Raw genomic sequence first — 56,318 nt, forward strand, 5'->3', positions numbered from 1 at the left:
CCCCCCCCGGGCGCGCGGGGGCCGGGGCGCCCCGCCCCGGGGCGCCGCCGCGGCCGCGGCGTCGCCCCGGCGGGCTCGCTACGCTCGCCTGTTCGCGAATCGTTTAGGTGATGGTCACGCCCGCCCGAGCTTCCGGTAGAGCGTCGTCCTGCCGATGCCGAGCCGGCGGGCGGCCTCGGTCTGGTTGCCGCCGCACTCGGCGAGCACGCGCTCGACGTGCGCCCGCTCCAGCGCGTCGCGCGCCGCGCGCAGATCCGCGCTGGAGGCCGCGGGGGCGGGGACGGGGTGCTCGAAGACCTCGGGCATCGCGGCGCGCAGCTCCTCCTCGGGGATCCGGGTCCGGGGGCCGCGATCGACGAACAGCGCGGCGACGCGCTCTAGCACGTTCTCGAGCTCGCGCACGTTGCCGGGCCAGCCGTAGCCCGCGAGGCGCGGCAGGACGAGCGCCAGCGCGCGGCGGTGCGCGTCGGGTTCCCCGTGCCGGAGCAGCGCGCGCTTGAGGAGGTCGGAGGCGATCTCCTGCACGTCGTCGCCGCGCTCGCGCAGCGGCGGGATGTGCAGGGGGAGGATGGCGAGGCGGTAGAAGAGGTCCTCGCGGAACTCCCCGCGCCCGACCGCGCCGCGCAGGTCCCGGTGCGTCGCCGCGATCACGCGGACGTCCACGGGCGTCGGGTCGTTCGAGCCGAGGCGCAGCACCTGCCGCTCCTGCAGGACGCGCAGGAGCCGGGTCTGGAGCGTGGTCGGCACGTCGCCGATCTCGTCGAGGAAGATCGTCCCGGTGTGCGCCGCCTCGAAGAGCCCCGGCCTCCCGCCGCGGCGGGCGCCCGTGAAGGCGCCCTCCTCGTGCCCGAACAGCTCGGCCTCGAGCAGCGTCTCCGGGAACGCCGCGCAGTTCACCGCCACGAACGGCCGGTCGCGCCGCCGGCTCGCGCGGTGGATGCCCTGCGCGACCATCTCCTTGCCGGTGCCGCTCTCGCCGGTGATGAGCACGGTCGCGTCGCTCCGCGCGTAGCGCTCGGCGAGCGCGCGCACGCGCGCGATGGCGGGCGAGGTCCCGAGGATGCCGGCGAGGTCGAAGCGGGCGACGAAGCGGGGCGGGCGGTGCTCGGAGCGCAGGCCGCGCTCGAGCCGCTGGATGGCGGCGGAGTCCTGACAGGTGAGGAGCGCGCCGCGCTGCACGCCCGCCTCGCGCAGGGGCAGCCGGCTCACCACCAGCGTGCGGCCGCCGAGCCGCTGGACGACGTCGAGCTCCGGGGTGCCGGTCTCGAGCACGCGCGCGAGCGACAGCTCCGGCGCGATCGCCGACAGGCGGCGGCCGGTGACCTCCGCGCTCGTCACCCCGAGGACCCGCTGCAGCGCCGGGTTGAGCGACTGGATCCGCTCGTCCCCGTCCACCGCGAGGACCCCCAGGTCGAGGTGGCGGAGGACGCGCTCGACCTCGAGCCGCTTGGCCTCCGCGGCCCGGGCGATGCGGGCGACCTCCGCGGCGTGGCGGATCGCCTCCGAGAGCGAGTCCTGCCCGTAGAGCAGCACCGCCGGCAGGCCCTGGCGCTCGGCGAAGTCGCACACCGGCCCGGGGCCGACGATCACCCCGAACCCCTGCGCGGCGAGGTCCGCCACGTGCGCCTTCACGTCCTCCGGCGTGACGTAGGGCCGCTGCTCGATGACGAGGTCGCTCATGAGGCCGGCGCTCTGCTCGATCCCCGCGACGACGCGCCGGAAGTTCACGACGCCGATGCGGTTCGAGAGCTTGCGGGCCTGCACGAGCGCCTGGAGCGCGTCCACCGTGGAGGCCATCACCACCACCACCGGCACGTCCGCGTGGTCCCGCAGGTACGCGCCGTTGGCGCCGGCCGCGACGAACGCGTCCACCTCCTCGCCCGCCTCGACGTGCGACCGCGCCACCTGCAGCGCCTCCTCGAAGCCCTTGTCGAAGACGCGGACCTCCGCCACGTTCGCGAGGAGCGGAGCGACGCTCTCGAAGACGTGGCGCAGGCGGCTCGTGCTGAACGCCCAGACGATGGGGCGGCGGTCCGCGTCGGCGGCCATCGGGCTCCTCCTCGGGTTCGCGACGCTCCCGGCCCAGCGCCGGCGGTGTACCGGGTTCGGAGCATACCTGTTCCGCGTGCGGTGCACCGAGGCGCCGCCCCGTCGGGGGCCTGATGGCCGCGCCCGCAAGGCGATCGTCCGCGAACCCGCAGGGTTGTACCCAGGTGCGCCCGATGGCCGCGTGCGGGTGCGCTGGATGCAATGGAGCCGATCGCGTCCGAGCCGCTCCCGCCCCGGGGGCGGCTCGGGATGAACCGAAGGTGTAGCGCGATGCGCGGACGCGCACGCGAAGACCCGCCACCAGGGAGAGCGACCATGGAACGGATCGAGAAGGTGGCGGTGCTCGGGTCGGGGGTGATGGGGGCGACGATCGCCGCCCAGCTCGCGAACGCCGGGCTCCGCGTGCTCCTGCTGGACATCGTCCCGAGGGAGCCGACCGCGGAGGAGCGCGCGGCGGGGCTCGGGCTCTCGGACCGGCCGGTGCGCGACCGGCTCGCCGCGGCCGCGCGGGCCGGGCTCGAGAAGCTCTCGCCCGCGCCGCTCTACCTGCCCGCGTACGCGGCGCGCATCGAGGTGGGCAACCTCGAGGACGACCTGCCGCGCCTCCGCGACTGCGACTGGGTGATCGAGGTCGTCCTCGAGAACCTGGAGGTGAAGCGGGCCCTCCTCGCGCGCCTCGCCCCGCACCTCAGGCCCGACGTGGTGCTCTCGACGAACACGAGCGGGCTCTCGGTGAACGCGCTCGCGGAGGCGCTCCCCGAGCCGCTCCGGCCGCGCCTGCTCGTCACCCACTTCTTCAACCCCCCGCGCTACATGCGGCTCGTCGAGCTCGTCTCCTCGCGCTACACCGACCCGGCGGTCGTCGCGCGGATGGCGGAGCTCATCCGCGTGCGGCTCGGGAAGGGCATCGTCACCGCCAAGGACACGCCGAACTTCGTCGCCAACCGGATCGGCGTGTTCTCGCTGTGCAACGCCATCCACCACATGGTGGAGCTCGGCCTCACCGTGGAGGAGGTCGACGCGGTCGCCGGGCCGGCCACCGCGCGCCCGAAGAGCGCGGCCTTCCGCACCGCCGACCTCGTCGGCCTCGACACCCTCGCCCACGTCGCGCGGAACTCGTACGAGCTGTTGCCGGGGGACGAGCGCCGCGCCTCCTTCCTCCTGCCCGAGTTCGTCGAGGGGATGATCCAGCGCGGGCTGCTCGGCAATAAGACGAAGGGCGGCTTCTTCAAGAAGACGAAGGGGCAGGAGGGGAGCCAGGTCCTCTTCTTCGACCACCGCTCGGGCGAGTACGTCCCGGCGAGGAAGCCGCGGTTCCCGTCGGTGGAGGCGGCGAAGGGGATCGACGACCCGGGGAAGCGCCTCCGCGCCGTGCTCGCCGGCAACGATCCGGCCGCGACGTTCGCGTGGCGGAGCCTGCGCGACACCCTCCTCTACGCCTTCGCCCGGATCCCGGAGATCGCGGACGACGTGGTGAACGTCGACGCCGCGATGCGCTGGGGCTTCGGCTGGGAGCTCGGGCCCTTCGAGATGATGGACGCGATCGGCGTCGCCGAGCTCGTGCGGCGCGCCGAGGCGGACGGCGTGAAGGTCCCGGCCGCCCTGTACGGCGTGCCGTCCTTCTACTCGGAGGAGGGCGGGAAGCGGCGGTTCGTCGACCTCGCCCACGGCGGCGGCTGGCTGGAGGTGCCGCGGCCGGCGGACCACCTCGACCTCACCGTGCTCGCGAAGGCGGGCGCGGTCGTGGAGCGGAACGCGGGCGCGTCGGTCCTGGATCTCGGTGACGGCGTCTTCTGCCTCGAGTTCCACACCAAGATGAACGCCATCGGCAACGACGTGCTCGCCATGGTCCACGAGGCGCTGCGGCGCGCCGAGACGGAGGGCCAGGGGCTCGTCATCGCGAACCAGGGCCAGGCGTTCTCGGCCGGCGCGAACCTGATGCTCGTGGCGATGGCCATCGCGGAGGGCGCCTACGACGAGATCGCGCTCACCGTGCGGGCGTTCCAGCGGGCCATGATGGCGGTGAAGTACGCGCGGGTGCCGGTGGTGGCCGCGCCGCACGGGCTCGCGCTCGGCGGCGGCTGCGAGGTCTGCCTGCACGCCACCGCGATGAACCCCCTCGCCGAGACGTACATGGGGCTCGTGGAGATCGGCGTCGGGCTCCTGCCCGCCGGCGGCGGCACGAAGGAGCTCGCGCTCCGCGCCATCCGGCTCGCGGAGCAGTACGAGACGGACGTCTCTCCCTTCCTGTTCAAGCACTTCACCACCATCGCCACCGCGAAGGTGAGCGCCTCCGCCGACGAGCTCCGCGGCATGGGGCTCCTCCGGCCGGGCGACGGCGTCACGCTCTCGCCGGACCGGCTGGTGCACGACGCGAAGGCGCGCGTCCTCGCGCTCGCCGCGAACCACCGCCCGGGCGAGCCGGCGACGGACCTGAGGGCGCCGGGCCGGAGCGTCGCCGCGAGCCTCGCCACCCAGCTCTGGAACATGCGGATGGGCGGCTTCATCACCGAGTACGAGGAGAAGCTCGGGAAGACGATCGCCGGCGTCATCACCGGGGGCGACGTCCCCGCCGGCACCGCCGTCACCGAGCAGTGGCTGCTCGACCTCGAGCGGGAGGCCTTCCTGCGCCTCTGCGGCGAGCGGAAGACCCTCGAGCGGATCCAGCACATGCTGAAGAAGGGCAAGCCGCTCCGCAACTGAACGACGGCAAGAGGTGATCGCCATGAGTGGAGCCTACGTCCTCGCCGCAGTCCGCACCCCCGGCTGCAAGGCCAAGAAGGGAAAGCTCCGGGACGTCCGCCCGGACGACCTCGCCGCGACGGCGATCCGCGCGCTCCTCGAGCGCGCGCGGGTCGAGCCGCACGCCGTCGAGGACGTCATCATGGGCTGCGCCTTCCCGGAGGGCGAGCAAGGCATGAACCTGGGCCGCGTCGCGGCGCTGCGCGCGGGCCTGCCGGTGGAGGTCCCCGGCCAGACGGTGAACCGCTTCTGCGCCTCGGGCCTCCAGGCGATCGCGACCGCCGCCGAGCGGATCCTGGCCGGCCACGCCGACGCCATCGTCGCGGGCGGCGCGGAGAGCATGAGCCTCGTCCCGATGGGCGGCGCGAAGTTCAGCGCGAACCCCGGGCTCGCCGCGGACTGGCCGGAGTCCTACGCCGCGATGGGTGTCACCGCCGAGCTCGTCGCCTCGCGCTACCGCGTCTCGCGCGAGGACCAGGACGCGCTCGCGGCGGAGAGCCACGCGCGCGCCGCGGCCGCCCAGGCGAAGGGGCTGTTCGCGGGCGAGCTCGCCCCGGTGGACGTCGAGCGGGTGGCGCTCGTGGGCGGCAAGCTGGAGCGCCGGCAGGAGCGGGTGGACGCGGACGACGGCGTCCGCGCCGACACGACGCGAGAGGGGCTCGCGCGGCTCAAGCCCGCGTTCAAGGTGGACGGGAGCGTCACGGCCGGGAACGCCTCGCAGATGACCGACGGCGCGGCCGCGGTCCTGGTGGTGTCGGAGGCGTTCCTCGCCCGCACGAAGCTCACGCCGCTCGGCCGGTTCGTCTCGTACGCGGTGAAGGGCGTGCCGCCGGAGATCATGGGCGTCGGCCCGATCGAGGCCATCCCGGCCGCGCTCGCGCGGGCGGGCGTCCGCCAGGCGGACGTCGGGCAGGTGGAGCTCAACGAGGCCTTCGCGGTGCAGGCCCTCACCTGCGTGCGCGCGCTCGGCCTCGACCCGGCGCGCGTGAACCCGACGGGCGGCGCCATCGCCCTCGGCCACCCGCTCGGCTGCACCGGCGCCAAGCTCACCGCGACGCTGCTGCACGGGCTCGCGCGGACGGGAGAGCGCTACGGGATCGTGTCGATGTGCATCGGCGGCGGGATGGGCGCGGCGGCGGTCTTCGAGCGCGCCTAGCGACGCGCGGCTTCGTACAGGGCATCCGGAGGTGACCATGGCGGCGAGACTCTTCAAGGGCGCGGAGTACCTCATCACCGAGGCGACGAAGGACGACGTCTTCACGCCGGAGGACTTCACGGAGGAGCAGCGGCAGATCGCGCACACCGCGGACCAGTTCGTCCGCGACGACGTGACGCCCGTGCTCGACCGGCTCGAGCACCAGGAGCCGGGGCTCTCCGCCGCGCTCATGCGCAAGGCGGGCGAGGCGGGCCTGCTCATGATCGACGCGCCGGAGGCGTACGGCGGGCTCGCGCTCGACAAGGCGACGAGCATGCTCGCCGCGGAGCGCATGGGCGCGGCCGGCGCGTTCTCCGTGTCCTACGCGGCGCACAGCGGCATCGGCACGCTGCCCCTCGTGTACTACGGGACCGAGGCGCAGAAGGACCGGTACCTCTCCAAGCTCGTGACGGGCGAGTGGAGCGCGGCGTACTGCCTGACGGAGCCGGAGGCGGGGAGCGACGCGCTCGGCGGGAAGACCACCGCGACGCTCACGCCCGACGGCAAGCACTACGTCCTCGACGGCACGAAGCAGTTCATCACGAACGGCAGCTTCGCCGATCTCTTCACGGTCTTCGCGCGCATCGACAAGAAGCACTTCACCGCCTTCCTCGTCGAGCGATCGACGCCGGGCCTCACGGTCGGCCCGGAGGAGAAGAAGCTCGGCATCAAGGGCTCCTCGACGACCTCGGTCATCTTCGAGGGCGCCCAGGTGCCGGTCGAGAACGTGCTCGGCGAGATCGGCAAGGGGCACAAGATCGCCTTCAACGTGCTCAACGTCGGCCGCTTCAAGCTCGGCGCGGCGGTGACCGGCGCGGCGAAGCTGGCGTTCAGGACCGGCGCCGCGTACGCGAACGCGCGCAAGCAGTTCGGCGTGCCCATCGCCCGCTTCGGCGCCATCCAGGAGAAGCTCGCGGACCTCACCGCGGGCATCTTCGCCGCGGAGTCGCTCGTGTACCGGCTCGCCGGGCTCATCGACGATCGGCTCGCCACCATCCCGAAGGACACCGCGGGCTACTACGAGGCCTACCAGCAGGGCATCGAGGAGTACGCGATCGAGTGCGCGATCGCGAAGGTGTTCTGCAGCGAGGTGCTCGCCGACGTGGTCGACGAGGTGGTCCAGATCCACGGCGGCTACGGGTTCATCCAGGAGTACCCGGCGGAGAAGTACTACCGGGACGAGCGCATCAACCGGATCTTCGAGGGCACCAACGAGATCAACCGGCTCCTCGTGCCGGGCACCATCCTGCGCCGCGCGATGAAGGGCGAGCTGCCCCTGCAGCGGGAGGCGATGAAGGCGCTGGAGGGGCTCATGACGCCCTCCCTCGACGAGCTCGATCCCTCGCTGCCCTTCGCGGCCGAGCGGGCCGTGCTCGGCGGCCTCAAGAAGACCTTCCTCGTGGTGTCAGGCGCCGCCGTCCAGCGGTACGCGGAGGGGCTCAAGGACGAGCAGGAGGTGCTGCTCGCGCTCGCGGACGTGGCCATCCAGATCTTCGCGATCGAGAGCGCGCTCCTCAGGGCGGAGAAGATCTCGCCGCGCCTGACGGAGTCGCTGCGCGCGGACGCGGCGGCCGCCGTGAAGGTGCACACCTTCGCGGCCGTCGAGAAGATCGCCGCCGCCGCCCGCCGGGCCGCGTTCTACGTCGCCGAGGGAGACACGCTCACGGTCCTCCTCGGCGGCATCCGCCGGTACACGAAGTACGACGCCACCGGCCTGCTCCCCGCGAAGCGGCGGCTCGCCGCCGCCGCGCTCGAGTCCGAGCGCTACCCGCTCTGAACGACGGTTCGCGATTCGGATCACGCCGTCCACCGCAGAGGAGAACTGCCGAGATGCCCCTCAAGCTGCTCGTCACCGTGAAGCGCGTCGAGGACCCGGAGTCGAGGATCAGGGCGAGGCCGGACGGGACCGGCATCGTCACCGACGGCGTGAACTACAAGATGAACCCCTTCGACGAGATCGCCGTCGAGGAGGCCCTGCGGCTCAAGGAGAAGCACGGCGGCGAGGTGGTCGTGGCGAGCATCGGCGGGGCGGCGGCGATGGTCGAGCTCCGCGCCGCGCTCGCGATGGGCGCCGATCGCGGCCTCCTCGTCCGTCACGACGGCGCGCTCGACCCGGGGGTGGGCTCGGCGCTGCTCCAGGCGCTCGTCGCGCAGGAGCGGCCCGACCTCGTCCTGCTCGGCAAGCAGGCCATCGACGACGATCAGAACCAGACCGGCCAGATGCTCGCCGCGCGCCTCGGCTGGCCGCAGGCGACGTTCGCCTCCAAGAAGGAGAGCCTCGAGAGCGAGGCCGAGCAGAAGAAGCAGCCCGGCGTGGTCCTCGCGGCGGACGGCGGGCGCGCCCTCGTCGTGCGGGAGGTGGACGGCGGCGTCGAGACGCTCGACGTCGCGCTGCCGGCGGTCGTGACGGTGGACCTCCGGCTCAACAAGCCGCGCTTCGCGTCGCTGCCCGGGATCATGAAGGCGAAGAAGAAGGAGGTGCGCGAGATCCCCGCGGCCTCGCTCGGCGTGGAGCTCGCGCCGGCGGTGGTGGTGCGGCGGCTCTTCGACCCGCCGCGGCGGCAGGCCGGCGTGAAGGTCGCCGACGTCGCCGAGCTGTGGACCCGCCTTCACGCCGAGGCGAAGGTCCTCTAGGGCCTTCGAGCGCGCCATGTCGAACGTCCTCGTCGTCGCCGAGCAGTCCCGCGGCACCCTCAGGAAGGCCACCCTGTCCGCGCTCACCGCCGCGCGAGAGGTGGCGCGCCGCACCGGCGGAACGGTGAGCGCGCTCGTCCTCGGCAGCGGCGCCGCCGCGGCCGCGGAGGAGCTCGCCGCGCACGGCGTCGCGGTCCGCCTCGCCGACGCGCCCGTGCTGGCGCACCCGCTCGCGGAGGCGCACGCGCCGGTGGTCGCGGACGCGGCGCGGGTGGCCGGCGCGAGCTGGATCGTCACGGCCGCGACCGCGTACGGAAAGGATCTCCTGCCCCGGGCTGCGGTCGCGCTCGGCGCGGCGGTCGCGACCGAGGTCCTCGCCGTCGCGGGCGAGGGGGCGGAGATCCTGCTCCGCCGGCCGATGTGGGCCGGGAACGTCATCGCGGAGGTGGAGCTCCGCGGGACGGTGAAGGCGTTCAGCGTGCGCCCGACGGAGTTCGCGCCGGCGGCGCGGGCGCCGGGCGGTTCGGTCACGCCGCTGCCGGTCTCGGTGGACGCGGCCTCGCTCCGGACGCGCTTCGTGGAGCTGCAGGAGGTGAAGAGCGAGCGGCCCGAGCTCACCGACGCGCGCGTGGTCGTCGCGGGCGGCCGGGGCACCCGGGGCGACTTCGGCCCGCTCTCCGGGCTCGCCGACGACCTCGGCGCGGCGGTGGGCGCCTCCCGCGCGGCGGTCGACGCCGGCTGGGTGCCGAACGACTGGCAGGTGGGGCAGACCGGCAAGGTGGTCGCGCCGGAGCTCTACGTCGCCGCGGGGATCTCGGGCGCGATCCAGCACGTCGCGGGCATGAAGGGGGCGAAGGTGATCGTGGCGATCAACAAGGACGCGGACGCGCCCATCTTCCAGATCGCCGACTACGGCCTCGTCGCGGACCTGTTCCAGGCGGTGCCAGCCCTGCGCGAGCGCCTCAAGGCCGGGTAGGGCGACCGCCGCGCCCCCGGACGGGACGGCTCACTCGCTCGGGAGCAGGTCGAGCTGCGAGGGGGGAACGCCGCGGGCGACGCCGTGCCCGGCGAGGATCGCCATCCGCCGCCGCTCGAAGCGCCGCTGCCGCTCGGCGCGCACGCGCTCCAGCATCGAGCGGGCGCTCTCGACGTCGGCGTACACGTCCGGGACCTCGCGGCCCAGGAGCCGGTCCCGCCGCCGGAGGTACGCCTCCTCCGCCGCGAGGTGATCGACCTCGAGATCCTCGATCTCGACGGCGAGCCGCTCCTCCGCGTCCATCGCGCGGAGCGCGTCGCGCTGCTCCGCGGTCATCATCCGGATCCTCTCCAGCACACCCATGACGCTCTCCGGTCACGCCCCACCACCGCGCTCCTGCCACTCGGGATCAAGCTAGGGGGGCCTCCCGGGCGCGCAAGGGCGCTCGTGTGGGGAAGTCAAAGAAATGACGCCGGGAGCCCCGAAGGAGTTCGCGGGCCGGCCGCTGTCAGGGAGGGCGGATAGCCTCGGGACATCAGCGGTCGCCCTCGGGCGCCGCGAGCGACATTCACTGACGGTCGATGCCATCGCATGCGGCCGGGTGGGCGTGCGCGCGCCGCGGTCGCGCGCCTGGCGCGTCGCCTGAGGCGACGTGCCCCGGGCGGATTGGACCCGGGGCCGGCCGCACTCCCGGTCGCTGCGCGTCGACGCAGACGCTGCGCGCGTCGGCCGACGCGCCGAACCCATTGGAAAGACGGGCTCGATTCCACGGTCAACGCGCGCCCGGCCTCGGAGCCGCTCATCGGTACGGGTCTTCCAAGCGCGCAGGTCCTGCACCCCACGACCGGAGCGCCCATGAAACGCCTGCTGGGAAGCCTCACCATCGTCACGAAGCTCCGCATCGTCGTGGGCGCGAGCGCCGTGGCGCTCGCCGCGCTCGTCTGGCAGGCCGTGCGCGTCGTCGAGTCGCGCATGCTGGAGGAGCGCGAGGCGAAGGTCCGGGCCGCCGTCGAGACGGTGCACGGGGTGCTCCGCGAGCAGGCCCGCCTCGCGGAGGAGGGACGCATCCCCGTGGCCGAAGCGCAGGCGGCCGCGATCCGGACGATCCGCGCGCTGCGCTACGAGGGGAACGAGTACTTCTGGGTGAACGACCTCGCCCCGCGCATGATCGTCCATCCGATGAGGCCGGAGCTCGACGGAAAGGACCTCGCGAGCGAGGTCGATCCCAGCGGCAAGCGGCTCTTCGTCGAGTTCGTGGACACCGCGAGGCGCCACGGCGCCGGAATGGTCGCCTACCTGTGGCCCAAGCCGGGCTCGCGCGACCCCGTCCGCAAGGTCTCGTACGTGAAGCTTTTCGAGCCGTGGGGCTGGATCGTCGGCTCGGGCGTCTACGTCGACGATCTCGAGGCGGCGGCGGCGCTCGAGGCACGGCGGATCGCCGGCGCGGCGCTCGCGATCGTCCTCGTCCTCTTCCTCGGTGCGGCGATCGTGGTGCGCAGCATCACCGGGCCGCTCGCCGGGGCCATCCGGGTGGTGGAGCGGGTCGCCCGCGGCGACCTGCGCGAGGCGGTGGCGGTCACCCGTCGCGACGAGCTCGGCAGGCTCCAGGCGGCGATGGCCGGGATGGCGGACAAGCTCGCGGTGGTCATCGCCGAGGTGCGCGCGGGCTCGGAGGCGCTCGGGGGCGCCTCGCAGCAGGTCTCCGAGACGTCGCAGCTCCTGTCGCAGGGCACGGGCGAGCAGGCCGCGAGCGTGGAGGAGACGACCGCCTCCCTCGAGGAGATGAACGCGTCGATCGCCCGGAACGCGGAGGGCGCGCGGGAGACCGCCGCCGCGGCCACCGCGGGCGCGGCGCGGGCGGAGGAGGGCGGGCGCGCGGTCGCCGAGACGGTGCAGGCGATGAAGGCGATCACCGAGCGGATCTCCGTCGTCGAGGAGATCGCCTACCAGACGAACCTGCTCGCGCTGAACGCGGCCATCGAGGCAGCCCGCGCGGGCGAGCACGGCCGGGGGTTCGCGGTGGTCGCCGCGGAGGTGCGCAAGCTCGCCGAGCGCGCGCAGAAGGCGGCGAAGGAGATCGGCTCGCTCGCGGGCTCGAGCGTGGCGGTGGCGGAGCGCTCGGCCTCGCTCATCCGCGAGCTCGTGCCGGGCATCCGGAGCACCGCGGAGCTGGTGCAGGAGGTGGCCGCGGCCTCCCAGCAGCAGGCGGCGGGGGTCGAGCAGGTCTCGAGAGCGATGGCGATCGTGGATCAGACGACCCAGCGAAACTCGGCCGCCGCGGAGGAGCTCTCCTCCACCGCCGAGGAGATGGCCGCGCAGGCGGCGTCCCTCCAGCAGCTCGTCGGCTTCTTCCGGGTGCGGGAGGGGCTCGAGCGCGCCGCGACGCCGAAGGCGAAGCCCGCGCCGAAGGTCCTGGCGCAGCCGGCGCCGCCGCCTCCGCCCGCCGCGAGCCGTCCGGCGCTCGAGGACGGCGCCGGCTGGGTCGCGTGGCGCTCCGGCGCCGCGACCGACGCAGAGCCGCGGTCCCTCCCCAGGGCGAGGACGGGCTCGTAGCGCTCGCCGGGGCGGAGCGCGCCCGTGTCGAGACGGCGGCGCGCCGGCGAGGGTGCCCGAGCGCGCGCTCACGGGCGGGCGCGCGGGCGCGCCCTCGCCGGGGTGAACCCGCCCAGGCGAGTGCACGCGGCCGGCGGGGGTGAGAGGAGTGCCTCGAGGACGCGGGCGGGGGCTTCGAGGTGGCCGGCAGGCCGTACGACGTGACGCTGTTCGGCGCGACCGGCTTCACCGGCCGGCTGGCGGCGCGCTACCTGTCGGAGCACGCGCCGCCCGGGCTACGCTGGGCGGTCGCCGGCCGCAGCGGCGCACGGCTCGAGCTCGTGAAGGCGGAGGCGCACGCGAGCGGGCTCGTCGTCGCGGACAGCGCGGATCCCGGGTCGATCGACGCGATGGCCGCCGGCACCCGCGTGCTCGCCACGACCGTCGGTCCCTTCGCGCACCACGGCGGGCCGGTGGTGGACGCGTGCGTCCGGCACCGCGTCGACTACGTGGACATCACGGGCGAGACCGCGTGGGTGCGCGGCCTGGTCGATCGCCACCACGAGGCCGCCGCGCTCGCGGGCACGCGCATCGTGCCGTTCTGCGGGTTCGACTCGGTCCCCTCCGATCTCGGCGCGCTCCTCGTCGCGTCGTTCATCCGGGATCGCTGGGGGCAGGACACGAGGCGCGTGAGCGCGAGCTTCGCGCTCCGGGGCGGCTACGGCGGCGGGACGCTCGCCACGGTGCTCCACTCGGCCGAGACGGGCGAGCTCGTCGTCGGCCGCGACGTGCTGCTCCTCAACCCGGCGGAGCACCGGACCGGCGCCGAGCGGGCGCGCAGCGCCGACCTCTTCGCCGTCCGGCGCGACCCGGTCCGGCAGGTCTGGCTCGCGCCGTTTCCGATGGCGCGGGTGAACACCCGCGTCGTGCGGCGCTCCAACGCGCTCCTCGAGGCGGTCGGGCGCGGCTACGGCCCGGAGTTCGCCTACGAGGAGGCCGCCGAGTACCGCTCTCGCCTCGGCGCAGAGGCGGCGCGGCTCGGGCTCCGCCTCTTCGAGCGCGCGCTCGCGGCGGAGCGGGTGCGGGCGCTCCTGCGCCGCTTCGGACCGGCGCCCGGAGAGGGCCCCTCGCCGGCGGCACGCGAGCTCGGGGCCATGCGGCTGCGGCTCGTCGGTGAGGCGGCCTCCGGGCGGAAGGTGCTCGCGACGCTGCGCGCCCGCGGGGATCCCGGCAGCCGGGTGACCGTCATGACGCTCTGCGAGGCGGCGCTCGCCCTCGCCACCCAGCGCGAAGCGCTCCCGCGCGCGCCGGCGGGCGGCGTGCTCACGCCCGCGACCGCGGTCGGGCTCCTGCTGCTCGATCGGCTGGAGGCGGCGGGGCTCCAGGTCGAGGTGGGGCCCGTGGTGCGCACGTGAGCCGTGAGGTCGAGCGAGCGGGGCGGCGGCCCGCAGGCACGGACGGGCCGTTGAAGGCGTACCGGTGGGTCCCTAGGGGTGAAGGGATGCCCCTCGCGTGGATGCCCCTCGTCGCCGTGCTCGCCAGCAGCGCCTCGAGCGCTGGCGGCGTCGTGCTCCGCCCGCTCGAGCGACAGCTCGTCGCCCCCTCCGCAGCGCTCCGGCTCGCCGCCTCCGGCGCCGCGACCCGCCCGGCCGCGGGGGACGCCGCCGCGCCGCCCGCGTGCGTCGGCGACGTGTGCCAGCCGCGCGTGTCCGTGCCGGGCTACGAGCCGCGGGTGTCGTCCCGCGGGAAGCGGACGGAGCTCGCGGCGCACCTCCTCTCCCGCGCGCACATCGAGCCGCTCGCGAGCGTGGCGAGCTTCCTCGTGGTCACCGGCCTCCGCCTCGACTTCACCCCGGGGGCGCTCGAGAGCGGGCTCTCGCGCGGTCCGGAGGGCTGGGGGCATGCGCAGCTCATGCTCCGCTGGCGCATCGACGCGCTCGGCAAGCCCGTCTGGGTGATCGTGAGGTAGCTGGCGCGAGACCGCGCCCTCGGGTGCGTTCGCCAGCCGTCGCGGGTCCAGGCGCCGGCGGGGTCCGTCGGGACGTCGCCTCAGCCCCAGGAGCTCACGAAGATCGCGCGGTCGGTGCCGGGCTCCCATACGAGATCCACCCGCGCCGCGCGCCCCGCCCAGGCGTAGAGCCCCTCGATCCCTCCGCACGACCGCAGGAGGTGCGCGCGGTCGCGCGAGACGGGCGGGAGGTCTTCGAGCACGACGTGGACGAGCCCCGGCCCGCGCCGCAGGTAGGTCGCGTGCCCCGCGTTGCGCGTCGCGACGTTCCAGCCCTTCGCCGCGATCCAGGCGAGCACCTCGGGCCGGCGGCCCAGCATCGCGAGCGTCGCCGTCACGAGCGGCCGGAGCACCGGCGTCTCGGTGGCGACGCGCCCGAGCGCGCGGCCGAGCTCGCGCACGCCGTCGTCGCCCCGGCGCCGCTGCACGGCCTGCACGATCTCGACCTCGAACGCGATGGGCAGCCAGCCCGCCGCGGGCGCCTCCTCCACGCGGCGGACGGTCTCGGTCCGCACGTCGCCGCGGATCGACGCCGCGTCCCCGTCGCCGAAGGTGCGGAGCTGCTCGAGGTAGAGCTTCAGCAACGCCGCCCGGATCTCGGGTTCCATTCGTCTCCAGTCGACCGACCCGCCGCGCGAGGAGAGCAGCATTCGGCGGGTGAGGGGAATCCCGGGACGGCGGGACTTGCGGGCGGGGTCGAATCGGGCGTTCGCCTGTCCGTTGGTGGACAAACGAAGGAGACCGGCGCACACGCGCGCGGCCCGAGCGGACGCGGGCGTCCGCGGAGTGCCTCGTCCGAGCCGACCCCCGGAAGGCAGCGCGGCGGAGGGCTACGTGTCGGTCCCGGCGGAGGCGAGCGCTGTGAGCGCTCGCGCCGCGCGCGGCGAAGGATCCTGCTCGAGCGCCTCGCGACGGGCTCGACCCGAGCGAGCAACGCTGTCAGGCCCGCTGGTCCGCCTCGGCGGTCCGGGCCCCCTCGGCCGCCGTGGCCGCGAGCTCCTCGAGCACCTCCCGCGCCACGGGGTCGGCGCGCAGCGCGCCCTCGGGGAGCCTGCGGAGCGCGATCTCGGCGAACTCCCCGGCGCCGCGCAGCGTCTCGGAGAGCCACAGGTGCGAGCCGTCGGAGAGCGTCAGGTAGAACCACCGCTGGAGCGGGTTGTAGGCGACGCTCGAGACGGAGGTCCAGCTCACGTTGCGGCGCGTGAGCACCCCGACGCGCTCGATGAACGTGTCGTGCACGACGATGCGCTGGCGGAACGCCGAGGCGAACTGGTGCGCGGTGACGGCGAGCATCGCGAGCGTGGCGGCGGCGCCGAGGAGGAGCCCGGGGACGCCCGTCTGCCCCCCGACCCAGACCCGCGTCACCAGCCCCGCGAGCACGATCGTGGGGAGGAGCGCGCCGATCCCGAGCATCACCCCGTTCCGGCGCAGCGGACGCAGCACGAGGGCGCCGCCCGCCGTCGAAGCGCGCTCGCGCGGCGCCGCCGAGCTCCGCCGGAACAGCGCGCGGCCGCCCAGCATCACGAGGAACAAGGCGACCAGTGCGATGGCGGTCTCGAGCATGTGCGCGAGTCTGCCTCATCGACGGCGGCCGGAGAAGCGGGTGCCCTCGCTTTCGACCGACCGCCGCGCCAGGTGCGGCGCGACCGCCGGGTGGAGCTCGGCGCGGCTTCAGCCTCCGCGGCGAACCGTCTTCCACGGCGCCGCGTTGCCGTTCTCGTCGACCCGGACTCGGATGTGGTCCGGCCCGCGCCACACGCTGCCCGCGATGACGCGCCCCGGGATCCAGGGGTAGCGCGCGCGCGTGTCGTCCGAGACGAACACGACCGGCGAGACGGGCGGAGAGTCGGGCGTCGCGGCGGGCACTCCCTCCTCGGTCAGCTGGATACGCTCCGGGCGGCGGCCCCCCGGCCCGCGGACGGGGCGCTGGCGACGGCGCTTGTTACCTCGCCCGCCGGCGCGGTTCTCGTGATGCTGCGGTCTCTCCAACATGGGCTCCTGGCCTTGGGGGCAGCGCCGGCGACGCTCCTCGCGTCTGCTCGGCGGCGATACGGCTCGCGATGTGGTGGATGCGCCGCGTCCCGGGATCTGACGTCCGGTCGGCGCTCTGGGTCGTATGTATCCCGGACGACGGAGGATTTCAACGATGTCGCGCCCTGCGTCCCCCGCGCGAGCCCCGCGCGCACCGCACCGGAGTCGCTGACAGAGGTCCGCTCCTGCCGTAGCCTCCGCGCATGTCCGAGCCCCGCACGCGCAGGCGCTGGCCGAAGATCCTCGGTGCCGTCCTCCTCGTCCTCGTCGTCGCCGTGGTCGGGCTGCTGTTCGCCCTCGACCGGATCCTGCTCTCGCAGGCGCGCAAGCAGGCAGCGGCCCTCTCCCAGCAGCTCGGCCGGCCCGTCGAGATCGGCGGCGTCGCGACGCGGCTCTGGGGCGGGCTCGGCGTGCGCGTCACCGACGTCGCGGTGGGGGCAGGAGAGGGGGAGCCCCTGCCCCTCGCCGAGGTCCGGCGGGTGGAGGTGAAGGCGGACCTCCTCCGCGCGATCCTGACGGGCGGCAAGGAGGTCCACGTCCGCGAGGCCGTCGTGGAGGGCCTGCACGTCAACGTCGTGAAGCTGCCGGACGGCACGACCAACGCGCAGCGCGTCGCGGACCGGCTGGCGAAGGGCGCCAAGCCGGCCGAGCCGGAGGCCCCCGCCCCCTCGAAGGAGCCGACCCTCCGCCTGCTGCGCGTCGACCGCGCGGCCGTCGAGAACGCGCGCATCGCCTTCCTCGACCGGACCGTGCCGAACGCGAAGGAGCTCGCCGTCGACGACCTCGACGTCGAGGTGAAGGACCTCGAGACCGGCAAGCCGCTCGAGCTCGTCGTGCGCGCCGCGGTGCTCGCCGCGAAGCAGAACCTGGAGCTGCGCGTGAAGGCGGCCCCGCTGCCCGCGTCGCTCGAGCCCGTGCCGGAGGAGATCGTGCTGAAGGTGGAGCCGATCGTCCTCGACCCCCTCGCGCCTTTCCTGCCCCCCTCGGCGGGCTTCCGGGGCGGACGCTTCCAGGCCGATCTCTCCGCGAAGCTCGGCGCGGCCGTCCCCGGTGGCGCGGGGCCGCTCCGGGTGAAGGGCGGGTTCCGCGCGACGCAGCTCGCCTTCGCGGGGCAGGAGGGTGGGAAGGCCCTCGACGTCGGCCTCGACGCGGACCTCGAGGCGGACGCGCAGGCGGGCGACCTCCGCATCGGGAAGCTCGTCTTCACGGCGGGCCCCGCCTCCCTCGTGGGCAAGGGCCGCGCGACCGGACTCAAGGGAGACGCGCCGAAGTTCGAGGGCCTCGAGATCGTCGGGCACGGCCTCGATCCCGAGGCGCTCGCGGCCTACTACCCCCCGCTGCGCAAGCAGATGGGCGGCGTGGTGATCGCGGGCCCGGTGGGGCTCGTCGTGCGGGGCTCGGGCGGGGAGACCGCGCAGACGGCGGAGATGCGCGTCGACCTCACGCCGGTGCGGCTCGTCGTGCCCGCGCAGCTCGCGAAGGCGGCGGGCGCGCCGATGACGCTCGTGGTGCGGGCGGACGCCGCGCAGTCGGGCGGGCGCGTCCGCTTCGACGCGGCGCTCGATCTCGCCGGGGCGGATCTCCGCCCGGGCGGCACGCTCGCGAAGAAGCCGGGCGACCCGCTCTCGGCCCGCGCGGCCGGCGCGTATCGCCAGGCGGGCGAAGGCCAGGAGGTGCGGCTCGACACCCTCCAGCTCACGCTCCTGCGCTCGCGGCTCGACGGGAAGGCGAAGGTGGACCTCGCGGGCAAGGGCCCGAAGGCCACGACGCGCTTCGAGGCGGAGCTCCGCGGCGATCGCCTCGACCTCGACGAGCTGCTCCTCCCCACGCCGCCGTCCGAGAAGGGCAAGAAGCCGCCCGAGACGAAGCCCCTCGACCCCGCCGCGTTCGCGGGGCTCTCCGGCGTCGCGGACCTGCGCCTCGGCCAGCTGCGCATGAGCAAGGTCGAGGCCCGGAACGTCACGCTGCGGGTGCGGGTCCAGGGCGACGAGGTGACCCTCGAGCAGGCGCGGCTCGAGGCGTTCGGTGGCACCGTCTCGGCCGCCGGGACGCACCTCGCGGTGGCGCGCCCCGACGCGCCGTTCGAGGTCGCCCTCGATCTGAAGGGCGTCGCGGGGGAGGAGGTCCTGAAGCTCCTCGGCGACCACAAGGTGCTCGGCGGGACGCTCGACGCGGGCCTGAAGCTGGGCGGGAAGGGCTGGAAGCTCGGGCTCCTGTCGGAGTCGGTCACGGGGGGCGTGGACGGCGTCCTGAAGGGCGGCGCGTTCTACGGGAAGGACCTCGTCGCGTCCATCGCGGCGCCGCTCGCGTCGAAGCTCCCGTTCGCCGCCTCGAAGCTGCCGGAGCGGGGCGCGACCTCTCTCGGCAAGGAGCTGCCGTTCGGGCTCAAGATCGCGAACGGCCTCGCCTCGCTCTCGAAGCCGCTCCGCGCGGAGACCGGCGAGGGCGCGCTCTCGCTCGAGGGCGGCGTGAAGCTCGACGGGACGCTGGAGATGCCGGCGACGTTCTCGCTTTCGCCGGAGCTGATCTCGAAGCTGACGGGCGGGCGCGCGAAGCCGACGGCGCCGATCCCCGTGGCGTTCCGGCTGGCGGGTCCGGCCTGGAAGCCGCGGCTCGACGGGCTCTCGCTCGACGGGGCGGTGAAGGCCATCGTCCAGCAGGCCGCGGCGGGCGCCCTCGGGCGCGCGGTCGGCGCGGAGGGCGCGAACGTCGGGGACGTCGCCGCGAAGAAGAAGGCCGAGGCGGAGGGGAAGGCGCGCGACGAGGCGGAGCGCCAGAAGAAGCGGCTCGAGGACGAGGCGAAGAAGAAGCTGAAGGGCCTCTTCGGGCGCTGAGGGCGCCTGCGCGGGAGAAGCGGCGCCGGCCTGCGAGAGATCGTCAGGACGGGCGGCCGGCCGGCGCCTCGCCGGCGGGCCGCAGCCCGATGGCCGCCACGATCGCGGCGTGCTGCTCGGGCGAGAGGTAGACCTCGAGGGCGCCGTCGGTGAGCTCGAAGCGGGCGGGCTTGCGGAACCCGCTGCGCGGGGGCTCCGGGGCCGTGGTCCGGACCACCGCGCTCGCCGGTACCCGGATCGCGATCCGGCCGGCGCTCCGCGCCGCGGCGAGGCCGCGCGCGTCGAGCGGCTCGGGGTCGAGCGCACGGCGGCGCGCGGGCAGGGTGAGCCAGTACACCGCCTGCGCGGCGACCGCGCCCCACAGCACCGCCGCGCTCCGCCAGGTGAAGACGTTCACGAGGACCGCGGCGATGGACCCGAGGAGCAGCGCGGTGGTCACCCGCTGCAGGAGCTCGGCCCGGGGCGCGGGTCGCACGACGACGAGCTCGTCCCGGCCGGCGTAGAGCTGTCCCCGCGCCGCGCCGCCGCTGACGGGCTTGCCGGCCGGGTTCACGAGCGTCGCGAGCACCACCCCGATCGCCTTGGGATCTTCCATGGCGGCGACTCTACCGTACTCCGCCGCCTCGAACGCTGCCCTGGCGTACGATGCCGTCCGTGCTCCGCCGCGCCGCCTGGATCGCCGCCGTCCTCCTGCTCGCCGCCGCGGGGAGCTTCTTCTTCGCGCTCGCGCCGGCGGTCGCGGCGCGGATGAACCGGGTGGACGCCCGCCGGCCGCTGCCAGCCGTCTCCGCTCGAGCCCGCGGCCTGCACGCGACGCTCCGGATCGTCGACCTGCACGACGACCTCCTGCTCTGGGACCGCGACCCGCTGAAGCGCTCGACGCACGGTCACAGCGACGTGCCGCGGCTCGCCGAGGGCAACGTCGCGGTGCAGCTCTTCTCCACGGTCACGGAGGTGCCGCGGGGCTTCAACTACGCCACGACGCCCGGGGCGGGCGACCTCGTCACCGCCCTCGCCGTCGCCTCGCGCTGGCCGCCGTCGACCTGGGGGAGCCGCCTCGCGCGGGCGCTCCACCAGGGCGAGAAGCTCCGGCGCGCCGCGGCGGCCTCGGGCGGCGGGCTCGTCGTCGCGACCTCGCGGGCGGAGCTCGCCGCGGCGCTCGAGGCGCGCGCGGCCGAGCGGCAGGGCCGGCGCGCGGTGGTGGCGGTGCTCGCCACCGAGGGGCTCCAGGCGCTCGATGGGAGGCTCGAGGCGCTGGACGCGCTCTTCCAGGCCGGCTTTCGCTCGGCGGGGCTCGCCCACTTCGCGGACAACGCCGCGGCCGGCTCGGCGCACGGGGCCGCGAAAGGCGGGCTCAGCGCGCTGGGGCGCGCGGCGCTGCGGCGGATGGAGGAGCGCCGCATGATCGCGGACCTCGCGCACGCCTCCCCGCGGGCCTTCGACGACGCGCTCTCCCTGGCGCGCCGGCCGGTGATCGTGTCGCACACGGGCGTGAGCGCCACCTGCCCGGGGCCGCGCAACCTCACCGACGACCAGCTGAGGCGCCTCGGGCGGAACGGCGCGCTCGTGGGCATCGGCTACTGGGAAGGCGCGGTGTGCGACCGCACCCCGCAGGCCGTCGCCCGGGCGATCCACCACGCGATCGCCGTCGCGGGCGTGTCGCACGTGGCGCTCGGGTCGGACTTCGACGGGGCGACCACGGCGCCGTTCGACGCCGCGCGGCTCGAGGTGCTCACGCAGGCGCTGCTCGACGAGGGGCTACAGGACGCGGCCATCCGCGCCGTCATGGGCGAGAACGCGATCCGCTTCCTGCTCGAAAACCTGCCCTGACGCCCGCCGTCCGCTGCCGCGCGGGCGGCGATCGCGGCGGGCGCCAGGAGCCGGCTAGACCGGGTAGACGAGCTCCTCGACGGAGCGCGAGGTCCGCACCGCGTCCGCACCCAGGAAGAGCGGCGTGAGATCCACGCACGGTTCCGGGGCGCGAGGCGCGAGCGACTCGAAGGTGCGCGCGAGCGTGCTGCCGCCCTGCGCGAGCACGGTGCCGACCAGGCTGAGCCCCCAGGCGCGTTCGTCGGGGGGGAGCCTGGACAGCGCCTTCCGCCAGATCGCGTCCTCGAGTGCCGAGAACGCGGCCTGCACCTCGGTGACGTCGAAGCCGCCCGCGAACCGCTCGTGCGCCATACGCGTGACGTGCGCGCGCAGGGCGTTGAGGTCGCGCGTGAGCACCGCGTCGACCAGGTGGCGGTGGAGCAGCTCGAGCCGTCCGCGCGTCGCCTGCGCGCCGTCGCGGCGGTAGTGCTCGAGCTCTGCGACGGCGTGGGTGGCCTCGTCCAGGATGGCCGCCTCCTCGCCCAGCAGAAGGTCTTCGATCGTCATCTTTCGTCGTCTCCCGTGTGGCTCCGGAGGTCCGTCCCGTGAACCCGCGCGCAACCTAGCCGACTGGGCATGTATGAGGGAAATGCATTCTTGCTATGCTGGCCATAACCCAGGGACATGGAGGTGGACGTGGACGTACAGGCGCTGCGGTACTTCGTCGAGGTGGCGCGCCAGGGCGGCTTCACGCGGGCGAGCCAGTCGCTGCACGTGACCCAGCCCGCGATCAGCAAGATGGTGAAAGCGCTCGAGGAGGAGCTCGGCACGCCGCTGCTCGTCCGCGAGCGCCGGCGCGTGACGCTCACCGACGCGGGCCAGATCGTGCTGGAGCGGGCGGAGGGCGTGCTCGACTCGCTGCGGGTCATCGAGGAGGAGGTCTCCGAGCTCTCGGCGCTGCGGCGCGGACGGCTGCGCATCGGCATGCCCCCCATCACCGGGGTCACCTTCTTCGCGCCGCTGCTCGCGGAGTACCACCAGGCATACCCCGGCATCGTGCTCGAGCTGCGCGAGGAGGGCTCGCACCACCTCGAGGCGCTCGTGATGAACCGCGAGCTCGACGTCGGCGCGGTGGTGCTCCCCACGGACGAGGAGGCCTTCGGCATCATGCCGTTCGTGAAGGACGAGCTCCGGGCCGTCCTCCATCCGAGCCACCCGCTGGCGCGTCGCCGCTCGGTCGAGCTCCGCGAGCTGGCGGGCACGCCGTTCGTGCTCTACCGGCCGGAGTTCGCGCTCCACGGGCACATCCTCGAGGCGTGCCGCCGGGCCGGGTTCAAGCCGGCCGTCGTGAGCGAGAGCTCGCACTGGGACTTCATCGTCGCGACCGTGGCCGCGAACATCGGCGCCGCGCTGCTCCCGAACACCATCTGCCACCAGCTCGACCCCCGCCAGGTCCTCTCGGTGCGGCTCTCGGAGCCGAGGATCCCCTGGGACGTGGCGCTCATCTGGCGCAAGGACCGGCACCTGCCGCCGGCCACGCGCGCCTGGCTCGAGCTCGCGCGGCGCCGCTGGGGCAACGGGGTCGTGGCGAGCCGCGCGCGGCCCTCCGCGCCGCCGGACCCGAAGCCGCAGGGGCGCTGACGGCCCTCACTCGACCCAGTCCGCCACGAACACGTTCGTCTCGCCGGGCCGCCGCGCGTTCCGGTTGGAGGCGAAGACGAGCGTCTTCCCGTCCGGCGAGAACATGGGGAACCCGTCGAAGGTGTCGTTCGTGGTGATGCGCTCGAGGCCGCCGCCGTCGTCGTTCACGAGGTAGAGGTCGAAGTTGCGGCCCTTCGGGTCCCCGACGTTCGAGGCGAAGACGATGCGCCGACCGTCCGGGTGGAAGAAGGGCGCGAAGCTCGCCGCGCCGAGCCGGGTCACCTGCCGCACGCCGGAGCCGTCCGCGTTCATGACGTAGATCTCGAGCCTCCCCGGGCGGACGAGCTTCTGCGAGAGGAGGCGCCGGTAGTCGGCGAGCTCCGCCGCGTCGGCGGGCCGGCTGGCGCGGAACACGATGCGCGCGCCGTCGGCGGAGAAGAACGCCCCGCCGTCGTAGCCAGGAGTGTGCGTGAGCCGCACGAGCCCGGAGCCGTCGAGCCGCATCTTGTAGAGCTCGAGATCGCCGTCGCGCGTCGAGGTGAAGACGATCCAGCCGTCCCGCGAGATCGTCGCCTCCGCGCTGTACGCGCCGGGCGCCGGCGCGAGCGGGGTGAGATCGGAGCCGTCCGGCCGCGCGGTGTAGAGCTGGTAGTCGAAGAGGGGCCAGACGTAGCCCTGGGAGAGGTCTGGCTTCGGCGGGCACTCCGCGCCCGACGCGTGGGTCGAGGAGTAGAGCAGCCGCTCTCCTCCGGGGAAGAAGTAGCCGCAGGTGACGCGGCCCAGGCCGGACGAGACCTGGCGCCGCTGCGTGCCGTCGGCGCGCATCACGTAGAGCCGATCGCAGCCGGCACCCTCGGGCGTCGACTGGAACACGAGCTCCCGCCCGTCGAAGCTGAAGTACGCCTCGGCGTTCTCGCCCCCGAACGTGAGCTGACGGACGTTGCGGAGGTGCCGCTCGCCCGGGAGAGCCAGGTCTCGAGCGGCGTTCGCCGGCGGGGCGCCGACGGGCGCCGCGGCGGGAGGGACCGGGCCGGTCGGCGCCTTCGGCGCGGCGCAGGCGGCGGCGAGGACGGCGGCGGCGAGCGTCGGGGTGAGGGTCCGGGTCATCTGCGCTCCTCCAGCTTCACCTTCGCGGTCCGCCGCTCCGCCCCGTGCGCCCACTCGACCTCGACCTCGTCGCCGGGCCGGTGCGAGCGGAGCGCGAACGCGAGATCCTGCAGGTTCATCACCTTCGCCGCTCCGAGGCGGAGGAGGACGTCGCCTTCGGCGAGGCCGGCCCGCTCGGCGGGGCTGCCCGGGCGGACGCCGGTGAGGAGCACCCCCGGCTCGGCGCGCTCCGCGAAGTCCGGGATCGCGCCGAGGTAGGTGCCGTAGCTCCGCTCGCCGCGCTCGCGCGGCGGTGGCGCCGCCGTGCGGACCACCTCGAGGCGGCCATCGCGCTCGGCGGCGTCGCGGGCGGCGCGGTAGGCGAGCCGCGCCACGGCCGCGAGGCCCGGGCCGTCGATCTTGTCGGCGGTATCCGTCGGCCGGTGGTAGTCGGCGTGGGGTCCGGTGAAGAGGAAGAGGACCGGGACCCCGCGCGCGTAGAAGCTCGTGTGATCCGAGGGGCCGTACCCGTCGCCTCCGCCGAACGCGATCCGGAGCGGCAGGCGCGGCGAGCGCTCCGCGAGCGCCACCACGCGGTCCCGCAGCCCCTTCGCGGTGTCCGCGCCGTCCACGTACACCTTCCCCCCGCGGGGACGGCCCACCATGTCGAGGTTCACCATGAGCTGCATCTTCCCGATGGGGCAGCGCGGCGGCGGATCCTTCGCGAGCTCGGACGAGCCGAGGATGCCGAGCTCCTCCGCGGCGAACGCAGCGAAGAGGACCGTGCGCCTCGGCGCGCCCTCGGCGACGAAGGCGCGCGCGACCGCGAGGAGGGCCGCGACGCCGCTCGCGTTGTCGTCCGCGCCCGGGTGGACCGTCCCGAGCCGCTCGGGGGCGAGCGAGGCGTCGCCGCCGAGGCCGAGGTGATCGTGGTGCGCGCCCACCACCACGCACTCGTCCGCCACCGCCGGGTCGCGGCCGGGCAGGATGGCGACGACGTTGGCGGTCGCGGCCCGCTCGTGGAGCACCTCGACCGAGAGCCGCGCCCGGAGCCCGAGCGGCCGCGAGTGGGGCCTCCCGTCCGCCTCGCCCGGCGCCGCCAGCGCGGCCACGTCGATCCCCGCGCGGCCGAGCGCCGCGGCCGTGACCCGCGCCGCGACGAGGCCGGCCCGCGAGGCGACCTGCCCGCGCCAGCGCGGGACCTCGTCGGGAGCCTCGTGGGCCCATACGTCGCGGACGCCGAGGATCGCCGCCGCGCCGTGGTCGCGCGCGTTCATGGCCTTGTAGCGCCACTCGGAGAAGCGGTACCGGCGGGGGTCGCGGAACGGGGAGGCGGGGTCCGCCTCGCGCGGGAAGTCCTGTGCGACGAGGACGATCTTCCCCTTCACGTCGAGCCCGGCGTAGTCGTCGTGCCCGAGCTCGGGCGCCGTGATGCCATGACCCGCGAACACGAGCTCCGCCTCGATCGTGCCGTCGTCGCTGAAGCCGAAGGGGAGGAAGTCCCGCTGGAGCGCGAGCGGCGCGCGGCCGATCGCGAGCGCGTTCCGCGCCTCGAGGGTGGCGCGGAAGGGCGCCTCGAACTCCTCGAGGTAGCCGCCGTCGCGCGCGGGCGCGAGGCCCGCCTCGCGGAACCGGTCGGCGATCCAGCGCGCGGCCTGGGCGCCGCCGGCCGTCCCGACGCCGCGCCCCTCGCGCGCGGGATCTGCGAGCCAGGCCACCTCCGCGAGCGCGCGGGCAGGATCGATCACCGGCTCCCGCGCGGCGTGGCCTGCGCCGCGGGCGGTGCAGGCCGTCAGGGCGAGCGCGAGGGCGAGCCTGCCGAGCTTTCGCATGCGTCGCACATAGAGGGCCGGCGCGTCCCGGGCAGCGTGGACGCCGGGGCGCACCCGGCCGAGACGCGTCCGCCCCGCCGCGGCCGCGAGCGAATTGCCGGGCAGCGGAGGGAAGGGTATGGAGGGCGCCCGAATGCGCCCCGCGAACCGCGCCCCCCGAAGCGCCGCCCCTCCGAAGCCCGGCCCCCGCGACCGCCACCGCCTCTACGAGCGCGCGGTCCAGGACCCGCAGGCGGACATCGCCATCATCGAGCGGGTCCTCCGCGGGCGACGCCCGGCGCGGCGGCTCCGGGAGGACTTCAGCGGCACGGCGGCGCTCGCCGCGAGCTGGGTGGCGAAGGGGCCGCTGCGGACGGCCGTGGCGGTCGATCTCGATCCCGCGGTGCACGCCTGGGCCCGGACGTACCGCCTCCCCGCGCTCGGCGCGGCGGCCTCGCGGCTCGAGCTCGTGACCGCCGACGTCCGCGCGCCCCGCGGCGAGGGGTTCGACGCGATCGTCGCCCTCAACTTCAGCTACGGGGTGTTCCGCACGCGCGAGGCGCTCGGCGAGTATCTGCGCGCCGCGCTCGGCGCGCTGGCGCCGGGCGGCGCGCTCGTGCTCGACGCCTTCGGCGGGTGGGACGCGCAGCGGGCGCTCGTCGAGCGCCGGCGGATCGGCCGCGGCGTGACCTACGTCTGGGAGCAGGAGGGGTTCGATCCCATCACCCACCGGATCCGCTGCACCATCCACTTCGAGCTCGAGGGGGGCCGGCCGATGCGCCGGGCGTTCCACTACGACTGGCGGCTCTGGAGCCTCCCCGAGCTGACGGAGCTCCTCGGCGAGGCGGGCTTCGAGGCCGTCGAGGTGCTGTGGGACGCGGGGCCCGGCGCCGCGGCCCGCTACCTGCCGCGCGGCAGCGCGCAGAACCAGGCCGGCTGGATCGCCTACGTGGTGGGACGCCGGCCGCGCGGCTGAGCGCGGCGCTACTCCGCCGCCACCGGCCGCTTGCGAAGGATCGCGAGCGCCGCGACGAGCACGACGATGAGGACGGTCAGGAGCCCGAGCTCCGACATCACCTGCCGGAACAGCTTGTCGTCGGGCCGGGTCTGCGCGCCGAACTCGGCGGTGATGACGAGGATCCGGCGGACCGCGGCGATGAGGGCGACGAGCAGGAACGGCTCGGGCACGAGGGTGTGCTCGCGGAACGACACCTGCACCGTGTAGAGCAGCTCCACGACCATGAGCGCGAGCAGGATCCGGTCGAGCAGCGTCACGAACGCGCGGACGTCGAGGCCGCCGAACATCGCGTGGACGAGATCGATCCCGCCGTGGACGACGATCGCGGCGGCGCTCAGCGCGAGGAGCACACCGAGCGCGACGTACACGACGTCCTGGGCCCGCGTGAAAGCGGTCGAGATGATGCCGCGCGTCCGGCTCCGGGCGTCGCGCTCGCGCTCCAAGGGTCACCTCCCGCGGCGCCGCGCGGTCGCCGGGTTCATAGCAGCGCGGAGCTTCGCGCGGGCGGCCCCAGGCGTGGCCGGGCCCGCAGGGACCTCGAGGCGAGGTCCCTGCGGGGCGCTCCCGCGTGGGCCCGGCTGAATCGTGACGAACCGTGAACGACGGCCGACCGGGCGAGCGCGCGTGTGTGCGCCGGCCGTGCGGCGCGTGCGTCGCGTGCGAGGCGCGGCGGGGGAACCTTCGGGGCGCGTCGCGTGGGCGAGCACGCAGCGGTACGGTGGGTTCGTCGGGCGCGGCACGCTTTCGGCGCCTGGAGGCCGGATGCAGCGGATGACGGCGGGCGACGCGTCCTGGTACCGCATGGATCGGCCGAGGAACGAGGCCGACGTCGTGGCGCTCCTCACGTTCCGCGGGCCGGTCGCGCTCGCGCGCGTCCGGCGCCTCGTCGAGGAGCGGCTGCTCGCGGTCGAGCGCTTCCGGCAGCGGCCGGTGCCCCGTCTCCTGGGAGCGCCGGGCTGGGAGCCGGATCCCGGGTTCTCGCTCCGGCGACACCTGGTCCCGGTCGAGCTCGCGCGCGGCACGCTCCCCGAGTTCGTCGGCGAGGTGACCTCCTCCCGGCTCGACCCGGCGCACCCGCTCTGGCGCGTCCACGTCGTGCGGGAGCGCGGGCGCGGCGGGGCGATCGTGGCGAAGCTCCACCACGCGCTCGGCGACGGGTTCGCGCTCGTGGCGCTGCTCCTCGCCCTCTCGGACGAGCACGCCGCCGAGGAGGCCCCGCGCGCCCACGTCGAGGCGGTGCATCGCGGGCGCCCGTGGCTCGGGAGCGCGCGGCTCGCCGCCGCGCGGGACGCCGCCGCGTTCGCCGCGACGCTCGCGCGGCTCGCCGCGATGTCGAGCGATCCGAAGGTCCTCTCCGCGGCGGAGCTCTCCGGCGTGCGCAGGGTGGCGTGGTCAGGAGGCGTGCCGCTCGGCGCCGTCCGCGAGGCGGGGCATCGCCGCGGGGCCACGGTGAACGACGTGCTGGTGGCGGCGATCGCCGGCGCGCTCCGGTCGCTGCTCGCGAGCCGCCGGGCGCCGCTCGTCCCCGTGCGCGCGCTCGTCCCCGTGAACTTCCGTCCTGCCCGCCCGGACCTCGGGGCCGACGCCTCGCTCGGGAACCGCTTCGGGGTCGTGTTCCTCGACCTGCCGATCGATCTCGGGACGCCCGTCGCGCGGCTCGAGGCGGTCCACGCTCGCGTCGCCGCGCTCCGCGCCGGGGCGGGCGCCGTCGTGGCCCACGACGTGCTCGCGCTCGCGGGCTACGCGCCCGACGCGGTCCAGCACGCGCTCACGCGCTTCTTCGCGCGCAAGGCCTCGCTCGTGCTCACGAACCTCCCCGGGCCGAGGACCCGCGTCCACCTGGCGGGCCTGCCGCTCGCGAGCGCGATGTTCTGGGTCCCGCACCCCGCGAGCCTCGGCCTCGGCGTGAGCGTCCTGAGCTACGCGGGCGAGGTGCGCGTCGGCGTGCGCTCCGACGCGGCGGTCCTCGCCGAGCCCGCGGACCTCGTCGGCAGGATCGAGGCGGAGGCGGCGGCGCTCGGCGTGCGCGGGCCGCGCCCGCCGCGTCCTCCCCGCCCGACGGCGTCGGGGGCCCGTGCCCGGGCCCGGGCGCCGTAGGGCGCGGGCGGGGGACCTCGGCTCACAGCGCCGCGGGAGCGGGCGCGGGAGCGGGGACGGGTGCCTCGCCGGGCGCGAGGACGATCTCGATGCGCCGGTTCTGGCTGCGGCCCTCCGGCGTGTCGTTCGGGGCGATGGGCTGGTACTCGCCGTAGCCCGCGGCGGCGAGGCGCGTCGGCTCGACCCCCGCCTCCTGCAGGAACCTCACGACCGCGAGGGCGCGCGCGACCGACAGGTCCCAGTTCGACACGAACCCGCCGCGGCCGAGCGGCACGTTGTCGGTGTGCCCCTCGACGCGGATGACCTTGCCCTCCACGCCGCGCAGGACCTCCGCGACCGCCGCGAGCGCGCCCTTGCCGGGCTTGCCGAGGGTCGCCGAGCCCGAGGAGAAGAGGATCTTGTCCTTCATCTTGACGGTCATCTTGCCGCGGAGCTCGGTGAGCTCGACGCGGCCCGCGTCGATCTCTCCGCGCAGCGCGTTCGCCATCTTCTCGTACTCCGAGCTCTTCTTCTCGAGCTCCGCCTTGACGGTCTCGAGCTTGCTCTTGGACGTCGAGAGCTCGTTCACGCGCGCCTCGAGCGTGCCCCGCGACGAGGAGAGCTCGGCGACCTGCGCCTGGAGGGCGCGGGCCTCCTCGGTGCGCTTCTCGAGCTCGCCGTTGGTCCGCGCGAGGGTGGCCTCGAGCTCGGCCCCGTGCGCCCGCAGCTCGTCGGCCTCGGCGGACTTGTTGCGGAACTTTCCCGAGGAGACGCAGGCAGACGTGAGCCCGACGAGGGCGACGACGACGACGGTGCGCATCACGGACCTCCGGTGAAGGGAAGAGCGACATTGTACCGACGTCGCGGGACGCGCAAAGGAGGGCGTCCGGCGCCGATGTGCGCCGAGTGGCTCCTGGCCAGGCCGCGCGAGTCGTTCCGCGAGCGCGCGACGCGCCGGGACGGACGTGCTGGCGAGGGATGGTCTCGCCGTCGCCCCTCGCGCGGCGCGGGTGCGCTACTCTGTCGCAGGCGGAGCGCGGCCGCAGGTGCCCTGGGACGCGCGCGCCGCGGGGGCTTCCATGGCCATCCAGGAGCGGGCGGCGCTCTCGACCGAGGTGCTGGGGCTGCTGTTCGCCCGCGCGGGGATCGGCCTCTGCTTCGTCGCGCCGAACCTGACGGTGCTGCGCGCGAACGCGGAGTGGCTGCGCTGCACCGGCTACACCGCGGAGCGCGTCGAGGGCGAGGACATCCTCGCCGTGTTCCCCGACACGCGCGAGGTGGCCCTCTCGCTCTACGAGCGCGTCCAGCGCGGCGAGACGGTGAAGGTCCCTCGCCACGGAGAGCGGGTGCTCGGCCGCGAGGTGTGGTGGGAGGGGCAGCTCTCGCCGGTGCCGACGGAGACGGGCACCGGCATCCTGTTCACGGTGCGTGACGCATCGGAGCATTCCGAGGGCGCGGCCGGCGCGGCTCCGCCCGCCCTCGACGCCGAGGCGAGGCGCGCCGAGGAGGCGCTGGCGGAGCAGCGCGCGCTCAAGGATCAGCTCGCCAAGGTCGCGGCGAGCGTTCCGGGGGTCATCTGCTCCTACCGGCTCCGGCCCGACGGCACGGCGTGCATGCCGTTCACCACCCCGGCGGCCGAGGACCTCTACGGCATCCCGCGGGAGGTGCTCGCGGCGGACTTCGGCCCCCTCGTCGCCAACGTCCACCCGGACGACCTGCAGCGCGTGCTCGAGGTCCTCGAGGAGGCGGCCCGCACGAGGTCCCGCTGGCACGACGTGTTCCGCTACCGGCACCCGAGGAAGGGGGTGCGCTGGCTCGAGGGCTGGTCGGTCCCCACGGACGAGCCGGACGGGAGCCTCATCTGGCACGGCTACGTCATGGACGTCACCGAGCGCAAGCGCGCGGAGGAGCGGCTGCGCGAGGCCGATCGGCTCAAGACCGAGTTCCTCGGCGTCCTCTCGCACGAGCTGCGCAACCCCCTCGCGCCCATCCGCAGCAGCATCTACCTCCTCGATCGCGCGCCGGCGGGCAGCGACCAGGCGGCGCGGGCGAGGGACGTGATCCGCCGCCAGACCGAGCACCTCACGCGCCTCGTCGACGACCTCCTCGACGTGACGCGCATCTCGCGCGGAAAGATCGAGCTGCAGCGCTCGCGCGTCGACCTGCGCGAGGTGGTCGCGCGGACCTGCGACGACCACCGGACGATCTTCGCCGGACGGCACCTCGAGCTGCGCGTCGAGAACGCCGGCCCGGTGTGGGTCGAGGCGGACGCGACGCGGATCGCGCAGGTCGTCGGGAACCTGCTCCTGAACGCCGCGAAGTTCAGCCGCGAGGGCGGGGCGGTGACGGTCGCCGTCACGACGGACGCCGGGCGGGCCGAGATCCGCGTGCGCGACGACGGCCTCGGCATCGTCCCCGAGCTCCTGCCGCGCGTCTTCGAGCCGTTCGTCCAGGCGGACGAGGGGCTCGCGCGGACGCGCGGCGGCCTCGGCCTCGGGCTCGCCCTCGTGAAGGGGCTCGTCGAGCTCCACGGCGGCGGCGTGCGCGCGGACAGCGAGGGCGCCGGCCGCGGCTCGGAGTTCGTCGTGACGCTGCCGGCGGCGCCCGGCCCGCCGGCGGCTCAGCCCCCGCCCCGGGCCCCGGCGAGCGCGCGGCGCGTGGACATCCTCGTCATCGAGGACAACGTGGACGCGGCGCAGACCATCGCCGAGGTGCTGGAGATGGAGGGGCACCGGGTGCACGTCGCGACCGACGGCCTGTCGGGGATCGCGAAGGCGCGCGAGCTCAGGCCCGAGCTGGTCCTCTGCGACATCGGCCTGCCCGACGTGGACGGGTACCAGGTCGCCCGCGAGCTGCGCGCGGACGCGTCGCTCCGCGGGATGCGCCTCATCGCCCTCAGCGGCTACGCTCAGCCGGAGGACAAGGAACGGGCGAAGGCGGCCGGCTTCGAGGCGCACCTCGGGAAGCCGGCCCTCCTCGACGAGCTGACCGCGCTCGTCGCGCGGCGCGGCTGAGGCACGGCGCCCCGGCGCGCGTCCGCGCGACGCGCTTCGCTACCCCCGCCAGAACGGCGGGCCGAACGGCCAGTGGCCGAGGTACCTCGCGGCGCCGAGGGCGAGGGCCGCGGCGGCCGCGGCGAGCCAGAGCAGGCGGCGCCGGCGCTTCGCCGTGTCGTCCGCGTACGGATCGTCGAGCGTCCGGCGCGCGCCCGCGGGCAGGACGGCGCGGTCGGTGAGCGCGGTCCCGAGCGGCAGGTTGATCCGCACGCGCCCGTTCACGGCCCAGCCGTTCGCGTCGAGGATGGGCCCGAGCGTCCGGTGCCGGAGCTTGAGCCAGGAGATGAGCACCGACGGCCCCGACACGACGAGGACCATCGCCGCCACCGCGATGACCTTCGCCCACCAGGGCTTCAGGTCCATGAACCCCGTGACGAACCCGCCGAGCAGCGTGCCGAGGGCGCCGATGCCGACGCCCAGGGCGGCGATGATACCGACCATCTTGCCGACGTCGACGGGCGGGGGGGGCGGGGGGGCCTTCTCGCCGATGGCGGCGTCGGTCACGTGCGTCGCGGTGGACTGGACGTGGTCGTCCGCGGCCTTCTGCTTCGCGTGCGCGAAGCGCGCGACCTGCTCCTCGACGAACCGCAGGGCCTTCTTGTACGGAGCCCAGAACGCCTGGCGGATGCTGATGGGGTTCTCGACGATCTTCACGATCGTCGCGTCCCAGTCCCGTCCCTGCCGGTCGTAGAACACGCCGTTGCGGCCCACCATCAGGTAGTCCGAGTCGCCCTGCGTGAAGCAGGCCACGATCTTCATCGCCTCGCCGCCGGGCCGGCGGCACTCGCAGTAGGCGAGGTACATCCGGGACAGCGAGGCGATCGAGGCGTGCGCGCCGGGGTCGTCCACGCGGATGCACAGCTCGCAGCTGCGCGCGTCGAGGAAGAGCGTCCCGGCCTGGAACACCGCGGGGCGGAGCGGGTCGTAGAAGTCCGCGAACGACACGAAGTTCTTGAGCAGCGTCCCGAGGTCCCGGCAGTAGTGGACGAGCCGGACGACGTCGGCGATCGCCGAGGCCTCGGCGGCGTGGGCCTCGTCCTCGGCGAGGAGCGCCTGGACGGGAGCCCGGCCCGCCGCGAGGAGCTCGCGCACGCGCGCGATCCCGAGCGCCTCGACCCGGGCGCCGGTCTTCGTCGCGAGCCACGCCTCGTAGGGCGAGAAGCGCGCGACGAGGTCCGTCCACTCCTCGAGCGTGAGCGCGTCCTTGCCGGGCCCGTGCACCGGGACGACGGCGTCGCGCTGGAGCGCGGCGATCGCCGCCGCCCAGGCCGGGTTCACGCCACCCGAGAGCGGGAGCGCGCGCCCGGGCTCGACGCGCGCGAGGGGGAAGGCGGCCACCTCGGCGCCGGCCGCGGCGAGCTCCCTCGCCGCGAGCGCGGCGTACTCGGGCTCGGTCCGGTTCAGGGCGAGGGCGGAGCGCGGCTCCATGGCGGCGAGGCCGCAGCGGACGAAGAAGTCGTCCACCTTCGCGCGCACGGCCCGGACGGCCGCGTGCGCGGCCGCGGTGCGGTCGCCGAGCGCCATCACCTCCGCGCTCGCCTCGCCGCGCCGCCAGAACTCGGCGAAGGCCTCCGCCTCCGCGAAGAACGCGTCCGCGCGCGCCCGGTCCACCCCGAGCTTGCCGCTCCGGTCCGCGAGGCCGCCCATCGTGGTCACGATGTCGAGGAGGGTCTGGCGGGTCCCGGGATCCGGCGCGGACTCCGGCGGCACGACGCCGTCGCCGTTGAAGAGCGTGTGCTCGAACACCTTCGTGGTGTCCGCCACGTCCGCCGCGCGGATCGCGGTCGCCTCCGGGCGGCCGACGTGCGCGAGCAGGCGCCGGGCGGCCCCGAGCGCCGCCTTGCCCTCGGGCGTGTCGTCGCGGAGGGCGTCGAGCGCCAGCGCGTCGGCTCCGAAGAGGACGAGCCCCACGTCGCGCAGCCGCGCCGCGCAGAACCGGATGGCGGCGAGGATCTCGGGCGCCCGGACGCGCCCGTCGCGATCGAGGTCGAGGAGGTCGAGGGTCCGCGGGTCCAGCTCGAGGCCGCGGGTGGGGCAGGAGAGGGCGATCCAGAGCTTCTGGTCGAGCTCCTCGAGCGCGAGGAGGTCGGCGCCGCTCTCCAGCGCGAGCTGATCGAGGCCTCCGGCGCGGTGGAACTTGAGGCGATGCCGGCGCTCGACGCGGGAGGCGGCGTCGGGGCGATCGGCCGGGGCCTGGGGGAGCTCGGGGACGGAGGTCGCGAGGCGCATGGCCCGCGACCTTACCGCGCCCGCGGGCGGGGGGCCATGGGGCGGCCGAGGGAGCGGGGGCCGGCCGGTGGCCGCTCAGCGAACTTTTACGTGCGCCGCGTTGGCGCAGGCAGATTATGCGCCCCGGTGTCGAAGGGTCGGGAGGAACGACCCGCACACCTGACGGTCCGCAGCGCGCGCGAAGGCGGGCACCTCCTCCGACTCATCGGGCAGGAGGAGAAACATGTGGACACGTAAGCTGCACGCCGCGAGCCTCGCGGCGGTCATCGTGGTCGCGTATGGCCCCGGGTCCGCGCTGGCTGGACAGCACGAGGGCGCCGCCAAGGCGGGGACGGGCTCGGAGAAGCAAGCCATCCTGAAGACGGGGGACTCCATCCAGTGGTCCGCCGGACCGGCGGCGCTCCCGCCCGGTGCGCAGGCGGCGGTGCTGGAGGGCGATCCGGGCAAGGAGGGGATGTTCACGATGCGTCTCAAGGTGCCGGCCGGCTACAAGATCGCGCCGCACACGCACCCCAAGGTCGAGCGCGTGACGGTGATGAGCGGCGAGTTCTCGCTCGGCATGGGCGCCGACTTCGACGAGAGCAAGCTCGAGAAGCTGCCGGAGGGGAGCTTCTTCGTGCTCGAGCCCGGGATGCAGCACTTCGCGAAGGCCTCGAAGGACACGGTGCTCCAGCTCAACGCCCAGGGCCCCTGGGGCATCAAGTACGTCCGCGCGTCCGACGACCCGCGCAACGCGCCGCAGGCGAGGAAGGGTCCGCCGGCAGAGGCCGGCGCGCGCGGGAAGAAGTGACCCGGGCGCTCGGCCACCGTTCGGCCGTCCGGCTCGTGCGAGCGCGGGCCGCCACGACCTTGGCCGAGCTCCCCATCGAGGAGCCGGGCGCGGCCTCGCCGCGCGCGCGGGTCGTCGCCCGGCCCCGCTCCTCCGCGCCGAGGAGCGAGTGGATCGCTCGCGCGGTCGCGCGATGCCCACGTCGGGTCGCCCCGCAGGGCCGCCCCCGGGAGCGAAACCGATTCTCCGCCGGCGCGTCAGTCCTCTGCGAGCCGAGGCGGGTCCCGCGCCCGAGCACGCGCGTCGCGGCGCGAAGGCGCGGCACCTCGGCGCCGGAGGGCTCGCCGATGAAGCCGCAGCTCGTCTCGAAACACCCTGTCTTCCCGATCGCGCTCCTCGCGTGCGCGGCGTCGCTGACCGCCGGCGTGACCGGCCGCGCCGCGGACGAAGGGGTCACGCCGGCCGCGCGCGAGGCGCTCGGCGGCCTCTACGTTCAGCGGAACCTCGTCTCGGACGGCGCCGTCTCCTCCGAGCACCTCGACGCGAACCTGGTGAACGCCTGGGGCATCACGCACCGGGGCGCGAGCCCGTGGTGGGTGTCCGACAACGGCGCCGGGGTCTCGACGCTCTACGACGGCGAAGGGATCGCACAGTTCGGCGCTCCGCCGCTCGTGGTGAGCATCGCTGGCGCGGGCGGCCACGCCGGCAGTCCCACCGGCGTGGTCGGCAACACGGGCGGGAGCTTCGAGGTCTCGAGCGGCGGCGCCCACGAACCGGCGTTCTTCATCTTCGCGAGCGAGGACGGGACCCTCAGCGCCTGGAACCCGAAGGTGCCTCCGCCCGTCGCGCCGGCCATCCGCTCCACGACGACCGTGGTCGTGGTGGACGACTCGCTCGCGGGCGCCGTGTACAAGGGCCTGACCCTCGCCGCGACGTCGAGCGGAGACGAGCGGCTCTACGCCACCGACTTCCACGGCGGGGCGGTGCGGGTGTTCGACGGCGCGTTCAAGCCCGTCGCCACGACGGGCGGCTTCCGGGACCCGACCATCCCGGCGGGGTACGCGCCGTTCGGCATCCGGGCGATCGGCGGCACGATCTACGTCACGTACGCGCTGCAGGACGCGGACCGGCACGACGACGTGCCCGGCCAGCACCACGGGTACGTGAACGCCTTCACGCCCGACGGGGAGCTCATCGGTCGCGTCGCGTCGCGAGGCAAGCTCGACTCGCCGTGGGGCATCGCCCTCGCCCCCGCCTCCGGGTTCGGCCGGTTCGGCGGGAAGCTGCTCGTCGGGAACTTCGGCGACGGCCACATCATCGGCTACTCGCTCGCGGGCGACGCCTCCGAAGGCGGCGGCGCGTACCTCACCGGCAAGGGGGGCCGGATCACCATCGAAGGGCTGTGGGGCCTCGACTTCGGCAACGACGGCGCGGCCGGGCCGGCGAGAACGCTCTTCTTCGCCGCCGGGCCCGACGACGAGTCCGCGGGCCTGTTCGGCCGCATCGACTTCGTCCGGGGCGGCCGGTAGCGAGCCGGGCTCCTCGCGCACTCCTCCCGAGGCGACCGGGGTCAGCGCCCGAGGAGCCCCTTCACCGCGGCGTAGTCCTGCTCGTGCACCGCGCCGACGCGGACGCAGCGGATCCAGCCGGCGCCGTCGACGAGCGCGTGGATCGGGATCATCGCGTCCCGCTCCACCCCGAGCGAGTCGAGCAGCGGCCCGAGATCTCCCTCGGAGCGGAGCCAGGAAAGTCGCCCGGGCAGCCCCTTCGCGCGCCACGCGACGAGCTCCTGCCCACGGTCGGCGGCGTCGATGCTGACGAGCTCGAGGCGGACGTCCACGCCGTCACGCGCGAAGCCGTCCCGCCAGCGGCGGAGCAGCTCCAGCTCGTCGACGCACGGGGTGCACCAGGTGGCCCAGAGGTTCACCCAGGTCCAGGCCTTACCCCGCGCGCCGGCAGCGCCGCCGGGATCGCTCGCGCCGGGCAGCGGTCGCTGCGGGGGCGCAGCGTAGCGGCGGGCGCCCTCGCCGCCGGCGGGATAGCTCCGCTCGCAGAACGCGCTCTGCGCCGCCGCGGCCGTGGTGGCCTGCTTCCGCACGCCGGCGAAGCGCTCCGGGAGGGCCGCCTCCCCGGCGCCGGGCCCCTCCTGGCAGGCGAGCGCGAGCGCGACGGAGAGGAGCGCGGCCCCCGTCCACGCGAACCGCTCAGATCGCACAGTCGATCCAGGCGACGAAGGCGCTGCGGTTGATGTCGGCGTGGCTGCACGCCCCGGCGCGCGAGCGGTCCCAGCCGCAGAACTCGGTCGGGAGCTGCGCGAACTCCTCGCCCAGCCACAGGAGGCCCACCTGCTTCCTGAGGTCCTCGTCGTGGAACCTCGCGTCGAGGTGGTCCAGCACCGCCTTCGCGCGGTCGCGGCTCAGCGCCTCGTTGTACTGCTCGTCGCCGTCGGGGCTGGCGCGCGAGACCACGAAGAAGAAGCTGGCGCCGCGCTGATCGCTCCAGGCCTTCTCCACGAGGGCGCGCGCCGCCGGATCCAGCTCCGCCTTCGTGGGATCGAACTGGACGATGTGCGCCCGGTGCGCCAGCGGCCGGAAGAGCGCGTTGAAGTCGCTGCCGGACAGCGCGGCGACCTTCCTGGCCTGGAGGGGCTGGCAGCCGCGGCCGCCACCGCCGCCGTCGAGCAGCCCGCACGCGCCCGCGACGCGGCGGACGATCGCCTTCAGCTCCGGCGTGCAGTAGGCGTCGTTCGACACGCTCGCCGTCGCGACCTCGCGCGCGGCGCCCTGCGTGGCGTCGAGCCGGGCCTGGGCGGCGCGGGCCCAGGTGACGACGAGCGCCGCCGGGATCGCGAGCGCCGCGGCGAGCAGGATCCAGCGCCTCGAGGTGTCGTTCATCGCTCGGTCTCCACGTGCGAGGGCTTCGGGGTCTCTGCCGGCGACTCTGCGTCAGACGGGGACGGGGTCGGCTCCGGAGCCGGTCCGGGGCGCGCCTCGTCCTGCACGGCCTCCGCCGGGCTCGGCGGGGGCGGGGGAGCCTCCGCACCGGGCGCCGCCGGGGGCGCCTCCACCGCGCGAGGAGCGGCGGGGGTCCGGAGCTGGGGCTCCACCTCCGGCGGCGCCGCGGCCGCGCTCGCCTGCAGGTCCGCGCGCGGCGGTGGGGGCGGAGGCCGCGGCGGCTCGGCGGCGCGCCTGCGCGCGCGCTCCTGCGCGGCCTCGGGCGAGAGCATGCGGGAGAGCGTGTACTCGAGGCCGAGGTCGGTGTCCTCGTCGCACATCCGCGCGTCGCCCACGAACAGCTGAGGCGTGAGCACCGGGATCGCGTTGGCGACCGCCCAGCGCAGGCTCTTCGTGAGCTTGCTCCTCACGAGCGCGCCGCCGAGGCAGCCGGCGACCGCGGGGAACTCGCGCTCGATCTCGGCCCGCAGCCCGGCCTCGTCGCGGGCGCCGAGCGCGCGGAGCTCCGTCTGGCGGGCGAAGGCCCACCGGAGCACGGCCCCCGCGGCGGCGGCGTTCTTCGGCCCCTGGCCGACGCCGGCCGCGCAGAGGACCGCCTCGCTGACCGCGCAGGCGCCGGGGTGGATCGCCTCCGTCACCATCCAGTTGCACCGGGAGTCGAGCGGGAACAGCACGCCCTTCAGGTCGAGGCGCTCGCCGAGCGAGCTCGCCGCGAGCCTCGCGTCGAACGCCTTGCAGGACGCGCACAGCGGATCGAGCACCTCGACCGAGGGGGTCCCGCCCGCGCTGGCGGTGAGCGGGATCATCACGCCCGCGTTGTCCTCGGCGTGGACGAGCGCGCCGCACCCCTGCGTCGAGGTGCGGGGATCCGGCCTCGGCACGGACGCGACGTAGGCCAGCGTCACCGCGGCGACGAGCGCCGTCCCTTCCAGCAGGGCCGCCGCGAACCGCGCCTCGCCCGGCGCGGCGCGCACGGCCCGGTACGCCAGGAGCGCGCCGGCGAAGCACAGCGCGCTCGCGGCGTAGATGCCGATGCAGACCTTGCAGACGGCCTCCAGCAAGAAGATCGAGACCGCGCCGAACAGTACGGACATCGCCACCGGCAGGGCGGCCGCCGCGAGCAGCACCTTCGCGTCGCCCGCGGAGGCCTGGCGCCGCCACAGCAGGAGCGCGGCCCGATAGGCGAGGAACGCGAAGACCGCCAGCGCCCAGAGGCTCACCGGGATCCCGCCCCACAGGCTCTCGCGGAAGAGCGAGCTGTAGGGGCTCATCATCACGGTCCTGCAGCCGCTCGCCGCGACGTCCTTCGCGGCTCCGGGCAGGAAGGAGCAGTGGATGGCGTGCACCTGCCGATCGAGGTGCTGCATGAAGTCGCTCGTGCTGAGCGCGGCGAACACCGCGCCGAGGAGCGCCCCCGCGAGCGCGACGGCGACGGCCGCGCGCGGGAAGGCGGCGCGCCGCCCCGGAGGTGGGCGACCGGCGCGCGGCTCCTCGCGCCCGGGTGGCTCGCCGTGCAGGTGCTCCGTGAACGCCGGGTCGTGCGTGGTCATCACGGTGACAAAGCAAGCGATCGTTGGAACGTCAAGGACCCGGGCTGCGGCGCTCTGCTCCGATGGCGCACAGCGGGAGCGGCACCGAGCGTGCACGGCCCGCCCCTCCGCGATGTGTGCCGAGGAACACATCGAGTCCGGGCGCGCCGAGGCCCTAGAGTTCCGGAGTGCTTCGGCGAGGTGGAGTGGCCGGCTCGACGCCGGGATCGTGGAGGTCCCTGCTCGGTTCACCCGTGGTCCTCGTGCTGCTCTGCGGCTGCCTCGCCGAGCCGCCGCCTCCTCCGGGCGCGCCCCCGCCGCAGCCGCAGCCGGTGGAGCCCAGCCCACCGCTCGCGGCTGCCGACACGCCGCCCGCGTGCGATTCCCCGCTCCCGGTCCTCGAGGCGGGTCGCGAGGTGGGGCGCGTCTGCGCGGAGGACGCGCGGCGCGAGGGCCTCACGGTGGTGGATCTGTCCGACGGCTGGGTGCCGCTCGTGTTCCGGGATCCCGAGAACCTGGTGCAGCTGCCCCAGCCGTACCGCGCGACCTACGCCGCCCTGGCGAACGAGGAGTTCCCGTCCGGACCCGACGGGGAGCGCGCGCGCCGCGACGCGTTCCTCGAGCTCTACGGGATCTTCCCGAGCTTCCAGGTGCTCTCGGCGCGGCTCCTCGACGAGGAGCGTCACCTGTGTCACGCGGCGGTGGACGCGACGCCGCTCCACGCGCTCGCGACGTCTCCGCGGCCGTCCTCGCAGGACGGCGCTCCCTCCGCCGCGGTGAGGAGCGCGCTCGCCGCGCTCGAGGAGCGGCTCCAGTGCGAGCGGCTCCTGCCCGGCGCGCAGCGGACGCCGCGCTGGCGGCTGCAGGAGGCGCTCGAGGCCTACCAGCGCAAGCACGCCATCGTCTCGCGCGGCACGCTCGATCCCGAGACCCGCCGGGCGCTCGCGGAGGACAGCCGGGAGCTGGACTTCCGCGCGCTCCTGCGGTCCCTGCGCGCGCGCGTGGTCGACGCCTCCGGCCTCATCGAGGACGGCAGCGCGGCGGCGGCGCGCGGCACCGTCCTGGGCCGGCGCATCGACGGGGACGCGTTCCACGCCACCGATCGGTACGAGGCGCTGGAGGACGGGGCGCCGGACCTCGTGTCTCCCGCGACGGAGGCGGCTGCGCAGGCGCTGGGGTGGACCGATCCCGGCGCGGCCGCCGCGTTCTTCCGCGTGCGAGGCGTCGGCGCCACCCGCCAGCTCGCGGTGGCCCTGCGGCTCCCGCCGGTCCCCGCGTACCACGCCGAGCACATGGAGCTCCGGGCGGAGATCGACCGCGGGGACGTCTGGTACGAGCTCCCGACGTGGCGCGGGCGGATCTCGCACCGGCCCACGCTCACGCTCTACGCGCGCACCAGCGACGGAGAGGAGCTCGCGCTCGTGCGCTGGCCGACCACCATCGGCGGATGGAAGAAGGAGGTGGGGCCGCGTGGACGGGTGGGCCTCCGGTACAAGAACTCCGACGTCGGCAAGCGGCTGTGGCGGTTCGTCGTCGCGTCGCCGGCGTGGCTGCCGCCGCCGCAGACGCCGGCCCGCGCGCTCGTGCACCGGGCGTACGGCACGAAGCGCTGGCTGCCCGAGACGGACCTCCTCGGGCCCGGCTACGCGTCGGCCTACGGGCTCGTGATGCTCCCGCACCTCCGGCCGGTGGAGTCCGAGGGCGCCACGCTCTGGTACGACAACGGCATCCGCACCCACGGCTCGGTGAGCTACCAGTCGATCCTGGGCAGCGAGAGCCACGGCTGTCACCGGCTGTTCAACCACTCCGCGGTGCAGCTCGCGTCCTTCCTGCTGCAGCACCGCGACCACGTCCGCCACGGCCTCGTCGCCCAGCCCTTCGTGCACGAGTTCACCTGGCGCGGCATGAAGCTCAGGCAGCCCATCCCGCACCGCGGCTACCGCTACGAGCTGACGCCTCCCGTCGAGGTGGAGGTGCTCGAGGGGACGGTGCGCGGCAAGATCCGGCGGGTGCCGCAGCGCCTCGTCAGCCTGACGCGGCCGAGGCCGAAGGCGCAGGTGCCGCCGGGGCCCGCCGCGCCCGTGGACCCCGTGGACCCCGTCGAGCCGCCGGCGTCCACGTTCCATTGAGGCCGAGGGCCGCTCGGGGACCGCGAGCCGACCATGCGCGCGGGGGGCGGAGCGGCTCGCGCTGCGCCCCCGCCCCGTCGCCGCCGCTCGTCAGGGTCGGTTCACGCGGATGCGCCGCGGCAGGAGCACGCGCTCCACGCCGCACGCCGCCGCGTGCCGCTCGAGGCAGGCGAGGAGCGCGGGCCGATCGAGGTCGCCGCCTGCCTCCGCCCAGACCGCGCGGATCCGGAGCGCGCCCTTCTCGACGGCGCCGTCGAGGCGCCCGACGAGCGCGTCGCCGCGGAGGAGCGGGCACACGTACCAGCCGAAGCGGCGCAGGTGGGCCGGCCGGTAGACCTCCCAGCTGTAGTCGAAGCCGAACGCGGCGCGGACGAGCGCGCGATCCCAGATGAGCGGGTCGAGCGGACCGAGCAGCCTGAGCCTGCCGTCGGGGCTCGGGTGCCTTCGCCCCGCGAAGCCGCGCGGCGCGAGGTAGGTGCGCGTCGAGCCGACCACCTGGACCTCCTCGACGGCGCCCTCGGCGAGGAGCGCCTCGTGGATCCCTGCCCGGCGGGCAGGATCCAGCATCGACCACGTCGCGCCCCCGGCGCGCGAGAGGAGCCCGGCGGCCTCGACGCGCTCGAGGAGCGCCCAGCGGCGGAAGGCTTCGACCCGCTCCTCGGTGGGTCGCCCCGGCGGGTGGACGCGGGTGCGGGCCGCAGCCGGCAGCGCGCGGTCGGGCACGTCGTAGAGCTTGCCGCGCGGACCACGCCCGCTGACCACGACCTCGCAGCGCGTCTGCAGCACCTCGAGCGCCATCTTCGCGGCGCGCGGCGTGCCCCGCCAGCCGCTCCAGTCGAGCGGCTCGACGCGGCCGTGGTCGGCGAGGTCGTCTGCGGCGACCGGCCCGCGCTCCCGGACCTCGTCGAGCACCTTCTGGACCACGCCGGCGGGCAGGCGGCGCAGCCGCTCGGCGTGCGACCACCACGGCGCCTCGATGGCGAGCTCCGCCCGATACCAGGGGAACGACGCCGCCGGCAGCAGGCAGCGCTCCTTCGCGAAGTGCTCGAAGGCGTGGCCGGGGAGGAGGTGCCGGTAGACGTCGCCCTTGGCGATCCCGTCCACGCGGGCGAGGGCCACGAGGTCGGCGTTCGTGCCCAGCGGATCGAGCGGATCGAGCTGGATGCAGCGGAGCCGGGCGAGGAGCGCGCGAACCCCCGCCGGACCCGGCGGCAGCTCGGGCGCGGCGAGGGCGTGGTGGCCGACGAGGAACGCACGCGCCTCGGCCGGCGTGAGCGCCGTCGCCTTGGATCGCGGGCGAGCGCGCCGGAGCGCGGGGGCGGGCATGCCGTTCGTCTTATCGCCTGGGCTTGCGGGCGGCCAGCCCGGCGACGGCCCCGCGCGTCGCAGCCTCCTGCCCTCCCTGGGCGGGCGCCGCGCGAAGCCGGTCCTCGCGCCGCGCGCCACGGGCGATCGCCCGCTCCCGCTCGCGCTCGCGGGTCCTCACGGCCGTGCGAGCCTGGAGCGAGGCGAGGAGTCGCTCCGTGCTCCCGGCGATCTCGCTCACGGCCCGCTCGAACGTCGGGGCATCTGCCGCCGAGGGCTCACGGAGGCCGCTCACCTTGCGCACGTACTGCAGCGCCGCGGCGCGAATCTCCTGTGCCGTCGTGGGCGGCTCGAAGTGGTAGAGGACGCGGATGTTGCGGCACATGGGTCCCTCCCAGGCTCGCCCTTTCGTAATCCCGGGCCGGGGAGGGTTCACGTCTTCCGTGAGCGGCGACTGGACCGCGCTAAGGCATGCAGATCGGGGGCGCCGTGCAGAGCGCCTGGGCGGTCGCGAGCATGCAGATGTCCGGACCTTGCCCGGGGCAGACGGGCGCCGAGAAGTCGCCCTGGAGCGAGCTCCCGTCCTCGAAGGTGAGGGAGACGTGTCCGGTGACGGCCGAGCCGGTGATCTGGTCGAGCCGGAGCGTGCCGCCCTGCACCGACGGGCTGGGGGTGCCCGCGCAGGTCGGGGCCGCGCCCGTCGCGAGGGACTCGGCGAAGGTGACCGTGAGCCGTCCGGTGCCGTCCGGGACGGCCGTCGTGGCGCTCCCGTAGACCGTGTACGTCCCCGCCGCGAGCGTGGGCTCCGCGCCCGACGGATCGAGCTTCGCGAAGAGGAGGGTGACGTTCTGTGCGCCCGCGTGGAGCCTGCACTGGCTCGTCGCGTAGTCGCCGCAGGCGTCGGCGTAGGACGCGAAGTCGAGCGCGAGCGCCCGGACGCCGACCTGGCCGAGCACCGGCACCGTGCACGGTGTGGTGCCGGTCCCGGCCGGGATCGCCCTCACCTCGCGGGGCGTGAAGGAGCGCCCGCCGACGGTGCCCGAGAGGCCGCCGCCGCCACCACCGTCGCTGGAGCTGCCGCCGCACGCCAGCAAGAACGCCGAGACGAGGAAGAGCCTCCGCATGGATTCACCTCTCGTGCACGAGCACGTCACGCCGGGATCCGGCGCACCGCTGCAATGTACGGGCTGCCGCGGCAGCCGGCAGGGCTCACGGGAGGTGTACGGGCAGCCGGAGTGCCGGCGGGCACTCACGGGAGGCCGAGGCATTCGGCCACGGAGGGCGACGGAGGCGTCTCCGGGCTGACCCGGGCGGAGCCGCCCCCCTCGATGGAGACGACGTACACCCCTCCGCTGGCGCTCCCGTTCGAGATCTGGACGGCATCGGCGGGGTTCCCTGCGCCGCCGTAGTCGATGGAGCCAGTGACGGGCGTGGCGGCGGAGCCGTCCGGCGAGCGCGGCTGGAGGACGAACGTGAGCACGCCCGACATGTGCCCGTCTCCGCCCGAGTTGGCGTCGGTGACCTGCGGTCCGTCCACCCGGGCACCGCCGAGGTCCTCGAACGCCGAGTAGAGGATCGTGGTCGTGTTGTGCGTGAAGCCGCTCTGGGACACGCGGAGGTTGCCGGCGACGGTCCCGACGTAGGTCTCGGCCCGCTGGTACTGCGTCATCCCCGGACCGCCGAAGCCGATGATGCGGATCTCGGAGCTGCGGATGCCGAGGTTCGCGATCTGGAACGCGCAGGCGGCGTCCCGCGCCGTCGCCGTGCCGAGGCGCGCCAGCGCGGCGCCGAAGGCGGCGTAGGTCCCGGCGAGCGCGGCGTCGCCGGCGAGCACGAGCCGGCCGCCGTCCCGGATGACGGTGAGCTGGAGGGTGCGCCGCTCGTCGGTGCGCCAGGCGCCGCGCCGGCTGAGGAGCGAGGTGGTGCGCTCGTCCGGGAGCGTGTACTCCCGCTCGACCCGCAGCGTCGCGCGCCCCTCGCTCCCGGTCTCCGCCCACGTCCCCTGGAGCGTGCTCGCCGAGGTGCCGGCCGAGATCGGCATCTGCATCGAGGTGAACGCGAACGGGGTCGAGCCGTCGCTCGAGGAGGTGCCCACGAGGAGGACGCGGACCTCCGCCCCGCTGGCGGCGATCCAGGTGTCCCCGGCGACGCGCGCGGTGACGTCGAGCTTCTGCGCGACCTCCGCGTAGGGGCCGCAGGCGCCGAGGGCGAGGGCGACCAGGGCCGCCGCAGGGGCGGGACCGCGACGGCGCGCGCGCGCGCTCACCGCGCGACTCCCAGGCCGAGGAGGAAGCCCGTGCTGAAAGTGAATCCGTGCGCCAGGTCGTCCGCCCGCAGCGGATCGTACAGGTCGTACGCGAGCGCGCAGTAGGCGCCCACCGTGATGGGCTGCGAGAAGCCGTGGTCGCCCCGTCTCCACCGCAGGATCGCCCCTCCGCCGACGCCGAGCGGCAGGGCCGAGAAGTCGCGATAGCCCGGCTTGCCCGGGAGATACACCAGCGTCCCGTGCAGCCCGGGGCCCGCCTCCGCCTCCAGATCGGCGCGCACCGACCAGCGCCACTGCCAGCCGACGAGGAGGTCCCCTCCCGACCGGCGGCGGTAATAGTCACCGGTCGCGTACACGCGCCCGTCCTGGCGCGCCTGGAGCGGGAGGAGCGCGAACAGGTGGACGAAGGGACCGTTGACGCCGAGCGACCCGAGGTAGCCGACGCTCCCCGAGAGGAAGGTGTACTGGCTGCCTTCCTCGCTGAAGAAGGTCGTCGCGTGGGGGCCGGCGGCGAGCGCGTGGCGGGATCCGTCGTGAGCGCCGAGGGGATCGTCGGCCTCGCGGCCGGCGCCCGGCGCTGCCTCCGCGGCGGGAGCGGCGACAGGGGCGGCGGCGCCGAGCGCTCCGGCCAGCGCGAGGGCGAGCGTGCCGCGCGCCCCGCCCCTCACCGCGGCGCCTCCGCATACGCCCGTCGGGCCGCGGAGAGCGCGTTCGCATCCACCGCCTCGAAGCGCGACATCCGGATCCCGGCGAGCGCCTCGGCGCCCGCGGCGTCCGACGGGAGCGCCTGGAGCGCGGCGCGGAGCTTCGCCCACTGCGCCGGCGGCATGCGCCGGTCCACCGTCGCGACGATCCCCACCGGGAGCGACGGCGAGCGCGCGACCACCTCCAGCTCCGACGCGAGCGGGAGGTTCGGGAGCGCCGCCGCCTGGGCGCCGTCGAGGAGGACGGCGACCGGCTCACCCGCCGCCGCGCGCCGGAGCGCCGACAGCACCGCGGTCGACTGGACGATCCGCACGCTCGCCGGCAGCCGGCCCCACGCGCCGAGCGCAGGCCCGCGGACGAACCCGGGCGAGAACCCGGCGGAGGACAGGATCGTGTAGCCCTCGAGCGCCGCGGCCGTCGCGCCGCGTCCCTTCTTGAGGACGAGGCTCCAGCGCTCGAGCCCCGCGCTCCCCTGCGGCACCGGCTGGAGCTCTGCCCGAAGCGCGAGGGCCTTCTCGTGCTTCAGGAAGAACGGCAGGGAGACGACGGCGGTGGCGGCGCCCGGTGCGCGAAGGCGGGCGAGGCCGGCGTCCTCCAGCGGCTCGTAGGTCGCGCCGAGCGCGCCGGCCGGGAGCCCCGCCTTCGCCGCCGCGGCCGCGGCGAAGGCGTCCATCGCGCCCTGCGCCTCCACCGTCGTGCCAGGCGACCCCGGCGCGCAGAAGACGATCTTCGACGGCGCCGCCGCCGCGACCGCGGTCGCGCATGCGATCGAGGCCGCGAGCGCCGCCGCCCGTACGTACCGGTGACGTCCGAGGCTCACCCCGTGAACCTAGCGCACCTGCCCGGGGCGAGCCGGGGCCCAAGAGTATCCTCGGTCGTTCCGTCCGGGTCCGCTATGGATGCGAGATGCGCCGCGCCCTCCGGCTGACCAGGCGTTCACTGTACGTGGCGGCGAGCCGATGAGCCCACGGCTGCTCCGCGTGTTCACCCGGATCGTGGCGCTGCGCGCGCCGATCCTCGCCGCGTACGCGCTCCTCGCCGCGGTGGGCGTGGCGCTCGCGGTCGGCATCCGCTCCGACGCGGGCATCTCCGGGCTCATCGTCCCCTCGGATCCCGACTACGTCGCGACCCGCCAGTTCGAGGCGATCTTCCCCGAGCGCCCGATCGTGCTCCTCCTCCTCGAGGCGGACGATCCCTGGCGCCCCGAGGTGCTCGCGGAGACCCTGGCGCTCGAGGACGCGCTCCGCGCGATCCCCGGGGTGACGCCGGTCTCCGCGCTCGACGTCTACCGCCGCGCCCACCCGGGCTTCGCTCCGACCCCGGCCGGGGCCGCGGCGTTCCGCGCGTTCGCGACGGGGACCTCGTTCTTCCGCCGTCAGGGGCTCGTCGGCGACGGGTTCCAGGGCCTGGCGGTCGCGCTCGACGCGGCCGACCCGGCGCGGCGCGACGCGCTCCTCGCCGCGGTGGACGCCGCCGTCGATCGCGCGCCGCGCGACGCGGCCGTGCGGGGCGTCCGCCGGGTCGGCGCGCCGTGGGTGGAGGCGTGGATCGAGCAGGCCTCGCGGGAGGCGTCGCTCCGGTGGTTCCCGGTGTTCGGCCTGTTCGTCGTCGCCCTCGTGCTGTTCCTCTACCGCTCGTGGCGGACGCTCGTCGCCGTCGTCGTGGCCCTCGGGACCGCCGTGGCCCTCGCGGTCGCGGCGGGGAGGCTCCTCGGCTTCACGTTCACGGTGGTCTCGGCGCTCGTCCCGCTCACGGTGATGGTGACCACCCTCGCGAACCTGGTCTACGTCCAGTCGCGGTTCGTCGATCAGCCCGAGGACGTGGACGTCGACGCGCACCAGCTCTTCGCCCTCGCGAACAAGTTCCTGCCCGTCACCGCCTCCACCCTCGCGGCGGTGCTGGGCTTCGCGGCGCTCGCCGTCTCGAGGATCCGTCCCATCCGCGAGATGGGCCTGTGGACCGCCACCGGCCTGGCCCTCTCGTGGGTGACGGTGTTCACGCTCTTCCCCGCGCTGCAGAAGGCGCTCCGGACGCCCACCGGCCGCGCCGTCCCGGTCCGCAGCCGCCTCTACGATCGGCTCGCGGGGGCCCTCCCGTTCTTCACCTGGCGGCTGCGCTGGGTGCTCGTGCCGGGAGCGCTCGCGCTCGCGGCGATCGGGCTCGTGGCGATCACAGGCGTCCCGGGGCGGCTCGCGCCGATGCGGGTGGGCGTGGACTCCCTCGACTACGTGGACGCCTCGCTCCCCATCCACCGGGACATCGTCTACTACCGCGACCACGTCGGCGGGCTGAACGTCGCGCGGGTCTGGGTGCGCACCCGCGGCGCGGTGACCGATCCCGAGGTGCTGCACGCCCTCGACCGCTTCGCCTCGGCGGCCGAGCGCGAGCGGGACGTCACGTCCGTCGTCGGCCCCACCACCTTCCTGCGGATGCGCCGCTACCTCGCGTCCGGGGACGATACGCTCCCCGCGGACCCCCAGGCGTTCGCGGCGCTCGCCGGGGACGTCGAGCAGCTCCTGCTCGCGGAGCCGGAGCTCCGCGCGTTCATCGACGCCGGCTCGCTCTCGAACGCCCAGCTCACGGTGGTGTTCCGCGGCACGGAGGAGCGCGACTTCCGCGCGCTCGAGGCCGCGCTCGCCGCCGACTGGACGCGGGCGGCCGGCGGGACGCCGGCCCTCGAGGGCGCGTCGATGCGCGTCGTGGGCGAGTCCTTGCTGCAGGCGAAGGTGGGGGCGAGCCTCGTGCCCACGCTCGCGGAGAGCTTCGCGATCACGGCCGCGCTCATCTTCGTGGTGTTCCTGTTCGTGTTCCGCAGCGCCGCGGCGCGGCTCATGGCGATGATCCCCTCGGTCTTCGCGATCCTGGTCACGTTCCTGGGGATGCGCCTCACCGGCACGCCGCTCAACGTGGCGACCATCCTCATCGCGACCACGGTGCTCGGGACGACGGAGAACGACCAGATCCACTTCTTCCACCACCTGCACGAGGGCGAAGGGGAGGGTGGGCTCGACGGCGCGCTCCGCCACGCGCTGCGGGTGTCGGGGCGGCCCATCGCGTTCGCGACGCTCATCAACGCGGCCGGCTTCCTGGGCCTCTCGTTCTCGAGCTTCCCGCCCATCCGGCAGTTCGGGGTGGTGACCGCGGGGGCGTTCCTGCTCGCGATGCTCGCGGACTTCAGCGCGCTCCCCGCCGCGCTCTGGCTCGCGCGGCGCGAGCGCCCTCGCACCGGGTCCGCTCAGCCCGCCACGGCGCTCCCGCGCGCCACGCGCAGGTAGAGCGCCTCCAGCCGGCGCACCGAGTCCTCGAACCGGAAGCCTGCGGCGAGCGCGAGGCACCGCGCGCGCGCCTCGCGCAGGCGCTCGGGCGCGTCGAGGAGCAGATCGAGCCGGCGCGCGAGGTCGGACGGGTCGCCCGGCTCGAACAGGAACTCCTCCGAGACGGCGAACTGGCGGGCGGCGCTGTGCGGGGCTCGCGCGACGAGGGCAGGCGTCCCGCACGCGAGCGCCTCGAGGACCGCCATCCCCTCGAGCTCCACCTCCGACGCGTGGACGAGCAGGTCGGCGGTGACGAGGAGCCGGCGGAGCTCGTCCTCGCTCACGAACCCGACCTCGGCTGGGACGGGCAGCGTCGCCGCCCGGCGCCGGAGGGCCTCCTCCTCCGGGCCCCGGCCGGTGACGACGAGCTGGATGCGGTCCGCGTGGCGAGAGCGCCGCACGCCCTCGACGGTGACGTCGAGCCGCTTCTCCCGCGCGAGCCGGCCCGAGGCGACTACGAGGAGCTTGTCGCGGTGGCGCTCGTGGCGCTCCATGGGCGTGGGCCCGAAGCCGGGCGGGATGCCGTTCGAGATCACCTCGGCGGGCGCGCGGAGCCCGTGGACGCGCAGCTCCTCGAGCGCGAAGGGGCTCGGGCACACCACCGCCGCCGAGCGGTCGAAGAGCCGGGAGAGGAAGAGCCGGTACGTCCAGTCGACGAGCCGCGCGGAGCGCAGGCCGACGTTGTAGAGGAGGTTCTCGGGCTGCACGTGGAAGGCGGAGACGAGCGGAGCGCCGACTGCGTTCGCGATCCCCGCGGCGCGGAGCCCGAGCCAGAAGGGGAACTGCACGTGGACCACGTCCACGCGCCGGAACAGCGCCTCGAGCGTCCGGCGGCGGGGGACCGCGAAGACGAAGCCGTTCTCCCGCATCAACCGGCCGACGAGCGGCAGGTAGAAGGCGGGGAGCGCCAGCGTGCCGTCGCCCTGGGCGCCCGCCGCGACGACGGTCACGTCGTGCCGCTCGCGGAGCGCCTCCACGAACCGCAACGCCGAGCGGACGCCGCCCGCGATGGCGGAATCGAAGGTGTCCGCCACGAAGGCGATGCGAAGGCGGCGGTAGGGCTGCATCCGACCGAGAGTAATCGCGAGTCCCGACCGCTGCGAGGCGCCCCGACCGGGGCCGAACGAGAGTCGAGAGTCGAGAATTGGTGACCGGGCCGACCGAGAGTAAGGGGGAAAGGGGAAAGGAGCGGCCGACCGAGAGTAGTCGAGCTTCGATCGCGCAGACTCGCGGGAGAACGCCACCTGAAGAGGTGTCCGCCGGGTCGCGCGTATCGTACGTACAGTGAATGGACGTGCGTCACGCGGAGCCGCCGGTCGACCTCAGCGCGAGCGAGGTCGTGCTCGAGCAGCGCCGGCGGGCCGGCGCACGAGAACAATCTGCCTGGAGCGGGTGCCTGGCCGGGTCAGGCAGGCGCTGCGCACCGGACTGCGTGCTCGATCCGAAGCTGATACGTCCCCGCAGGGAAGATGATGGTCGCGTCGCCCGCTCGTCGCGCTCGCCACGCGCTGCGATAGGCGCGCAGGAAATCGCCGAGGCGCGCGAGCGCCTCGATGCGCTTCCACCTGTCGCGTGCAGCTACCCGCGGATTGAGCTCGCGCCTGGGCTCGCCGGGAGCAGGGCGCGCGAACGGCGACTGCGCACGGACGCGCTTGCGCCCGAGAAAGCCGCGTGCACCTTCGCACTGTCGCGCGTCCTCGAGCTCTCGCAGCGCCACCGCGACGAGGGCCTGGAACTCCTCGGCCGACGCGAAGCCTGGGGGAGTGGTGAGGCGCAGCTCGGCCGATGCTGGCATGCCGCCGCTGGGGCTGAAGAAGACCTTCGGGCGGGGAGCGATGAGCTTCGCCGATCCGAGCTGCTCGGGAGCGGTCCAGAGCCCCGGCCACTCGCGACCGGTGGGAACGAGCCCCGCGGTGACGGGATTCGCGAGGACGTAGGCGGCCTTGCGCACGACGTCGCTCGGCGCGACGGGGGTGACTGCGCTGTACGAGTTCTCGGAGGACCAGAAGCCCTCCCATCTCCCGAGCGACGCGTTGACGGCGCGGGCGACGAGTGAGTCGAGATACTGCATGAAGGCGGGGAGCCGCGCTTCGGGGTCGGTGACGAGGAGGTGGTAGTGGTTCGAAAGCACGCAGAAGGCGTGGACCTCGACGCGGTGGATGCGCGCGGCGGCTGCGAGGACGTAGAGGAAGATCGCGTTCGTGACGTCGGATGGCCGCAGGAAGAAGCGCCGTTCCGAGCAACGACGAGTCACGAGGTAGGTGACTCCTGGCAAGATCTGGCGTGGAGCGGTCACGTGGGGACGCGAAGGCAGGAGGCGTGCCGCCACGGGAGCCGAGGCCCGAAGCTCCTTTACGTACACGGTCGAACGAGGCGAGGTTCGCGGTTCGGCCCTCAGGACCGCGGTTCAGTTCTCTCGGTCCGGCAGGTGGGCGTGCTGGTTCGGCCCTCAGGACCGCGGTTCAGTTCTCTCGGTCCGGCAGGTGCTCCGATGTGGGACGCGAGCGCCGTCTGGCCGGAACCTTTAGGCAGTACGCCGAGATGGCCGGCCTGCGGCTTGACGCCACCCCGTCCAGTTGAAGATCATGCCGCGCCGCTCGTCCAGTGTGCTCGAGCGCCAGGTTGTGCGTGGCGGCGCCCGCTCACGTTCGCAGCCTCTGTTACTTCTGCCCCGAATGTCTGGACGCCGATGACGACGCGACTCTTGCCCGTGCTCTGGGCGCTGCTCCTCCTCCTGCCGGCCGCCCGCGCCGTGGCCGACACGGAGGAAGAGCTCACCGTGCTCAGCTACCACGAGGTCGCCGAGCCCGGCCAGGCGCTGGTGCCGCAGTACGCCGTCACGCCCACGGACTTCGTGAGGCAGATGGATTGGCTGCGGAACCACGGGTACCACTTCGTGAGCGTGGCCGACGTGCTGGCCGGCCGCGAAGGCAAGAAGCCGCTCCCGGACAAGGCGGTGCTCATCACCTTCGACGACGGCTATCAGTCCGTCTACGACCACGCCTGGCCCGTCCTCAAGATGTTCCACATCCCCGCCGTCATCAACGTCGTGGGGAGCTGGCTCGAGGAGAAGGGCACGGTGGACTTCGACGGGAAGCGGCTCCCCCGCGAGCAGCTGCTCTCCTGGCGCGAGCTGCGGGAGCTGTCCCAGAGCGGGCTCGTCGAGATCGGCAGCCACAGCTTCGACCTGCACCGCGGCATCCTCGGCAACCCGCAGGGCAACATGCAGCCGGCGACCACGACCCGACGCTACCTGCCGGAGGCGAAGCGTTACGAGGACGAGACCTCCTACCGCAAGCGCGTGCAGGCGGATCTCGAGCGCAACGACGCGCTCATCCGCCGCAACACCGGCAAGGCGCCCCGCGTGATCGCGTGGCCCTACGGCCGGTACAACAAGACGACGCGGGAGGTCGCGGAGCGGCTCGGCATGCGCATCGGCCTCACGCTGGACGACGGCGCCAACATGCACGACACGCCGCTCTGGGCGCTGCGCCGCATCCTGGTCGAGGGGGGGATGAAGCTGTGGGATCTGGAGCGCGAGATCACCATCCGCAACCAGAACCTCTCCGACAACGACCGCCCGCAGAAGATCATGCACGTGGATCTGGACTACGTGTACGACGCGGATCCCGCGCAGCAGGAGCGGAACCTCGACCGCCTGATCGACCGCATCGCCCGGATGGGCGTGAACGCGGTCTACCTGCAGGCCTTCTCCGATCCCGATGGGAACGGCTCGGCGGACGCCGTCTACTTCCCGAGCCGCAACATGCCCATGCGGGCGGATCTGTTCAACCGCGTGGCCTGGCAGATCCGCACCCGCACGCAGGTGAGGCGGCTGTATGCGTGGATGCCGGCGCTCTCCTGGGAGCTCCCGGCGAGCAACCCGGCCGCCCGCGACAGGGTCGTGACGCTGCCCGGGGAGAAGACCGGGCGCGTCGACATGGGGTACCTCCGGCTCTCGCCGTTCTCGGCGCGCGCGCGGCAGGCGATCCGGGAGATCTACGAGGACCTCGCGCGCGCGGCGCCCTTCGAGGGCCTGCTCTTCCACGACGACATCACGCTGTCCGACTACGAGGACGCGAGCCCCTTCGGCCTCAAGACGTACCAGGCGTGGGGGCTGCCCGCGTCGGTGCCGGAGATTCGCAAGAGCGACGACCTCATCGGCCGCTGGACCATCCTCAAGGTCAACGCGCTCGACGACTTCGCGATGGAGCTCGCCGACGTCGTGCGGGAGCAGCAGCCCACGCTGAAGGTCGCGAGGAACCTCTACGCGCGGGTGGTGCTGAACCCGAAGGCCGAGGTCTGGTACTCGCAGTCGCTCGACAACTCGCTCGCGCGCTACGACTTCACGGCCATCATGGCCATGCCGCTCATGGAGCGGGCGGCAGACCCGGGGACGTTCTTCCACGACCTCGTGAACGCGGTGAACGACCGCCCGGGGGCGATGAAGAAGGTCGTCTTCGAGCTCCAGTCCGTGGACTGGCGCGAGGACAACCGTCCGATCGACAGCAAGGAGCTCGCCGACCAGATCCGCAGCCTGTACGGCATGGGAGTGCAGCACGTCGGCTACTACCCCGACGGCCTCTTCAGCAATTCGCCAGCCACCGGCGTGATGAAGACGGTGCTGGACGGCAAGCCGAATGCCCCCGCGACGCGCTGAGAGGAGGGCCCGGTGACGGCTCACCCCGAGACGCTGTGGCACGGGCTCCTCGCCTTCGTCTTCTATTACCCGCTCTTGATGTCGTTCCTGTGGATGACCGGGGCGGCGCTGTTCTACTGGCGCTTCGAGCGGGCCGACACGGCGCGGGAACGGCCCCCCTCGACCCCGGGCGCTCCGCCGGTGAGCATCCTCGTCCCCTGCTACAACGAGGGCGAGAACGCGGAGGAGACGCTGAGCCACGCGCTCGCGCTCGACTACCCCGAGTTCGAGGTCATCGCCATCAACGACGGCAGCAAGGACGACACGGCCGAGGTGCTGGAGCGCATGGCGGCGCGGCACCCGCGCCTGCGCGTGGTGCACCTCGCGCAGAACCAGGGCAAGGCCATCGCCCTGCAGACGGGGAGCCTGCTCGCGAAGCACGAGATCCTGATCTGCATCGACGGCGACGCGCTGCTGGACAAGCAGGCCGCGCACTGGTTCGTCCGCCACTTCGTCGAGAGCGACTGGGTCGGCGCGGTGACCGGGAACCCCCGCATCCGCAACCGCTCGACGCTGCTCGGGCGGCTGCAGGTCGGAGAGTTCTCCTCGATGGTCGGCATCATCAAGCGCGCGCAGCGCAGCTTCGGCCGGATCTTCACGGTGAGCGGGGTCATCACGGCCTTCCGCAAGTCGGCCGTGCACCAGGTCGGCTACTGGAGCGCCGACATGCTCACGGAGGACATCGACATCACCTGGAAGCTCCAGCGCGCGGGCTGGGACGTTCGCTTCGAGCCGAACGCCCTGACCTGGATCCTCATGCCCGAGACGCTGAAGGGCCTGTGGAAGCAGCGGCTGCGCTGGGCCATGGGCGGCGCCCAGGTGCTGCTGAAGAACCTCGACGTCCTGCGTCACCCGAGCCAGAGCTTCCTGTGGCCGCTGCTGGTGGAGATGTGCGTCAGTGTGTTCTGGTGCTACTCGATGCTGCTCTTGACGGTGCTGTGGCTCGAGGGGATCGTGCTTCCCGGGGGCGCGCTGCCGGTGATACGTTCGCCCCTGAGCCCGCAGGGAAGCGGCGTCATCCTGGGCACTACCTGCCTGTTGCAGTTCGCGTTCAGCAAGTGGCTGGACAGCCGCTACGACCGCGGGCTCGGGCGTAACCTGTTCTGGATGATCTGGTATCCCTTCGCGTTCTGGATCATCAACACCGCTTCGATCGTCGTCGCTTACCCGAAGGTCCTCTTTCGCAGCCAGGGCAAGCGGGCTCGCTGGATCAGCCCGGACCGTGGCATTCGCTGATGTCGGATTGAACAAATGAGCGGTTCACTCATCATCAATGCGCGGGACCGCCTGCGCTGGCATCAGCGGCTCTGCTCCGATGCGTCCACCGTGCTCATGTGGGGAGCCTGGCTGAAGCTGTGGTACCCGGTGATGCGCTCCTTCTCCTGGGTGGCGGACATCAACGTCCTCTCCCAGCTCACGCTGATGAAGCTGGCGTCCGTGGGCGCGACCGCCGATGTCCCGCGGTACGCCATCGCGCTCGTCGGGACCTCGGGGACGCTGCTCCTGTGGAACCGGCTGCCGGCGCTGAAGGTGCGCACGCCCAACGTGCGCTCCGTGAGCGACTACGCCCGCCACTTCGAGCTGTCCGAGGACGAGATCCTGGCCGGCCGCGGCACCGCCGTGTGCGTGGTGCACCACGACGAGGGCGGCCGCATCATCCGCGTGGAGCGGCGCCAGCCCGCCGAGGCCTTCCGGCGCCACGATCCCGAGCCGCTCCAGGTCGAGCGGGCGGCCTGATCCGCGGCCGAACCTCCTGCAGGAGTGTCCCTGGCGCGCGCCGGCCCACGGCCGCGTACGCGGCGTGAGGGTCGGGATTCCTGCGAGCGCGCCGGTGCGCGCCGAGCTCCCGGGTCAGCCCGTCAGCTCGCGGTCGAACTTGCCCCGGAGGAACTCGCGGACCTGGGCGGACGGGCGACGCCGATCGAGATCGACGTTGCCCTGACCGGAGGCCTGCGGCTCGCGCATGGGCGAGACGACCAGCTCGGGCGCGGCGTCCCGACGACGATCCGCCGACGGGAAGTTCCGGACCTGCTCGCGCGCGACGCGCCACGCCTGCTGCACGGTCCAGGAGAGCGAGCGATCGAGGCGGACCGCCTCTTTCATGATCTCGCGCAGCGTCTCGTCGGGGAAGTACAGCGACTGTTTCTGTTTTTCGGTTCCGGCCATCCCTGCATTCCCTCCGCGGTGCTGTTCGCATCGTACGCGTGTCGACACGTTCGGCAACTCCGCGGCGTGCTTGCTTGATCGTAATCGTGGCTGCCCCGTCCGATCGGGGGAGTCGAGCGCCCTGCGCCTCGCGGTGCAGGCCACGAGCGAACGTCGCGCGGGCGAGCTCAGCGCCCCAGTGACAGGGCCTCGACCGCCTCGGGCCGAAAGCGGAGCCCGATGCCTGGACGTTCGGGGATGCGGGCGAGGCCGTCCGCGATCTGCAACGGCTCCTCGAGGATCGCGTCGGCCCAGTCGACGTACTCCAGGTAGTGGCACGTCGGCGTCGCCGCCAGCAGGTGCGCGCTGAGCTCCGGCAGCAGGTGGGACGACATCTCGATCCGGTGCGCCGCGGCGATCCCCGCCGCCTGGATCCAGCCCGTCACGCCGCCGATGCGAGCCGCGTCCGGCATCACGTGGTCGCAGGCACCGGCGCCGAGCGCCTCGATCATCGACTCGGGACCGTTGAAGTTCTCTCCGAGCTGTACGGGCACGGAGAGCGCCCTCGCGATCGCCGCGTTGCCGGCATAGTCGTCGTGACGGGTCGGCTCCTCCAGCCAGGCGATGCCCTCCGACTCGAGCGCGCGTCCGCGGCGGATGGCCTCCGAGACGGAGAGGGCCTGGTTGTAATCGACCGGCAACGCGATCTCGTCGGGGAGCCGCCCGCGGACCGCGCGCGTGACGGCGAGGTCCTCCTCGAGGGTCGGATGGCCGAG

General features: G+C 74.3%; 46 protein-coding genes (1 of these 46 only partly in view). 21 read left to right on the top strand and 25 right to left on the bottom strand.

The annotated features are described in order from the left end of the window. Positions 1–114: 114 nt before the first annotated feature. Positions 115–2,049 (bottom strand): propionate catabolism operon regulatory protein PrpR, encoded by a 1,935-nt coding sequence (prpR, locus tag MNZ39_RS04460; protein WP_242335107.1) that lies wholly within the window; start codon positions 2,047–2,049, stop codon positions 115–117. Positions 2,050–2,364: 315 nt separating this feature from the next. Between prpR and MNZ39_RS04465 the strand changes: the two genes are divergently transcribed. Genes MNZ39_RS04465 through MNZ39_RS04485 form a run of 5 tightly spaced genes read left to right on the top strand, consistent with a single transcriptional unit; the run spans position 2,365 to position 9,596 of the window. Continuing rightward, positions 2,365–4,752 carry a 3-hydroxyacyl-CoA dehydrogenase/enoyl-CoA hydratase family protein gene (locus MNZ39_RS04465; RefSeq protein WP_242335108.1) on the top strand — a complete coding sequence of 796 codons (2,388 nt, stop codon included), beginning with the start codon at positions 2,365–2,367 and terminating at the stop codon, positions 4,750–4,752. 22 nt (positions 4,753–4,774) lie between these two features. Continuing rightward, positions 4,775–5,947: an acetyl-CoA C-acyltransferase gene (locus MNZ39_RS04470; protein WP_242335109.1), complete on the top strand. Its 1,173-nt coding sequence runs from the start codon at positions 4,775–4,777 to the stop codon at positions 5,945–5,947. A gap of 37 nt (positions 5,948–5,984) precedes the next feature. Continuing rightward, positions 5,985–7,763 (top strand): acyl-CoA dehydrogenase family protein, encoded by a 1,779-nt coding sequence (locus tag MNZ39_RS04475; protein ID WP_242335110.1) that lies wholly within the window; start codon positions 5,985–5,987, stop codon positions 7,761–7,763. Positions 7,764–7,816: 53 nt separating this feature from the next. Continuing rightward, entirely contained in the window at positions 7,817–8,620 is an 804-nt protein-coding gene (locus MNZ39_RS04480; protein WP_242335111.1) for an electron transfer flavoprotein subunit beta/FixA family protein, read from the top strand. Positions 8,621–8,636: 16 nt separating this feature from the next. Beyond that, entirely contained in the window at positions 8,637–9,596 is a 960-nt protein-coding gene (locus MNZ39_RS04485; protein ID WP_242335113.1) for an electron transfer flavoprotein subunit alpha/FixB family protein, read from the top strand. A gap of 30 nt (positions 9,597–9,626) precedes the next feature. On the opposite strand, the gene MNZ39_RS04490 is transcribed toward MNZ39_RS04485, so the two are convergent. Next, entirely contained in the window at positions 9,627–9,935 is a 309-nt protein-coding gene (locus MNZ39_RS04490; RefSeq protein ID WP_242335115.1) for a hypothetical protein, read from the bottom strand. 516 nt (positions 9,936–10,451) lie between these two features. Between MNZ39_RS04490 and MNZ39_RS04495 the strand changes: the two genes are divergently transcribed. The 3 genes from MNZ39_RS04495 (at position 10,452) to MNZ39_RS04505 (ending at position 14,097) form a co-directional block, all read left to right on the top strand. Beyond that, positions 10,452–12,149, top strand: coding sequence for a methyl-accepting chemotaxis protein (locus tag MNZ39_RS04495; protein WP_242335117.1), 1,698 nt, complete (start codon positions 10,452–10,454; stop codon positions 12,147–12,149). Between the two features lie 179 nt (positions 12,150–12,328). Beyond that, positions 12,329–13,543, top strand: a complete 1,215-nt coding sequence (locus MNZ39_RS04500) for a trans-acting enoyl reductase family protein (RefSeq protein ID WP_242335119.1) — start codon at positions 12,329–12,331, stop codon at positions 13,541–13,543. 86 nt (positions 13,544–13,629) lie between these two features. Then, positions 13,630–14,097 carry a hypothetical protein gene (locus tag MNZ39_RS04505; protein WP_242335120.1) on the top strand — a complete coding sequence of 156 codons (468 nt, stop codon included), beginning with the start codon at positions 13,630–13,632 and terminating at the stop codon, positions 14,095–14,097. An 80-nt stretch (positions 14,098–14,177) separates the two neighbouring features. Here MNZ39_RS04505 and MNZ39_RS04510 read toward each other — a convergent pair whose 3' ends face one another. The 3 genes from MNZ39_RS04510 to MNZ39_RS04520 form a co-directional block, all read right to left on the bottom strand. Next, on the bottom strand, positions 14,178–14,744 hold the full coding sequence (locus MNZ39_RS04510) for a hypothetical protein (RefSeq protein ID WP_242335122.1): 567 nt from the start codon (positions 14,742–14,744) through the stop codon (positions 14,178–14,180). 331 nt (positions 14,745–15,075) lie between these two features. Beyond that, positions 15,076–15,699: a PH domain-containing protein gene (locus MNZ39_RS04515; RefSeq protein WP_242335124.1), complete on the bottom strand. Its 624-nt coding sequence runs from the start codon at positions 15,697–15,699 to the stop codon at positions 15,076–15,078. A 108-nt stretch (positions 15,700–15,807) separates the two neighbouring features. Then, positions 15,808–16,002 (bottom strand): hypothetical protein, encoded by a 195-nt coding sequence (locus tag MNZ39_RS04520; RefSeq protein WP_242335126.1) that lies wholly within the window; start codon positions 16,000–16,002, stop codon positions 15,808–15,810. Positions 16,003–16,370: 368 nt separating this feature from the next. On the opposite strand from MNZ39_RS04520, the gene MNZ39_RS04525 reads away from it, so the two are divergent. Continuing rightward, complete coding sequence (locus MNZ39_RS04525; protein ID WP_242335128.1) at positions 16,371–19,001, top strand: AsmA-like C-terminal region-containing protein; 2,631 nt, start codon at positions 16,371–16,373, stop codon at positions 18,999–19,001. Positions 19,002–19,044: 43 nt separating this feature from the next. Here the strand turns inward: MNZ39_RS04525 and MNZ39_RS04530 are convergent, their stop codons facing one another. Further along, complete coding sequence (locus MNZ39_RS04530; RefSeq protein WP_242335130.1) at positions 19,045–19,596, bottom strand: hypothetical protein; 552 nt, start codon at positions 19,594–19,596, stop codon at positions 19,045–19,047. Positions 19,597–19,646: 50 nt separating this feature from the next. On the opposite strand from MNZ39_RS04530, the gene MNZ39_RS04535 reads away from it, so the two are divergent. Next, positions 19,647–20,831 (top strand): dipeptidase, encoded by a 1,185-nt coding sequence (locus MNZ39_RS04535; protein ID WP_242335132.1) that lies wholly within the window; start codon positions 19,647–19,649, stop codon positions 20,829–20,831. A 54-nt stretch (positions 20,832–20,885) separates the two neighbouring features. On the opposite strand, the gene MNZ39_RS04540 is transcribed toward MNZ39_RS04535, so the two are convergent. Next, positions 20,886–21,377, bottom strand: coding sequence for a hypothetical protein (locus MNZ39_RS04540; RefSeq protein ID WP_242335134.1), 492 nt, complete (start codon positions 21,375–21,377; stop codon positions 20,886–20,888). Positions 21,378–21,500: 123 nt separating this feature from the next. On the opposite strand from MNZ39_RS04540, the gene MNZ39_RS04545 reads away from it, so the two are divergent. After that, positions 21,501–22,451: a LysR substrate-binding domain-containing protein gene (locus MNZ39_RS04545; protein ID WP_308197185.1), complete on the top strand. Its 951-nt coding sequence runs from the start codon at positions 21,501–21,503 to the stop codon at positions 22,449–22,451. 6 nt (positions 22,452–22,457) lie between these two features. On the opposite strand, the gene MNZ39_RS04550 is transcribed toward MNZ39_RS04545, so the two are convergent. Both MNZ39_RS04550 and MNZ39_RS04555 read right to left on the bottom strand, forming a co-directional pair. Then, positions 22,458–23,558: a hypothetical protein gene (locus MNZ39_RS04550; RefSeq protein ID WP_242335137.1), complete on the bottom strand. Its 1,101-nt coding sequence runs from the start codon at positions 23,556–23,558 to the stop codon at positions 22,458–22,460. Further along, positions 23,555–25,369, bottom strand: a complete 1,815-nt coding sequence (locus MNZ39_RS04555) for a M20/M25/M40 family metallo-hydrolase (RefSeq protein ID WP_242335140.1) — start codon at positions 25,367–25,369, stop codon at positions 23,555–23,557. Before MNZ39_RS04555 ends, MNZ39_RS04550 begins: the two co-directional genes overlap by 4 nt. A 133-nt stretch (positions 25,370–25,502) precedes the next feature. Between MNZ39_RS04555 and MNZ39_RS04560 the strand changes: the two genes are divergently transcribed. Then, entirely contained in the window at positions 25,503–26,324 is an 822-nt protein-coding gene (locus MNZ39_RS04560; protein ID WP_242335143.1) for a cyclopropane-fatty-acyl-phospholipid synthase family protein, read from the top strand. Between the two features lie 8 nt (positions 26,325–26,332). On the opposite strand, the gene MNZ39_RS04565 is transcribed toward MNZ39_RS04560, so the two are convergent. Then, on the bottom strand, positions 26,333–26,809 hold the full coding sequence (locus tag MNZ39_RS04565; protein WP_242335146.1) for a phosphate-starvation-inducible PsiE family protein: 477 nt from the start codon (positions 26,807–26,809) through the stop codon (positions 26,333–26,335). Positions 26,810–27,128: 319 nt separating this feature from the next. On the opposite strand from MNZ39_RS04565, the gene MNZ39_RS04570 reads away from it, so the two are divergent. Next, the gene (locus tag MNZ39_RS04570; RefSeq protein WP_242335149.1) at positions 27,129–28,463 is read left to right on the top strand and encodes a WS/DGAT domain-containing protein; all 1,335 of its coding nucleotides are present in this window, start codon (positions 27,129–27,131) and stop codon (positions 28,461–28,463) included. Between the two features lie 22 nt (positions 28,464–28,485). Here MNZ39_RS04570 and MNZ39_RS04575 read toward each other — a convergent pair whose 3' ends face one another. Next, positions 28,486–29,262, bottom strand: a complete 777-nt coding sequence (locus MNZ39_RS04575) for an OmpA family protein (protein WP_242335152.1) — start codon at positions 29,260–29,262, stop codon at positions 28,486–28,488. A gap of 259 nt (positions 29,263–29,521) precedes the next feature. Between MNZ39_RS04575 and MNZ39_RS04580 the strand changes: the two genes are divergently transcribed. After that, on the top strand, positions 29,522–31,456 hold the full coding sequence (locus MNZ39_RS04580) for an ATP-binding protein (RefSeq protein WP_242335155.1): 1,935 nt from the start codon (positions 29,522–29,524) through the stop codon (positions 31,454–31,456). 39 nt (positions 31,457–31,495) lie between these two features. On the opposite strand, the gene MNZ39_RS04585 is transcribed toward MNZ39_RS04580, so the two are convergent. Next, a complete protein-coding gene (locus MNZ39_RS04585; protein ID WP_242335158.1) occupies positions 31,496–33,727 on the bottom strand; it encodes a hypothetical protein in 2,232 nt (743 codons plus the stop codon). Between the two features lie 223 nt (positions 33,728–33,950). Here MNZ39_RS04585 and MNZ39_RS04590 point away from each other — a divergent pair, with 223 nt between their 5' ends. Both MNZ39_RS04590 and MNZ39_RS04595 read left to right on the top strand, forming a co-directional pair. Further along, positions 33,951–34,517, top strand: a complete 567-nt coding sequence (locus tag MNZ39_RS04590) for a cupin domain-containing protein (protein ID WP_242335161.1) — start codon at positions 33,951–33,953, stop codon at positions 34,515–34,517. Between the two features lie 326 nt (positions 34,518–34,843). Further along, on the top strand, positions 34,844–36,025 hold the full coding sequence (locus tag MNZ39_RS04595) for a TIGR03118 family protein (RefSeq protein WP_242335163.1): 1,182 nt from the start codon (positions 34,844–34,846) through the stop codon (positions 36,023–36,025). A gap of 41 nt (positions 36,026–36,066) precedes the next feature. Here the strand turns inward: MNZ39_RS04595 and MNZ39_RS04600 are convergent, their stop codons facing one another. Genes MNZ39_RS04600 through MNZ39_RS04610 form a run of 3 tightly spaced genes read right to left on the bottom strand, consistent with a single transcriptional unit; the run spans position 36,067 to position 39,000 of the window. Then, a complete protein-coding gene (locus tag MNZ39_RS04600) occupies positions 36,067–36,711 on the bottom strand; it encodes a hypothetical protein (RefSeq protein WP_242335166.1) in 645 nt (214 codons plus the stop codon). Then, positions 36,701–37,390 (bottom strand): hypothetical protein, encoded by a 690-nt coding sequence (locus MNZ39_RS04605; protein WP_242335169.1) that lies wholly within the window; start codon positions 37,388–37,390, stop codon positions 36,701–36,703. Before MNZ39_RS04605 ends, MNZ39_RS04600 begins: the two co-directional genes overlap by 11 nt. Continuing rightward, positions 37,387–39,000 carry a vitamin K epoxide reductase family protein gene (locus MNZ39_RS04610; RefSeq protein ID WP_242335172.1) on the bottom strand — a complete coding sequence of 538 codons (1,614 nt, stop codon included), beginning with the start codon at positions 38,998–39,000 and terminating at the stop codon, positions 37,387–37,389. Before MNZ39_RS04610 ends, MNZ39_RS04605 begins: the two co-directional genes overlap by 4 nt. A gap of 233 nt (positions 39,001–39,233) precedes the next feature. On the opposite strand from MNZ39_RS04610, the gene MNZ39_RS04615 reads away from it, so the two are divergent. Further along, entirely contained in the window at positions 39,234–41,108 is a 1,875-nt protein-coding gene (locus tag MNZ39_RS04615; protein ID WP_242335175.1) for a hypothetical protein, read from the top strand. Positions 41,109–41,198: 90 nt separating this feature from the next. Here MNZ39_RS04615 and MNZ39_RS04620 read toward each other — a convergent pair whose 3' ends face one another. The 6 genes from MNZ39_RS04620 to MNZ39_RS04645 form a co-directional block, all read right to left on the bottom strand. Beyond that, positions 41,199–42,434, bottom strand: coding sequence for a DNA glycosylase AlkZ-like family protein (locus MNZ39_RS04620; protein ID WP_242335178.1), 1,236 nt, complete (start codon positions 42,432–42,434; stop codon positions 41,199–41,201). 10 nt (positions 42,435–42,444) lie between these two features. Beyond that, complete coding sequence (locus MNZ39_RS04625) at positions 42,445–42,798, bottom strand: DUF2277 domain-containing protein (RefSeq protein ID WP_242335181.1); 354 nt, start codon at positions 42,796–42,798, stop codon at positions 42,445–42,447. Positions 42,799–42,877: 79 nt separating this feature from the next. Beyond that, entirely contained in the window at positions 42,878–43,537 is a 660-nt protein-coding gene (locus MNZ39_RS04630) for a hypothetical protein (RefSeq protein WP_242335184.1), read from the bottom strand. A 125-nt stretch (positions 43,538–43,662) separates the two neighbouring features. Then, the gene (locus MNZ39_RS04635; RefSeq protein ID WP_242335187.1) at positions 43,663–44,679 is read right to left on the bottom strand and encodes a hypothetical protein; all 1,017 of its coding nucleotides are present in this window, start codon (positions 44,677–44,679) and stop codon (positions 43,663–43,665) included. After that, positions 44,676–45,347, bottom strand: coding sequence for a hypothetical protein (locus MNZ39_RS04640; protein ID WP_242335190.1), 672 nt, complete (start codon positions 45,345–45,347; stop codon positions 44,676–44,678). The genes MNZ39_RS04635 and MNZ39_RS04640 overlap by 4 nt, the downstream gene beginning before the upstream one ends. After that, positions 45,344–46,204: a phosphate/phosphite/phosphonate ABC transporter substrate-binding protein gene (locus MNZ39_RS04645; protein WP_242335193.1), complete on the bottom strand. Its 861-nt coding sequence runs from the start codon at positions 46,202–46,204 to the stop codon at positions 45,344–45,346. The genes MNZ39_RS04640 and MNZ39_RS04645 overlap by 4 nt, the downstream gene beginning before the upstream one ends. Positions 46,205–46,343: 139 nt before the next feature. Here MNZ39_RS04645 and MNZ39_RS04650 point away from each other — a divergent pair, with 139 nt between their 5' ends. After that, positions 46,344–48,659, top strand: coding sequence for an RND family transporter (locus tag MNZ39_RS04650; RefSeq protein ID WP_242335196.1), 2,316 nt, complete (start codon positions 46,344–46,346; stop codon positions 48,657–48,659). Here MNZ39_RS04650 and MNZ39_RS04655 read toward each other — a convergent pair. Continuing rightward, complete coding sequence (locus MNZ39_RS04655; RefSeq protein WP_242335199.1) at positions 48,620–49,765, bottom strand: glycosyltransferase; 1,146 nt, start codon at positions 49,763–49,765, stop codon at positions 48,620–48,622. The two genes, MNZ39_RS04650 and MNZ39_RS04655, sit on opposite strands and share 40 nt — an antisense overlap. Before the next feature lie 338 nt (positions 49,766–50,103). Further along, positions 50,104–50,994, bottom strand: coding sequence for a transposase (locus tag MNZ39_RS04660; RefSeq protein ID WP_242335202.1), 891 nt, complete (start codon positions 50,992–50,994; stop codon positions 50,104–50,106). 393 nt (positions 50,995–51,387) lie between these two features. Here MNZ39_RS04660 and pgaB point away from each other — a divergent pair, with 393 nt between their 5' ends. The 3 genes from pgaB to pgaD are packed head-to-tail and all read left to right on the top strand — an operon-like array spanning position 51,388 to position 55,134. After that, complete coding sequence (gene pgaB / locus MNZ39_RS04665) at positions 51,388–53,358, top strand: poly-beta-1,6-N-acetyl-D-glucosamine N-deacetylase PgaB (protein ID WP_242335205.1); 1,971 nt, start codon at positions 51,388–51,390, stop codon at positions 53,356–53,358. A gap of 12 nt (positions 53,359–53,370) precedes the next feature. After that, positions 53,371–54,633, top strand: a complete 1,263-nt coding sequence (gene pgaC, locus MNZ39_RS04670) for a poly-beta-1,6-N-acetyl-D-glucosamine synthase (protein ID WP_242335208.1) — start codon at positions 53,371–53,373, stop codon at positions 54,631–54,633. A gap of 15 nt (positions 54,634–54,648) precedes the next feature. Continuing rightward, positions 54,649–55,134 (top strand): poly-beta-1,6-N-acetyl-D-glucosamine biosynthesis protein PgaD, encoded by a 486-nt coding sequence (pgaD, locus tag MNZ39_RS04675; RefSeq protein ID WP_242335211.1) that lies wholly within the window; start codon positions 54,649–54,651, stop codon positions 55,132–55,134. 114 nt (positions 55,135–55,248) lie between these two features. On the opposite strand, the gene MNZ39_RS04680 is transcribed toward pgaD, so the two are convergent. After that, positions 55,249–55,563 carry a TIGR04563 family protein gene (locus MNZ39_RS04680; protein ID WP_242335214.1) on the bottom strand — a complete coding sequence of 105 codons (315 nt, stop codon included), beginning with the start codon at positions 55,561–55,563 and terminating at the stop codon, positions 55,249–55,251. A gap of 167 nt (positions 55,564–55,730) precedes the next feature. Then, positions 55,731–56,318: the 3' portion of an enolase C-terminal domain-like protein gene (locus MNZ39_RS04685; RefSeq protein WP_242354935.1), read on the bottom strand. 528 nt of this gene lie beyond the right edge of the window; 588 of the gene's 1,116 nt are visible here — the last part of the coding sequence; its start codon lies off the right edge, out of view; it ends in the stop codon at positions 55,731–55,733.

Source organism: Anaeromyxobacter sp. SG66, from assembly GCF_022690805.1.
Lineage (GTDB): Bacteria > Myxococcota > Myxococcia > Myxococcales > Anaeromyxobacteraceae > Anaeromyxobacter > Anaeromyxobacter soli.

Bases quoted from the DNA above. Each gene is read 5' to 3' on its own strand.
- MNZ39_RS04605 (WP_242335169.1), bottom strand. From the start codon at position 37,390: ATGAACGACACCTCGAGGCGCTGGATCCTGCTCGCCGCGGCGCTCGCG.
- MNZ39_RS04625 (WP_242335181.1), bottom strand. From the start codon at position 42,798: ATGTGCCGCAACATCCGCGTCCTCTACCACTTCGAGCCGCCCACGACG.
- MNZ39_RS04530 (WP_242335130.1), bottom strand. From the start codon at position 19,596: ATGGAAGATCCCAAGGCGATCGGGGTGGTGCTCGCGACGCTCGTGAAC.
- MNZ39_RS04650 (WP_242335196.1), top strand. From the start codon at position 46,344: ATGAGCCCACGGCTGCTCCGCGTGTTCACCCGGATCGTGGCGCTGCGC.
- MNZ39_RS04655 (WP_242335199.1), bottom strand. From the start codon at position 49,765: ATGCAGCCCTACCGCCGCCTTCGCATCGCCTTCGTGGCGGACACCTTC.
- MNZ39_RS04495 (WP_242335117.1), top strand. From the start codon at position 10,452: ATGAAACGCCTGCTGGGAAGCCTCACCATCGTCACGAAGCTCCGCATC.
- MNZ39_RS04585 (WP_242335158.1), bottom strand. From the start codon at position 33,727: ATGCGCCTCGCGACCTCCGTCCCCGAGCTCCCCCAGGCCCCGGCCGAT.
- MNZ39_RS04570 (WP_242335149.1), top strand. From the start codon at position 27,129: ATGCAGCGGATGACGGCGGGCGACGCGTCCTGGTACCGCATGGATCGG.
- MNZ39_RS04630 (WP_242335184.1), bottom strand. From the start codon at position 43,537: ATGCGGAGGCTCTTCCTCGTCTCGGCGTTCTTGCTGGCGTGCGGCGGC.
- MNZ39_RS04525 (WP_242335128.1), top strand. From the start codon at position 16,371: ATGTCCGAGCCCCGCACGCGCAGGCGCTGGCCGAAGATCCTCGGTGCC.
- MNZ39_RS04550 (WP_242335137.1), bottom strand. From the start codon at position 23,558: ATGACCCGGACCCTCACCCCGACGCTCGCCGCCGCCGTCCTCGCCGCC.
- pgaB (WP_242335205.1), top strand. From the start codon at position 51,388: ATGACGACGCGACTCTTGCCCGTGCTCTGGGCGCTGCTCCTCCTCCTG.
- MNZ39_RS04490 (WP_242335115.1), bottom strand. From the start codon at position 9,935: ATGATGACCGCGGAGCAGCGCGACGCGCTCCGCGCGATGGACGCGGAG.
- pgaD (WP_242335211.1), top strand. From the start codon at position 54,649: ATGAGCGGTTCACTCATCATCAATGCGCGGGACCGCCTGCGCTGGCAT.
- MNZ39_RS04610 (WP_242335172.1), bottom strand. From the start codon at position 39,000: ATGACCACGCACGACCCGGCGTTCACGGAGCACCTGCACGGCGAGCCA.
- MNZ39_RS04575 (WP_242335152.1), bottom strand. From the start codon at position 29,262: ATGCGCACCGTCGTCGTCGTCGCCCTCGTCGGGCTCACGTCTGCCTGC.
- MNZ39_RS04465 (WP_242335108.1), top strand. From the start codon at position 2,365: ATGGAACGGATCGAGAAGGTGGCGGTGCTCGGGTCGGGGGTGATGGGG.
- MNZ39_RS04540 (WP_242335134.1), bottom strand. From the start codon at position 21,377: ATGACGATCGAAGACCTTCTGCTGGGCGAGGAGGCGGCCATCCTGGAC.
- MNZ39_RS04515 (WP_242335124.1), bottom strand. From the start codon at position 15,699: ATGCTCGAGACCGCCATCGCACTGGTCGCCTTGTTCCTCGTGATGCTG.
- prpR (WP_242335107.1), bottom strand. From the start codon at position 2,049: ATGGCCGCCGACGCGGACCGCCGCCCCATCGTCTGGGCGTTCAGCACG.
- MNZ39_RS04485 (WP_242335113.1), top strand. From the start codon at position 8,637: ATGTCGAACGTCCTCGTCGTCGCCGAGCAGTCCCGCGGCACCCTCAGG.
- MNZ39_RS04590 (WP_242335161.1), top strand. From the start codon at position 33,951: ATGTGGACACGTAAGCTGCACGCCGCGAGCCTCGCGGCGGTCATCGTG.
- MNZ39_RS04475 (WP_242335110.1), top strand. From the start codon at position 5,985: ATGGCGGCGAGACTCTTCAAGGGCGCGGAGTACCTCATCACCGAGGCG.
- MNZ39_RS04555 (WP_242335140.1), bottom strand. From the start codon at position 25,369: ATGCGAAAGCTCGGCAGGCTCGCCCTCGCGCTCGCCCTGACGGCCTGC.
- MNZ39_RS04535 (WP_242335132.1), top strand. From the start codon at position 19,647: ATGCCGTCCGTGCTCCGCCGCGCCGCCTGGATCGCCGCCGTCCTCCTG.
- MNZ39_RS04680 (WP_242335214.1), bottom strand. From the start codon at position 55,563: ATGGCCGGAACCGAAAAACAGAAACAGTCGCTGTACTTCCCCGACGAG.
- MNZ39_RS04595 (WP_242335163.1), top strand. From the start codon at position 34,844: ATGAAGCCGCAGCTCGTCTCGAAACACCCTGTCTTCCCGATCGCGCTC.
- MNZ39_RS04580 (WP_242335155.1), top strand. From the start codon at position 29,522: ATGGCCATCCAGGAGCGGGCGGCGCTCTCGACCGAGGTGCTGGGGCTG.
- MNZ39_RS04480 (WP_242335111.1), top strand. From the start codon at position 7,817: ATGCCCCTCAAGCTGCTCGTCACCGTGAAGCGCGTCGAGGACCCGGAG.
- MNZ39_RS04560 (WP_242335143.1), top strand. From the start codon at position 25,503: ATGCGCCCCGCGAACCGCGCCCCCCGAAGCGCCGCCCCTCCGAAGCCC.
- MNZ39_RS04510 (WP_242335122.1), bottom strand. From the start codon at position 14,744: ATGGAACCCGAGATCCGGGCGGCGTTGCTGAAGCTCTACCTCGAGCAG.
- MNZ39_RS04620 (WP_242335178.1), bottom strand. From the start codon at position 42,434: ATGCCCGCCCCCGCGCTCCGGCGCGCTCGCCCGCGATCCAAGGCGACG.
- MNZ39_RS04470 (WP_242335109.1), top strand. From the start codon at position 4,775: ATGAGTGGAGCCTACGTCCTCGCCGCAGTCCGCACCCCCGGCTGCAAG.
- MNZ39_RS04505 (WP_242335120.1), top strand. From the start codon at position 13,630: ATGCCCCTCGCGTGGATGCCCCTCGTCGCCGTGCTCGCCAGCAGCGCC.